This window comes from Pseudooceanicola sp. DL12 (genome assembly GCF_056270665.1).
The window spans coordinates 2733905-2788138 of sequence record NZ_CM149884.1 but is presented as its reverse complement, the minus strand read 5'-3'; the positions used below and the strand labels follow the sequence as shown (position 1 = coordinate 2788138).

General features: G+C 67.4%; 56 protein-coding genes, 1 tRNA gene and 1 riboswitch (2 of these 58 only partly in view). Of the genes, 27 read left to right on the top strand and 30 right to left on the bottom strand.

The window, feature by feature from the left end; translation table 11 throughout:
* The 4 genes from nrdE to AC0WR5_RS13015 all read right to left on the bottom strand — a co-directional run.
* Nucleotides 1–98, bottom strand: partial view of a class 1b ribonucleoside-diphosphate reductase subunit alpha gene (gene nrdE / locus AC0WR5_RS13030; RefSeq protein WP_475863716.1) — the beginning only. Its footprint begins 2029 nt before the window's first position; the window shows 98 of its 2127 coding nt (coding positions 1–98); it begins with the start codon at nucleotides 96–98; its stop codon lies beyond the left edge, outside the window.
* Nucleotides 80–499 (bottom strand): class Ib ribonucleoside-diphosphate reductase assembly flavoprotein NrdI, encoded by a 420-nt coding sequence (gene nrdI / locus AC0WR5_RS13025; protein WP_475863715.1) that lies wholly within the window; start codon nucleotides 497–499, stop codon nucleotides 80–82. The genes nrdE and nrdI overlap by 19 nt, the downstream gene beginning before the upstream one ends.
* Before the next feature lie 4 nt (nucleotides 500–503).
* Nucleotides 504–725 carry a glutaredoxin-like protein NrdH gene (gene nrdH, locus AC0WR5_RS13020; protein WP_475863713.1) on the bottom strand — a complete coding sequence of 74 codons (222 nt, stop codon included), beginning with the start codon at nucleotides 723–725 and terminating at the stop codon, nucleotides 504–506.
* A gap of 97 nt (nucleotides 726–822) precedes the next feature.
* A riboswitch (cobalamin riboswitch) is annotated at nucleotides 823–1012 on the bottom strand.
* Between the two features lie 140 nt (nucleotides 1013–1152).
* Nucleotides 1153–1236 (bottom strand) — tRNA-Tyr (locus AC0WR5_RS13015).
* A gap of 242 nt (nucleotides 1237–1478) precedes the next feature.
* Here AC0WR5_RS13015 and rlmB point away from each other — a divergent pair.
* Both rlmB and AC0WR5_RS13005 read left to right on the top strand, forming a co-directional pair.
* Complete coding sequence (gene rlmB / locus AC0WR5_RS13010) at nucleotides 1479–2267, top strand: 23S rRNA (guanosine(2251)-2'-O)-methyltransferase RlmB (protein ID WP_475863711.1); 789 nt, start codon at nucleotides 1479–1481, stop codon at nucleotides 2265–2267.
* A 280-nt stretch (nucleotides 2268–2547) separates the two neighbouring features.
* A complete protein-coding gene (locus AC0WR5_RS13005; RefSeq protein WP_475863709.1) occupies nucleotides 2548–2979 on the top strand; it encodes a CoA-binding protein in 432 nt (143 codons plus the stop codon).
* Nucleotides 2980–3191: 212 nt separating this feature from the next.
* Here AC0WR5_RS13005 and AC0WR5_RS13000 read toward each other — a convergent pair whose 3' ends face one another.
* The 5 genes from AC0WR5_RS13000 to hisA form a co-directional block, all read right to left on the bottom strand.
* A complete protein-coding gene (locus tag AC0WR5_RS13000) occupies nucleotides 3192–3512 on the bottom strand; it encodes a phosphoribosyl-ATP diphosphatase (protein ID WP_475863707.1) in 321 nt (106 codons plus the stop codon).
* Nucleotides 3509–4270 carry an imidazole glycerol phosphate synthase subunit HisF gene (gene hisF / locus AC0WR5_RS12995; protein ID WP_475863706.1) on the bottom strand — a complete coding sequence of 254 codons (762 nt, stop codon included), beginning with the start codon at nucleotides 4268–4270 and terminating at the stop codon, nucleotides 3509–3511. The genes AC0WR5_RS13000 and hisF overlap by 4 nt, the downstream gene beginning before the upstream one ends.
* Before the next feature lie 84 nt (nucleotides 4271–4354).
* Entirely contained in the window at nucleotides 4355–4696 is a 342-nt protein-coding gene (locus AC0WR5_RS12990; RefSeq protein ID WP_475863705.1) for a hypothetical protein, read from the bottom strand.
* A 1-nt stretch (nucleotide 4697) separates the two neighbouring features.
* Nucleotides 4698–5042 carry a hypothetical protein gene (locus tag AC0WR5_RS12985; protein ID WP_475863703.1) on the bottom strand — a complete coding sequence of 115 codons (345 nt, stop codon included), beginning with the start codon at nucleotides 5040–5042 and terminating at the stop codon, nucleotides 4698–4700.
* Between the two features lie 12 nt (nucleotides 5043–5054).
* Nucleotides 5055–5777 (bottom strand): 1-(5-phosphoribosyl)-5-[(5-phosphoribosylamino)methylideneamino]imidazole-4-carboxamide isomerase, encoded by a 723-nt coding sequence (gene hisA / locus AC0WR5_RS12980; RefSeq protein ID WP_475863702.1) that lies wholly within the window; start codon nucleotides 5775–5777, stop codon nucleotides 5055–5057.
* A 226-nt stretch (nucleotides 5778–6003) separates the two neighbouring features.
* On the opposite strand from hisA, the gene AC0WR5_RS12975 reads away from it, so the two are divergent.
* On the top strand, nucleotides 6004–6390 hold the full coding sequence (locus AC0WR5_RS12975; RefSeq protein ID WP_475863700.1) for a DUF2147 domain-containing protein: 387 nt from the start codon (nucleotides 6004–6006) through the stop codon (nucleotides 6388–6390).
* A 141-nt stretch (nucleotides 6391–6531) separates the two neighbouring features.
* On the opposite strand, the gene hisH is transcribed toward AC0WR5_RS12975, so the two are convergent.
* From hisH to AC0WR5_RS12960, 3 genes are all read right to left on the bottom strand, one after another.
* Complete coding sequence (hisH, locus tag AC0WR5_RS12970) at nucleotides 6532–7176, bottom strand: imidazole glycerol phosphate synthase subunit HisH (RefSeq protein WP_475863698.1); 645 nt, start codon at nucleotides 7174–7176, stop codon at nucleotides 6532–6534.
* A gap of 305 nt (nucleotides 7177–7481) precedes the next feature.
* Complete coding sequence (gene hisB, locus AC0WR5_RS12965) at nucleotides 7482–8069, bottom strand: imidazoleglycerol-phosphate dehydratase HisB (RefSeq protein ID WP_475863697.1); 588 nt, start codon at nucleotides 8067–8069, stop codon at nucleotides 7482–7484.
* 103 nt (nucleotides 8070–8172) lie between these two features.
* The gene (locus AC0WR5_RS12960; RefSeq protein WP_475863696.1) at nucleotides 8173–8943 is read right to left on the bottom strand and encodes a sensor histidine kinase; all 771 of its coding nucleotides are present in this window, start codon (nucleotides 8941–8943) and stop codon (nucleotides 8173–8175) included.
* Between the two features lie 184 nt (nucleotides 8944–9127).
* Here AC0WR5_RS12960 and AC0WR5_RS12955 point away from each other — a divergent pair, with 184 nt between their 5' ends.
* A complete protein-coding gene (locus tag AC0WR5_RS12955; protein ID WP_475863694.1) occupies nucleotides 9128–9832 on the top strand; it encodes a response regulator in 705 nt (234 codons plus the stop codon).
* A 438-nt stretch (nucleotides 9833–10270) separates the two neighbouring features.
* Here the strand turns inward: AC0WR5_RS12955 and AC0WR5_RS12950 are convergent, their stop codons facing one another.
* Together AC0WR5_RS12950 and AC0WR5_RS12945 are read right to left on the bottom strand one after the other, a co-directional pair.
* Nucleotides 10271–10681 (bottom strand): response regulator, encoded by a 411-nt coding sequence (locus tag AC0WR5_RS12950; RefSeq protein ID WP_475863693.1) that lies wholly within the window; start codon nucleotides 10679–10681, stop codon nucleotides 10271–10273.
* Nucleotides 10678–12219 carry a sensor histidine kinase gene (locus tag AC0WR5_RS12945; RefSeq protein WP_475863691.1) on the bottom strand — a complete coding sequence of 514 codons (1542 nt, stop codon included), beginning with the start codon at nucleotides 12217–12219 and terminating at the stop codon, nucleotides 10678–10680. The genes AC0WR5_RS12950 and AC0WR5_RS12945 overlap by 4 nt, the downstream gene beginning before the upstream one ends.
* Before the next feature lie 278 nt (nucleotides 12220–12497).
* Here AC0WR5_RS12945 and phnC point away from each other — a divergent pair, with 278 nt between their 5' ends.
* The 5 genes from phnC (at nucleotide 12498) to AC0WR5_RS12920 (ending at nucleotide 17275) form a co-directional block, all read left to right on the top strand.
* Entirely contained in the window at nucleotides 12498–13316 is an 819-nt protein-coding gene (gene phnC / locus AC0WR5_RS12940) for a phosphonate ABC transporter ATP-binding protein (protein ID WP_475863689.1), read from the top strand.
* A gap of 56 nt (nucleotides 13317–13372) precedes the next feature.
* A complete protein-coding gene (gene phnD / locus AC0WR5_RS12935; RefSeq protein WP_475863686.1) occupies nucleotides 13373–14275 on the top strand; it encodes a phosphonate ABC transporter substrate-binding protein in 903 nt (300 codons plus the stop codon).
* A 63-nt stretch (nucleotides 14276–14338) separates the two neighbouring features.
* A complete protein-coding gene (gene phnE / locus AC0WR5_RS12930) occupies nucleotides 14339–15229 on the top strand; it encodes a phosphonate ABC transporter, permease protein PhnE (protein ID WP_475863684.1) in 891 nt (296 codons plus the stop codon).
* A 2-nt stretch (nucleotides 15230–15231) separates the two neighbouring features.
* A complete protein-coding gene (gene phnE / locus AC0WR5_RS12925; protein ID WP_475869004.1) occupies nucleotides 15232–16545 on the top strand; it encodes a phosphonate ABC transporter, permease protein PhnE in 1314 nt (437 codons plus the stop codon).
* A 112-nt stretch (nucleotides 16546–16657) separates the two neighbouring features.
* The gene (locus AC0WR5_RS12920; protein WP_475863682.1) at nucleotides 16658–17275 is read left to right on the top strand and encodes an LbetaH domain-containing protein; all 618 of its coding nucleotides are present in this window, start codon (nucleotides 16658–16660) and stop codon (nucleotides 17273–17275) included.
* Nucleotides 17276–17484: 209 nt separating this feature from the next.
* Here the strand turns inward: AC0WR5_RS12920 and AC0WR5_RS12915 are convergent, their stop codons facing one another.
* Nucleotides 17485–18675: an alpha-D-ribose 1-methylphosphonate 5-triphosphate diphosphatase gene (locus AC0WR5_RS12915; RefSeq protein WP_475863680.1), complete on the bottom strand. Its 1191-nt coding sequence runs from the start codon at nucleotides 18673–18675 to the stop codon at nucleotides 17485–17487.
* 108 nt (nucleotides 18676–18783) lie between these two features.
* On the bottom strand, nucleotides 18784–19536 hold the full coding sequence (gene phnF, locus AC0WR5_RS12910; RefSeq protein WP_475863678.1) for a phosphonate metabolism transcriptional regulator PhnF: 753 nt from the start codon (nucleotides 19534–19536) through the stop codon (nucleotides 18784–18786).
* Between the two features lie 95 nt (nucleotides 19537–19631).
* Between phnF and phnG the strand changes: the two genes are divergently transcribed.
* The 12 genes from phnG (at nucleotide 19632) to AC0WR5_RS12850 (ending at nucleotide 31920) form a co-directional block, all read left to right on the top strand.
* Complete coding sequence (phnG, locus tag AC0WR5_RS12905) at nucleotides 19632–20102, top strand: phosphonate C-P lyase system protein PhnG (protein WP_475863677.1); 471 nt, start codon at nucleotides 19632–19634, stop codon at nucleotides 20100–20102.
* The gene (gene phnH, locus AC0WR5_RS12900) at nucleotides 20102–20680 is read left to right on the top strand and encodes a phosphonate C-P lyase system protein PhnH (protein WP_475863676.1); all 579 of its coding nucleotides are present in this window, start codon (nucleotides 20102–20104) and stop codon (nucleotides 20678–20680) included. Before phnG ends, phnH begins: the two co-directional genes overlap by 1 nt.
* A complete protein-coding gene (locus tag AC0WR5_RS12895) occupies nucleotides 20680–21786 on the top strand; it encodes a carbon-phosphorus lyase complex subunit (protein ID WP_475863674.1) in 1107 nt (368 codons plus the stop codon). The genes phnH and AC0WR5_RS12895 overlap by 1 nt, the downstream gene beginning before the upstream one ends.
* Before the next feature lie 100 nt (nucleotides 21787–21886).
* The gene (locus AC0WR5_RS12890) at nucleotides 21887–22750 is read left to right on the top strand and encodes an alpha-D-ribose 1-methylphosphonate 5-phosphate C-P-lyase PhnJ (protein ID WP_475869002.1); all 864 of its coding nucleotides are present in this window, start codon (nucleotides 21887–21889) and stop codon (nucleotides 22748–22750) included.
* Nucleotides 22747–23535 carry a phosphonate C-P lyase system protein PhnK gene (phnK, locus tag AC0WR5_RS12885; RefSeq protein WP_475863672.1) on the top strand — a complete coding sequence of 263 codons (789 nt, stop codon included), beginning with the start codon at nucleotides 22747–22749 and terminating at the stop codon, nucleotides 23533–23535. Before AC0WR5_RS12890 ends, phnK begins: the two co-directional genes overlap by 4 nt.
* Nucleotides 23536–23608: 73 nt before the next feature.
* On the top strand, nucleotides 23609–24292 hold the full coding sequence (phnL, locus tag AC0WR5_RS12880) for a phosphonate C-P lyase system protein PhnL (RefSeq protein WP_475863671.1): 684 nt from the start codon (nucleotides 23609–23611) through the stop codon (nucleotides 24290–24292).
* A 1-nt stretch (nucleotide 24293) separates the two neighbouring features.
* Nucleotides 24294–24839: a phosphonate metabolism protein/1,5-bisphosphokinase (PRPP-forming) PhnN gene (phnN, locus tag AC0WR5_RS12875; RefSeq protein ID WP_475863670.1), complete on the top strand. Its 546-nt coding sequence runs from the start codon at nucleotides 24294–24296 to the stop codon at nucleotides 24837–24839.
* 14 nt (nucleotides 24840–24853) lie between these two features.
* The gene (locus tag AC0WR5_RS12870; protein ID WP_475869000.1) at nucleotides 24854–25996 is read left to right on the top strand and encodes an alpha-D-ribose 1-methylphosphonate 5-triphosphate diphosphatase; all 1143 of its coding nucleotides are present in this window, start codon (nucleotides 24854–24856) and stop codon (nucleotides 25994–25996) included.
* 153 nt (nucleotides 25997–26149) lie between these two features.
* Nucleotides 26150–28606 carry a heavy metal translocating P-type ATPase gene (locus AC0WR5_RS12865; protein WP_475863669.1) on the top strand — a complete coding sequence of 819 codons (2457 nt, stop codon included), beginning with the start codon at nucleotides 26150–26152 and terminating at the stop codon, nucleotides 28604–28606.
* Between the two features lie 197 nt (nucleotides 28607–28803).
* Nucleotides 28804–29811, top strand: coding sequence for a C4-dicarboxylate TRAP transporter substrate-binding protein (locus AC0WR5_RS12860; protein WP_475863666.1), 1008 nt, complete (start codon nucleotides 28804–28806; stop codon nucleotides 29809–29811).
* 68 nt (nucleotides 29812–29879) lie between these two features.
* A complete protein-coding gene (locus AC0WR5_RS12855) occupies nucleotides 29880–30512 on the top strand; it encodes a TRAP transporter small permease subunit (RefSeq protein ID WP_475863665.1) in 633 nt (210 codons plus the stop codon).
* A 7-nt stretch (nucleotides 30513–30519) separates the two neighbouring features.
* Nucleotides 30520–31920 (top strand): TRAP transporter large permease, encoded by a 1401-nt coding sequence (locus tag AC0WR5_RS12850; RefSeq protein ID WP_475863664.1) that lies wholly within the window; start codon nucleotides 30520–30522, stop codon nucleotides 31918–31920.
* Nucleotides 31921–32160: 240 nt separating this feature from the next.
* Here the strand turns inward: AC0WR5_RS12850 and AC0WR5_RS12845 are convergent, their stop codons facing one another.
* The 7 genes from AC0WR5_RS12845 to AC0WR5_RS12815 all read right to left on the bottom strand — a co-directional run bounded on the left by AC0WR5_RS12845 (nucleotide 32161) and on the right by AC0WR5_RS12815 (nucleotide 38427).
* The gene (locus AC0WR5_RS12845) at nucleotides 32161–32742 is read right to left on the bottom strand and encodes an rRNA large subunit pseudouridine synthase E (RefSeq protein WP_475863663.1); all 582 of its coding nucleotides are present in this window, start codon (nucleotides 32740–32742) and stop codon (nucleotides 32161–32163) included.
* 96 nt (nucleotides 32743–32838) lie between these two features.
* Nucleotides 32839–33228: a carboxymuconolactone decarboxylase family protein gene (locus tag AC0WR5_RS12840; protein WP_475863662.1), complete on the bottom strand. Its 390-nt coding sequence runs from the start codon at nucleotides 33226–33228 to the stop codon at nucleotides 32839–32841.
* Between the two features lie 406 nt (nucleotides 33229–33634).
* Nucleotides 33635–34678 carry a hypothetical protein gene (locus AC0WR5_RS12835; RefSeq protein WP_475863661.1) on the bottom strand — a complete coding sequence of 348 codons (1044 nt, stop codon included), beginning with the start codon at nucleotides 34676–34678 and terminating at the stop codon, nucleotides 33635–33637.
* 183 nt (nucleotides 34679–34861) lie between these two features.
* On the bottom strand, nucleotides 34862–35695 hold the full coding sequence (locus AC0WR5_RS12830; RefSeq protein WP_475863660.1) for a metal ABC transporter permease: 834 nt from the start codon (nucleotides 35693–35695) through the stop codon (nucleotides 34862–34864).
* Complete coding sequence (locus AC0WR5_RS12825; RefSeq protein ID WP_475863659.1) at nucleotides 35692–36549, bottom strand: metal ABC transporter permease; 858 nt, start codon at nucleotides 36547–36549, stop codon at nucleotides 35692–35694. The genes AC0WR5_RS12830 and AC0WR5_RS12825 overlap by 4 nt, the downstream gene beginning before the upstream one ends.
* Nucleotides 36550–36700: 151 nt before the next feature.
* Nucleotides 36701–37516, bottom strand: a complete 816-nt coding sequence (locus tag AC0WR5_RS12820) for a manganese/iron ABC transporter ATP-binding protein (protein ID WP_475863657.1) — start codon at nucleotides 37514–37516, stop codon at nucleotides 36701–36703.
* The gene (locus AC0WR5_RS12815; RefSeq protein ID WP_475863656.1) at nucleotides 37513–38427 is read right to left on the bottom strand and encodes a metal ABC transporter substrate-binding protein; all 915 of its coding nucleotides are present in this window, start codon (nucleotides 38425–38427) and stop codon (nucleotides 37513–37515) included. Before AC0WR5_RS12815 ends, AC0WR5_RS12820 begins: the two co-directional genes overlap by 4 nt.
* Nucleotides 38428–39065: 638 nt before the next feature.
* Between AC0WR5_RS12815 and AC0WR5_RS12810 the strand changes: the two genes are divergently transcribed.
* Complete coding sequence (locus tag AC0WR5_RS12810) at nucleotides 39066–39446, top strand: DUF4186 domain-containing protein (RefSeq protein ID WP_475863654.1); 381 nt, start codon at nucleotides 39066–39068, stop codon at nucleotides 39444–39446.
* A 3-nt stretch (nucleotides 39447–39449) separates the two neighbouring features.
* Here AC0WR5_RS12810 and AC0WR5_RS12805 read toward each other — a convergent pair whose 3' ends face one another.
* The gene (locus AC0WR5_RS12805; protein WP_475863652.1) at nucleotides 39450–41039 is read right to left on the bottom strand and encodes a gamma-glutamyltransferase family protein; all 1590 of its coding nucleotides are present in this window, start codon (nucleotides 41037–41039) and stop codon (nucleotides 39450–39452) included.
* Nucleotides 41036–42172 (bottom strand): amidase, encoded by a 1137-nt coding sequence (locus AC0WR5_RS12800; protein WP_475863651.1) that lies wholly within the window; start codon nucleotides 42170–42172, stop codon nucleotides 41036–41038. The genes AC0WR5_RS12805 and AC0WR5_RS12800 overlap by 4 nt, the downstream gene beginning before the upstream one ends.
* A gap of 145 nt (nucleotides 42173–42317) precedes the next feature.
* Between AC0WR5_RS12800 and hpxZ the strand changes: the two genes are divergently transcribed.
* Nucleotides 42318–42704: an oxalurate catabolism protein HpxZ gene (gene hpxZ, locus AC0WR5_RS12795; RefSeq protein ID WP_475863649.1), complete on the top strand. Its 387-nt coding sequence runs from the start codon at nucleotides 42318–42320 to the stop codon at nucleotides 42702–42704.
* Between the two features lie 27 nt (nucleotides 42705–42731).
* Here the strand turns inward: hpxZ and AC0WR5_RS12790 are convergent, their stop codons facing one another.
* The 4 genes from AC0WR5_RS12790 to AC0WR5_RS12775 form a co-directional block, all read right to left on the bottom strand.
* Complete coding sequence (locus AC0WR5_RS12790; protein WP_475863647.1) at nucleotides 42732–43154, bottom strand: NUDIX hydrolase; 423 nt, start codon at nucleotides 43152–43154, stop codon at nucleotides 42732–42734.
* A 61-nt stretch (nucleotides 43155–43215) separates the two neighbouring features.
* Complete coding sequence (locus tag AC0WR5_RS12785; protein ID WP_475863645.1) at nucleotides 43216–44349, bottom strand: sensor histidine kinase; 1134 nt, start codon at nucleotides 44347–44349, stop codon at nucleotides 43216–43218.
* Nucleotides 44350–44352: 3 nt separating this feature from the next.
* On the bottom strand, nucleotides 44353–44820 hold the full coding sequence (locus tag AC0WR5_RS12780; protein ID WP_475863644.1) for a response regulator: 468 nt from the start codon (nucleotides 44818–44820) through the stop codon (nucleotides 44353–44355).
* A complete protein-coding gene (locus AC0WR5_RS12775; protein ID WP_475863643.1) occupies nucleotides 44817–47264 on the bottom strand; it encodes a sensor histidine kinase in 2448 nt (815 codons plus the stop codon). The genes AC0WR5_RS12780 and AC0WR5_RS12775 overlap by 4 nt, the downstream gene beginning before the upstream one ends.
* A gap of 320 nt (nucleotides 47265–47584) precedes the next feature.
* Here AC0WR5_RS12775 and clcA point away from each other — a divergent pair, with 320 nt between their 5' ends.
* The 4 genes from clcA to AC0WR5_RS12755 all read left to right on the top strand — a co-directional run bounded on the left by clcA (nucleotide 47585) and on the right by AC0WR5_RS12755 (nucleotide 53606).
* Nucleotides 47585–48895, top strand: coding sequence for a H(+)/Cl(-) exchange transporter ClcA (clcA, locus tag AC0WR5_RS12770; RefSeq protein WP_475863641.1), 1311 nt, complete (start codon nucleotides 47585–47587; stop codon nucleotides 48893–48895).
* Between the two features lie 45 nt (nucleotides 48896–48940).
* Nucleotides 48941–49831, top strand: coding sequence for an alpha/beta hydrolase fold domain-containing protein (locus AC0WR5_RS12765; protein ID WP_475863639.1), 891 nt, complete (start codon nucleotides 48941–48943; stop codon nucleotides 49829–49831).
* A gap of 626 nt (nucleotides 49832–50457) precedes the next feature.
* Nucleotides 50458–52893: a cache domain-containing protein gene (locus tag AC0WR5_RS12760; RefSeq protein ID WP_475863638.1), complete on the top strand. Its 2436-nt coding sequence runs from the start codon at nucleotides 50458–50460 to the stop codon at nucleotides 52891–52893.
* Nucleotides 52890–53606: a response regulator transcription factor gene (locus tag AC0WR5_RS12755; RefSeq protein WP_475863636.1), complete on the top strand. Its 717-nt coding sequence runs from the start codon at nucleotides 52890–52892 to the stop codon at nucleotides 53604–53606. Before AC0WR5_RS12760 ends, AC0WR5_RS12755 begins: the two co-directional genes overlap by 4 nt.
* Here the strand turns inward: AC0WR5_RS12755 and AC0WR5_RS12750 are convergent.
* Nucleotides 53603–54234: the end of an endonuclease/exonuclease/phosphatase family protein gene (locus AC0WR5_RS12750; RefSeq protein ID WP_475863634.1), read on the bottom strand. It continues 763 nt past the right edge of the window; only the last 632 of its 1395 coding nucleotides appear in the window; the start codon falls outside the window, past its right edge; it ends in the stop codon at nucleotides 53603–53605. The genes AC0WR5_RS12755 and AC0WR5_RS12750 overlap by 4 nt on opposite strands.

Below are 54234 nucleotides of genomic sequence, written 5' to 3'. Positions count from 1 at the left end.
TCGGCGTCGAAGCGGATCTTTCCCTGGTCGTCGTAGAGGTTCAGCATCGCGTTCAGCGCGTGATAGTCGAGCGCATCGTTCAGGCGGTCATCAAGCATTCCGTCCCCCGGGTGAGTTTGTCGAGCCCGGCGCGGACGCGGGCGATGTCGGTTTCGGTGCCGGCCAGCTCGAAGCGGTAGAGCAGGGGCACGTTGCATTTCCGGGCGATGACCCGGCCGGCGAGGGCGAAGGTGGTGCCGAAGTTGCGGTTGCCGGCGCCGATCACACCGCGCAGGCCGGTGCGGCGGGCAGGATCGTTGAGCAGGCGGATCACCTGTTTCGGTACCGCACCACGCCCCTCGCCATCGGCGTAGGTGGGGCAGATCAGCACGTAGTCACGCGGCAGATCGGGCAGCGGGTCCGCGGGTGACAGCGGGATCCGCTGTGCCGCACGCCCCAGACGGGCGACGAACCGCGCGGTATTCCCGCTGGCCGAGGAGTAATAGAGGAGGCCGGTCACCGGATCAGCCCAGCCGGGCGATCATGTCGGGGCGGAAGCCGGCCCAGTGGGTCTCTCCGGCCATGACGACGGGGGCCTGGCGATAGCCGAGGGCGGTGACGCGGGCCAGGGCCTCGGGATCGGCGGTGAGGTCGATCGTGTGAAAGGCGAGGCCGCGGGCGGTGAGCGCGCGGGTGGTCGCGGTGCATTGCACGCAGTCGGGCTTGGAGTAGACGGTGATGGTCATGTGCATCCTCATGCGGTCTGCGGGAGAGGACGCGACGGGAACCGGCCGGCAGGGAGCCCTGCTTGCTGCACACGCGCCCCCGAACCCTCCGTTCGTGGTCATCAGTCAGCTTGCGGCAGGTCTCCTGACTTCGCGGGTCAATGCTTGGCTGGCCTTCCCGGGGCATGTCCCAGTGGCACGATCAGCCGCGCTCGCCGCTTACAGTTGCGGGGGCAGTGCCGGAATTTCACCGGCTTCCCATCTTAGCGCCAGAGCGAGTCTGGCGAACCGAAAGCTCCGCCATATGGTGTCAGGAGGCGGGGTGATGTCAACATGTAGATTTCTGGGGGGAGGGGCGCGCAAATGCTGGCCGGGCAAAGCCCAGACGCAAGCGCCCTCCGGTGCCCGCGGGCCCCGTGAGATAACCACCGATTTCCGAAGGGGGAAATGGTGGGCGACCCTGGAATCGAACCAGGCATGGGTCTCCCCGGCGGAGTTACAGTCCGCTGCCGCACCTTGCAGCTCGTCGCCCTGATCGCCGGGCCGTGTGGGCCGTGGCGGATCGTGAGGGGGTGATTACCGGCGGCGCCCGGGGGCGTCAACCAGAAAATTTGCCCTTCTTGCTTGCGACGAAAGAAGGTGCGGCGTAGGAGGCCGGAACGTGCGAAAAACACCGGAAATTGCGGTGCGGTATCGCGTCGGTATAACGTCGGTATCACGTCGGTACTGCAGTGCAGCATTTGGGCGCCGGTCGCGCAGCCCCGGGAGAGCGGAATGAAAAAGCCGAAATGGGTCGTCGAGAAGGAACAGGCGAAACGGGCCAGCGCCGCCGAGACGGTCTGGCTGTTCGGCCTGCATGCGGTGCGCGATGCACTGCAGAATCCCGCGCGCGAGAAACTGCGCCTGGTGGTGACGAAGAACGCGCTCGACAAGCTGGCCGATGCCGTGGCCGAGGCGGGCATCGAGCCCGAGATGAGCGATCCGCGCAAGTTCGCCGCCCCCATCGATCCGCAGTCGGTGCACCAGGGCGCCGCGCTGGAGGTCAAGCCGCTCGACTGGGGCTCCATCGCCGACCGCTGCCTGGGCGATGGCACGCGGCCGCCGCGGGTGGTTCTGCTCGACCGGGTGACCGACCCGCATAACGTGGGGGCGATTCTGCGCTCGGCCGAGGTTTTCGGGGCCTGCGCGGTGATCGCGCCGCGCCACCATTCGGCGCCCGAGACCGGCGCGCTGGCCAAGACGGCAAGCGGCGCGTTGGAGCGCCAGCCCTATCTGCGGGTGCGCAACCTGGCGGATGCCATCACCGAGCTGCAGCGCATGGGTTACATGGTGCTGGGCCTGGCCGGCGAAGCCGAGCAGAACATCGAGAGCACCCTGACGGACGAGCTGCGCGAGCGGCCCGTGGCGCTGGTGCTGGGGGCCGAGGGGCCGGGGTTGCGGGAGAAGACCCGAGAGACCTGTGACGCGCTGGTGCGGATCGAGTTTGCCGGTGCCTTCGGCTCGCTGAACGTGTCGAACGCGGCGGCGGTCGCGCTCTACGCCGTGCGCTCCTACGGGGCCTGAGGGCGGGGCGAGCGAACCGAGAGAGGGCGACGAGGGAAGGGCGGGTGCAACCCTGATGGCCTGCGTTCGCCTTAGGGTTTCGTTCACAAAGTTATTACACCCTCTTCATATCCCGTACGGACATTCTAAGTACGGTACAGAAGCACCGGCACGGAACGCCGATGTTTCCTTTCACTGTCCCTCGTTCCGCACTGGCGCCCAGGAAAACCCTGGGCGCTTTTTTCTTTTCCGCGGCGCCTCCGGCGCTAGGATCGGAGGGGCATGCCGTGGAGGGATTGGAATGACTTACGATGATGCGGATCTGACGCGGATCCTGCGCGACAGCAAGGTGATCGCGGTCTGGGGCATGACCCCGGATCCGGCGCGGCCGGACAATTTCGTGGCGGCCTTCCTGCAGGCGCGCGGCAAGCGGGTGATTCCCGTGAACCCGCGGTTCGCGGGGCAGGAGATCCTGGGCGAGAAGGTCTTTGGCACGCTGCAGGAGGTCGGTGATGCCCTGGGGGAGACGGTCGACATGGTCGACATCTTTCGCCGCTCCGAACAGGTGCCTCCGGTGGTGGATGACGCGCTGGAAGGGTTGCCGGGGCTGAAGGTGATCTGGATGCAGGTGGGTATCGTCAACGAGGCCGCTGCTGCCAAGGCCGAAACCGCGGGCGTCGAGGTGATCATGGACCGCTGCCCCAAGGTCGAGATGCCACGGCTGGGCCTCTGAGAGCAGGAGGGGGCTCTGCCCCCCAGTTTTTTAGTAGAAGAGGGGGCTCTGCCCCCCCGTTTTTTAGTAGAAGAGGGGGCTCTGCCCCCTCGGGCCTGCGGCCCTCACCCCCGGACGTATTTTGGGAAAGATGAAGGGACTACCGCCGCGCACGCAGGCCGGGCGCGGCGCTCGGTTTCATCTTTCCTCAAATACGGAAATGTCGGGCGGTTTCAGCCCTTTGGCCGGGCAGCCTTTTCGGCGATGCCAGAGGTGCCTTCGCGGCGTTCCAGCTCGGCCAGCACATCCGTCAGCGGCACGTCGCGGGCCGCCAGCATGACGAGGAAATGGTAGAGCACGTCGGCGCCTTCGGAGGCAAGACGCGCGCGGTCGCCCTTCACGGCCTCGATGATTGCCTCGACGGCCTCTTCTCCGAATTTCTCGGCACATTTCTCGGGGCCCTTCGACAGCAGCTTGGCGGTCCAGCTGCTCTCGGGGTCCGCGGTCTTGCGCGCCTCGATGGTGGCGGCGAGCTGGGTGAGAATATCGCTCATGTCAGCCTCATGGGGATGCCCGCGTCTGCCATGTATTCCTTGGCCTCGCGGATGGTGTAATCGCCGAAGTGGAAGATCGAGGCGGCCAGCACGGCGGAGGCGCCGCCCTCCTTCACCCCGTCGACGAGGTGCTGCAGGGTGCCGACCCCGCCGGAGGCGATCACCGGCACCTCGACCGCGTCGGAGATGGCGCGGGTGAGGGGCAGGTTGAAGCCGGCGCGGGTGCCGTCGCGGTCCATCGAGGTGAGCAGGATTTCCCCGCAGCCCTTTTCGGCGACGAGTTTGGCGAATTCGACCGCGTCGATGCCCGTTGGCTTGCGCCCGCCGTGAGTGAAGATCTCCCATTTGCCGGGGGAGACGGTCTTGGCGTCGATGGCGCAGACGATGCACTGGCTGCCGAACTGGTCGGCGGCACGGGCGATCACGTCGGGATCGGCCACGGCGGCGGAGTTGAAGGAAACCTTGTCGGCGCCGGCGAGCAGCAGGTTGCGCACGTCCTGCACGGTGCGGACGCCGCCGCCCACGGTGAGCGGGATGTAGCATTGCTCGGCCGTGCGGGTGACCACGTCGAACATGGTGCCGCGGTTTTCATGGGTGGCGTGGATGTCGAGGAAGCAGAGCTCGTCTGCACCGGCGAGATCATAGGCGCGGGCGGCATCGACGGGATCGCCGGCATCGCGCAGGTCGACGAAGTTCACGCCCTTGACCACGCGGCCGTCGGCCACGTCGAGACAGGGGATGATGCGGGTTTTCAGCATGGGCCGGCCCTCTGATTGTGCAGCGTCGTCTTAGGCAGGCGGCGGCCGGGATGCAATGGGGCCGATGGCGCCCGTGGCGCGGGATCAGGCGGTCTTGCGGCTGCGCACCACCGCTTCGCAGATCGCGGCGACGATCACCAGGATCGGACCGGCGGCCAGGTAGGCGGTGATCGAGAGCAGGATGGCCGGGGTCATGAAGGAGATGAACTGGCTCATCGCGTCGCCGCCCATGCAGTTGTGGTAGCCGTTGACCAGGTCGCCGACGCAGAGGTTGCGGGCGATGACCGAGAGCGCGGCAGCCAGGGCGAAGAAGAGACCACCGATGCGCAGGATCCAGAACGCCCAGCGGCTGCGCGCGCGGAAGGACAGCAGGTAGGCGATCAGCGGCACGATGACCAGCAGGGCGGAGGCAACTTCGACGGGCATGTCAGGTGTCCTTGGTAACGGCGGTATCTGCGGGCGGTTTCGGCAGGGCAAGCAGGATCAGGCGGGTGAGGCCCCAGAGCATGGCAAAGCCCGCGGAGATCGGCCAGAGGAAGAGCGGCCCCCAGGCGGCGATGAAGCCGACATTGTAGGCGAATTGCGACAGGTCGCGGCCGAGGATGCCGCAGGGATGGGCAGAGCCCTCGTCGATACGGCAGCCGTGGCGGGTGAGCGCCAGGGTGGTGCCCATGGCGATCAGCCAGATCGCCACCGGTGCCAGTACGCCGATCAGGCCGACGCGGTCGACCCAGCGGCGCTGGCGTTTCGGGGAGGCGGGCGGAGGTGCCATGGACGCTGCGGATCAGGCCCTGAGGGTGGCGAGGGCCTCGCGCAGGTCGATCGCGCCGTCATAGAGCGCGCGACCGGAGATGGCGCCATCGAGCGGGGCGCCGCAGGCCTTCAGAGCCTTGAGATCCTCGATCGAGGAGACGCCGCCGGAGGCGATGACGGGGATCGAGACGGCATTGGCGAGCTCGGCCGTGGCCTCGATGTTGGGGCCCTGCATGGCCCCGTCGCGATTGATGTCGGTGTAGATGATCGCGGCCACGCCGGCATCCTCGAAGGAGCGGGCGAGGTCGATCACGCGGACTTCGGTTTCCTCGGCCCAGCCCTTGGTGGCGACGAAGCCGTTGCGGGCGTCGATGCCCACGGCGATCTGGCCGGGGAAGGCGCGTGCGGCCTGCTTGACGAGGGCGGGATTTTCAACGGCGACGGTGCCGAGGATCACCCGGGCCAGGCCCTTGGAGAGCCAGCGCTCGATGGTGGCCATGTCGCGGATGCCGCCGCCCAGCTGGGCCGGCACCTTTGTGCGTTCCAGGATGGCCTCGACCGGGGCGGCATTGACCGGCTCGCCGGCGAAGGCGCCGTTGAGATCCACGAGGTGGAGCCACTCGCAGCCGGCCTCGACGAATTCCATGGCCTGGGCGGCGGGATCGTCATTGAAGACCGTGGCCTTTTCCATGTCGCCCTTGAAGAGGCGCACGGCCTGGCCGTCTTTCAGGTCGATGGCGGGATAGAGGATCATCGCGGGCCCTTTCATCTCTGCCGGCGCTGCGGTGCGGCCGGATCGCTTTCCGGGCTTTTGCACGGGGGCGGGCAGGAATGCAATGGAGAGGCGGCGGTGCCGTCGGGGGCTTCGTGCTGAGCGACGTGCCGCGAGTGGTGACGAGTGACGGGGCGGAAGACTTGCCAGAAGCTGACGCGAAGGTCAGGCTGATCGTCGAGGAGACGCAATCAGGAGGAGATTTGCGATGATCTTGAAACGCACGATGCTGGCCCTGGCGATGGCTTTCACGGCAGGCGCGGCGCTGGCCGACCCGGTGGACGGCACCTGGAAGACCGAGGTGGACGACGGCAGCTATGCCTATGTCCGGATGGGCCCCTGCGGCGAACAGATCTGTGGCGTGATCGCCCGGACGTTCAATGCCAACGGGGAATACGACAGCGAGACCAAGGGCAAGGCGCTGGTCTGGGAGATGGTGCCGGCGGGTGACGGAAACTACACGGACGGCAAGATCTGGCAGCCGTCGACCGACAAGGTCTATCGCTCGAAGATGGAGCTGAGCGGCGATACGCTTCGGGTTGCGGGCTGTTTCGGACCGATCTGCAAGAAGCAGACCTGGACGCGGGTTCAATAAGGGCAGGGGGCTCTGCCCCCCAGTCTGCCCCCGTGTGCCAGCGGCAGCCTCGCCCGGGAGTGTTTGGGGGAAAGATGGCAGGATGAGCAGGCGCGGCCCCTGATGTTGGGGGCTGCGCCTCTTGCCTTCAGCGCAGGCTGATCAGGGCTTCCAGGTGAGGAAGTTCGCGATCAGGCGCAGGCCGGTGGCCTGGCTCTTTTCCGGGTGGAACTGGGTGCCCAGCATGGTGTCGCGTCCGACGATGGCGGTGACCGGCTGGCCATAGTCGACATGGGCGATCAGCTGATCGGGATCGGCAACGCTCATGTGGTATGAGTGCACGAAATAGGCATGCTGGCCGGTCTCGATCCCGGCGAGGAGCGGGTGCGGACGGTCGATCACCAGGTCGTTCCAGCCCATGTGTGGCACCTTGAGCGCGGGATCGGTGGGGGCGATGCGGGTGACCTCGCCGTCAATCCAGCCCAGTCCGGGGGTGAGCTGATACTCGTGGCCGGTGCGGGCCATCAGCTGCATGCCGACGCAGATGCCCAGGAAGGGGCGGCCGCGCTCTTCGACGGCTTCTTTCAGCGCCTCGAGCACCGAGCCCTGTCCGGCCCCGGCGAGCGCCGCGTGGCAGGAGGGAAAGGCACCGTCGCCGGGCAGCACGATGCGATCGGCGCGGGCAACATCCTCGGGGCGGTCGGAAACCAGAACCTCGCCGGCGCCAACCTCGCGCGCCATGCGCTGGAAGGCCTTCTCGGCAGAGTGCAGGTTGCCGCTTTCGTAATCGATCAGGACGGTAAGCATAGGGGGCCTCTTGTCTTGCCGGGACGGGGTGGCCTGAAAAGCCGGTGGGGTCAAGAGGGCGCGATGTGCCGGCCGCGGCGTAGTGGCAGGTCGCGCGCGGGGCGCGGTGCCGGGCGATCGACCGGCCGTCGAGACGCCCGGAAGGTGGGCCGGTCAAGGTACGTCGGCCGAGCTTGGCTGCGGCAGGCCGTGGACGGGGCAGCCGCAGCCGGTGCCGATCTTCGGCGGCTAGACCGGAAATCCGAACGTGGCCTTGTTCCGCGGGGTGGCGGACCGGGTGCCGGCGGCGCTGATCCGGCGGCTGCCTAGAGTGCGCCCTTGGTCGAAGGGATCGCGTCGGACTTGCGCGGATCGGGCTCGACCGCCACGCGCAGGGCGCGGGCCACGGCCTTGAAGGCGGCCTCGGCGATATGGTGGGAGTTCAGCCCGTGCAGCTTGTCCACGTGCAGGGTGATCCCGCCGTGGGTGCTGAAGGCCTGGAAGAACTCGCGCACCAGCTCTGTGTCGAAGGTGCCGATCTTCTCGGTCGGGAACTCGACGTTCCACACGAGATAGGGGCGCCCCGAGAGATCGAGGGCCGCGCGCACGAGCGTGTCGTCCATGGCCAGGTGGCAATCGCCGTAGCGGTTGATGCCGCGCTTGTCGCCGAGCGCCTTCTTCAGGGCCTGGCCAAGGGCGATGCCCACGTCCTCGACCGAGTGGTGATCGTCGATGAAGGTGTCGCCCTTGCAGGTGACGGCCATGTCGATCAGCGAATGGCGCGAGAGCTGATCCAGCATGTGGTCGAAGAAACCGACGCCGCTGTCCATCTCGTACTGGCCGGTGCCATCGAGGTCGATGCTGACGTGAATATCGGTTTCGGCTGTGCTTCGCGTGATCTGGGCGCTGCGCATCTTGGTCTCCGGCTTTGGGTCGCCCGCTTATAGGCCGGGGCGCGGGCTGCGCCAAGGGGCCGGAGCGGCGATGCGCGGAACGTGGCAGGATTGCCCGGGCGCCCTAATGCGGCCGCAGGGGAGTTGCCCCGGAGAGCGTGCCCGGAACGCTGAGGGCGATGGTGGTGCCGCGGTGGGCACCGGTTTCCTGCACCGCGATCGTACCGCCGAGCCGGGTGACGATCTTGCGCGCTATGGCCAGGCCCATGCCTGAGCCCTCGCAGTCGTCGCGTGGGCGCAGCGTGCGCAGCAACTCGAAGACGGCATCGTGAAAGCGGGCGGGGATGCCGGGGCCGTCATCTGCGACCAGGATCCGGAGCATGCGGCCGGAGGCCGTGGCCTGGACCTGGATCGTGCCGCTCACGTGGTCATGGTGCTTTGCCGCGTTCGACAGGAGCGCGGCAAAGAGATGCACGAGCTCGTTTCCGGGGCCGAGGAGCGTGGCGCTCGCCTGGCACTCAAGCGAGAATCCGGCAGGCAGGGCTGCGGCGACGGCGGCCTGCTCCAGCAGGTCGGTCAGCGCATGGGGCCCGGAGGGATCGGCGCAGCGGCCAATGCGGGAGTAGTCGCGCAGGTCGACGAGCATGCGGTCGCAGCGGTCGGCCTGGGTGCGGAGCATCGCGACATGGCCGTCGAGCAGCGCCTGGCGATCCGGCGGCAGGGGCGAGAGATCTTCGGCGATCCAGTCGGGAATTGTCTTGAAGGCGCGGAAGCCGGCCCGCAGATCATGGGTGATGATGTAGAGGAGCTGCTCAAGCTCGTCCTGCGCCCCTGCGGAGGAGGTCGTGACCTCGCCGGACGGGGAGGCGGAAGCTGGAAGGACCTGGTCACTCATGGTGCGAGAGTTCCGCGATGACAGCTAACAGGTTCTGAAAACCGCCCGGAAACTTTGCGGCAATTCGAAACAAATGGGCAGGAGGGGAACGCCGGGAGTTAACAATCTGGCAAGGCTGCACGCGGATGCTTTCCGCAAAGGAATACGACGACGGAGCCCAGATAAAAAGGCGAGGAGGGTAGACATGGATATTCAGAAGGACCTGTCCAAGGAGGCGCCGGCGGCGCCACCGCTGCACGTGGCGGCCCCCGTGGCGATGCCGCCGGAACCGCAGCCGCAGACCATCGACGTGTTGGTGCTCGACGACAGCCAGTTCGATGCCATGCAGATCCTGCGGGAATGTCGGATGACGGAACTTCCCGTCCGGGTCTATGTCGCGAGCAGCGTGGATGAATTCCAGGTCCTGCTGTCGCAGCGGCGCTACCACCTCGTCTTCATCGACTACCTGCTGCCGGATGGCGACGGGCTGTCGGCGCGGCGCATGATGAAGGGCGGTGGCAAGAACGACAAGGCCCCGGTGGTCATGATCAGCGGTGAGGCCCGCCATGACGTGGCCGTGCGCGCCATGAAGGACGGCTGCATCGACTATCTCGCCAAGGAGGACCTGACCCGGGATGCGCTCAAGGCGCTGATCCTGCGGGCCCTGGCAGAGGGCAGTCGCATGGCCCATGCCAATATCGAGGCGGCCCTGGAAACCCAGCGGCAGGAGATCGTTGCCGCCATGCGGGAGATCCTGCGCGAGGAATTGGGGCGCGGCACGGCCCAGCCGTCGCAGGAGGGGATGCGGCGCATGCTGCAATCCTATGGCCTCGCGCCCGAGGGGGATGACAGGGACTTTTCGGATCTTCTGAACGACCCGGCCACGAACTTCATTTTCAGGACCCACTGAGACCGGGTGGAGCCCGAAACCTGACACCGTAAGAAGATCCTGCAACACCATGAGGCCATGCTTCCGCGAGGGAGCGTGGCCGATTTTCGATGTGTGTCAGCGGGCGGACTTGTCGCGGCCGCGAAGCACGCCTTTGGGGAGGGGGTGCGCTGGTCAGCCGGCGCAGAGGCGGCATGACCTGATCGGCAAGGGCCCGCTGTGGGGGCCGGCGGAGGAGGAATTGGCGGGAGCGGTCACCGGAATATGGCGACCTCTCTGGTGGACTGATGCTTGGGGCGGGGCAGCGGTCTGGCTGACGGCCTGTCAATGAGGCGCAATGGGCAAGGCCGTGCAGAGTTCAAACATGCGGCAGTAGACGCTTTGGACGGGGCCATTATCGGTGTCGGTGGGGCCGCCGCGTCACGGGAGACTGCTGTCACAGCCGGCCAGGCCGGCGTGTCAGAGAAAGCCGCGGTTGCGATAGGTCGTCAGGATCGCCTCGATCGCGGCGTCATTGATCGGCTTGGTAAAGAAATGTTCGACGATGCCCGATGCGGCGGAGCGTTCCAGGTCACGCTCGTTGTCGGAGGAGGAGAATAGGGCCACGATCTGACGGGTGCCCTTGTCGCCGTTGCGACGCTTGAGTTCGGCCAGGGTTTCGAAACCGTCAAGCTCGGGCATGTTGATGTCCATCAGGATCAGCTCGGGCAAGTCACCCTCGTTGGCCTGCGCCTGACCGTAGAAGGTCCGCAGGAAATCGCTGCCGTCCGAGGCTTCCTGAAGGGGAGAGAAATGGCCACTTTTCATCAGCCGGCGTCGCGCGATGTAGCGATCAGATTCGACATCATCAACGATGTAGGTGGGAATCATTGAAGAACCTCCATGCCGGGAAACGTCAGGATGATGTCGGTGCCCTCGGGGCTGCTCGACAGGGCAATGGCGCCGCCAAGGCGCCGGACATGCTTTTGCACGAGTGGCAGCCCGAGGCCGTGCCCGGGGCTGTTGGCCGAGCGCCGGAAAATCTCGAAGACACGCAGCTGTTCGCTCTCGAGGATGCCCAGGCCATTGTCGGCGACAGAGATGGAAACCTCCTCCAGGCTGGCGCGGATACGTACGCTGACATAGCTGAGCGACCTGTCGGGGGAACGGAACCGATAGGCATTTGAAAGCAGATGTTCGATCGCGGTCATCAGGGTGCCTGCCTCCGTCCGCACGCGTGAGGGGCCGTCGATCCGCAGGGTGAAACCGATCTCGCCGATCTCGTCACCCAAGAGCTTGCTCCAGCAGGCGGGGATCAGCCGCGCCAGGTCGATGTCCTGGACGGGCGTTGCCACAAGGCCGGCGCGGGCGAGGGTCAGGACGGCTTCGACCTTGTGAATGTTGCGCTGGCTGGTGTGCAGGGCATCGGTGATGGCGCGCCGGGATTCCTCCAGGTCGCCATTGTCGAAATCCTCGAGAGACAGCTGAAGAAGGCCGGAGATGGTCGAGAGCGGCGCGCGCAGGTCGTGGCTGGCGGAATAGGCGAATTGCGTCAATTCCTCGTTCAGCGCGGCAAGGTCATCGTTGCGCCGCTTCAACTCTTTCTGCTGGGTGACGATGAAGGACATGTCGACCAGGGTCGCCATCACGCGGCGCTCGCTGTCGCGGCCGTGCCCGATCGGGGTGAGGGTGATCTGTACCGGGGTCCGGTGCCCGTTGCTGGACACGATATCGAGTGTGAGGCCGATGGGCGAGAGGCCGGCCCGCACTTCGGCCGGGTCGAGGGCGGGGCGCAGCAGAGAACGTGCCATGAGGGCATTCTCGGGCAGGAATTCCTCGAGCCGGCGGCCGGCCAGGTCCGCAGCCGTGGCGGAGAACATCGTGCAGGCGGCACTGTTCACGAGCTCGATGCGGCCCTCGGGCGAGATGGTCACCATGGCCGCCGCAGAGGCATCGAGCGCATCCCTGAGCCGACGCTCGCCCTCGGTATGGGCAGAGATGTCGAGCACGGTGACATAGGTAAGCATATCCGCCCCTTCGCCGAGGACGGAGAGGCCGATCTCTACCGGAAAGAGGCTGCCATCGGCGCGCAGACCGCTGAGATCGCGACCACGGCCCATCTCGCGGGTGGCCGGCTGGCGGTGAAAGGCGCGGAAATGGCTGTCGTGGCGCACGCGCTGTTCGGCGGGAACGAGACGGCGCACGGGGGTGCCGGCGAGCGCACCGGTGTCGTATCCGAAGAGACGATCGAGCGCGTCATTGGTCAGGCAGATGATGCCGTCGGGGCGCGCCACCATGGCGGGAACGGGCGAGAGGCGCAGGGCGAGGCGGAGCCTGTCCAGTGTTTCTCCCGGGATGTCGAAATCGGGAGGCACGTAGCCAGCCCCCTGAGCCGAACAGCCGGGCGAATAGTCGGAGCCCAAAGCCATGAGGCGCCCTCTCGATTACCCAAGGGATGCCGCCATGGGCATCCCGTTCCACGGGCCAATCCGCGATATGCCGTTGCCTGGCCCCCCGGCCGGGCAGGCCGGTCTGGCCCCACTCACCCTTCAGGTTTAGGCATCCCGTCTTACAAAACCCTTAACGCCACCGGGCCCGACGCAGGGGCATGCAGGCCATGTGGGGCTCTGTCACAAAACTTTGTCTCAAACGATACATTTTCGTTTTGCGCCGCTCCTAAACGCCCTTTGGGACAAGGGATGACACCGTGCTGCAAATCGACCAACTGACCAAGACCTTCGGGCGGAACACCGCGGTGGACCGCGCCACGATCCATGTGGAGCGACCGGCGATGATCGGGATCATCGGCCGGTCCGGTGCCGGCAAGTCCACGCTGCTGCGCATGCTGAACCGGCTGGAGGACAGCACCTCCGGCTCCATCACCTTCGAGGGCCGCGAGGTGAGCGGGCTGAAAGGGGTGGAGAAGCGCGCCTGGCAGGCGGACTGCGCGATGATCTTCCAGCAGTTCAACCTGGTGCCGCGAATGGACGTGGTGTCGAACGTGCTGCACGGCACGCTGAACCGGCGCTCGGCCTTTGCCTCGATGTTCAACCTCTACCCTGAGGCGGACATTCACCGTGCCATCGAGATCCTGGCGCGGCTGGGCATCGCGGAACATGCGCCGAAACGGGCAGAGGCCCTGTCCGGCGGGCAGCAGCAGCGGGTCGCCATCGCGCGGGCGCTGATGCAGGAGCCGAAGATCATCCTTGCCGACGAGCCGATTGCCTCGCTCGATCCGATGAACGCGCAGGTGGTCATGGACGCCCTGCGCCGGATCCACGAGGAAGACGGCCGCACGGTGGTGGCCAACCTGCACACGCTGGATACCGCGCGCCGCTACTGCGACCGGGTCATCGGCATGCGCGACGGGCGGATCGTCTTTGACGGCACGCCCGAGCAGCTGACGACGGGTGTCGCCCGCGACATCTACGGGGCTGATGCGAGCTTCTCAGAGGAAGCGACCTCGACCCAGATCGACGCGATCGAGCGGAGCACCGCGCGCGTCCAACCCACTGTCATTGCATGAAATTCATCTGCCTTCGCACCGTGCTGGCGCGGGGCAAACTTTAGGGAGCCTGAGAGATGAAGAAACTGATTGCGGCCGCTCTGGCCACGACTGCCCTGGCCGGTGCCGCGTCCGCCCAGGATATCACCGAATTCCGCCTCGGTATCCTCGGCGGCGAAAACGCCCAGGACCGCATGACCTCGAACCAGTGCTTTGCCGACAAGATCGCCGATGCCCTGGGCGTCGAGGTGAAGGTGTTTACCCCGGCTGACTACAACGGCGTGATGCAGGGCCTGCTGGGCGGCACCATCGACGCGGCCTGGATGGGCGCCTCCTCCTATGCCGGCACCTACCTGGCCGACCCGGACGCAGTCGAGCCGGTGCTGGTGAAGCAGAACCTGGATGGGTCGATCGGCTATTACTCCATCGGGTTTGCCCGCAAGGACAGCGGCATCACCTCGCTCGACGACCTGGCGGGCAAGAAGTTCGGTTTCGGCGATCCGAACTCGACCTCGGGCTACCTGATCCCCTCGATCGAGATCGCGCAGGCCGGCTATGACATGGATCCGGGCAAGTTCTTCGGCGACGTCGTCTTTACCGGCGGCCACGAGCAGACCATCGTTGCCGTCAACAACGGGGACGTCGATGCCGGTGTGACCTGGGCCGACGGCCAGGGCAACTGGGAAGACGGCTACAATTCGGGCGCGCTGCGCAAGGCCGTGGATGCCGGCCTGGTCGACATGAACGACCTGGTGCAGATCTGGCAGTCGAACGTGATCCCGGAAGGGCCCTTCGTGCTGCGCAAGGCGCTGCCGCAGGACGTCAAGGATACGGTTACCGAGCTGACCGCCAACCTCTGGGAAGAAGACCCCGATTGCGCCTACGGCGTGGCCGCCGGCGACGCAAAGGACTTCATCCCCGTCGACCATGAGACCTATGCGTCGATCGTGGCGGCCCGTCAGGCCAAGAACAGCAACTGATCCAAGACCAACCCGAAAGGCCCGCAGACGCGCGGGCCTTTCGCCGTTCCGGGGCATCCAGACATGGCAGATACCAGCGCGTTCCCGCCCGGCGGGGGCACGATAGAGCAGATCCAGGGCGGTTATGTCGCCATGGCGCGGCGCAAGCGGCTCTATTCCACGATCCTTCTGATTGTTTTCGTCGCGATGATGTCGGCGGGCTTCATGGCGGCGGACGCCCGCAACGCAGGGGGGTTCTGGGGCGGGTTGCACAACCTGTTCGACTTTCCGCAGGCGGTGCTGTCGGAGGCCTGGACGGACCGGGCCGAGCTGCCGGCTAACCTGTTGAAATATTTCCCCTCGCTGATGGTCACGATCAACACCGCCGCCGTTTCGACGCTGATCGGAGCGATGGGCGGCATCATCCTGTCGCTGTTGGCGACGCGGGGGCTGGCGCGCTGGCCGCGGCTGATCCCGCTGTTTCGCCGGCTGATGGACCTGATGCGCGCGATCCCGGAAGTGGTGATCGCGCTGCTGCTGATCTTCGTGCTGGGCGGCGGCCCCGTGCCCGCGATGATCGCCATCACCTTTCATACTTTCGGGGCCCTCGGAAAGCTCTTCTCCGAGGTCAACGAGAACGCCTCGCGCAAGCCGGTCGAGGGGCTTGCCTCGGTCGGGGCGACCTGGAGCCAGCAGATGCTGCTGGGCGTGGTGCCGCAGGTGGCGCCGAACTACACCAGCTATGCGCTGCTGCGCTTCGAGGTCAACATCCGGGCCTCGGCGATCCTCGGCTTCGTGGGGGCGGGCGGCATCGGCTACGAGTTGAAGAACACGATCTCCTGGGGCCAGGGACAATATGCCGATGCCTTTGCGATCTTCCTGCTGCTCTTCCTGACCATCGTCACCGTCGACCAGCTGTCGAGCCTGCTGCGTGACCGGCTGACCCACGGACGCAAGATGGAGATGATGCTGTGACCATGAGCGTGGACCTGTCCCAGGGGGACCTCAAGGCGCAGGCCGAGGGCCTGTTCCGGCGCAAGCGGCTCTGGGCCTTCGGCCTGCCGGCGCTGGTGCTCGTCTACCTTGTCTATGCCTTCTTTGCCTTCGACGTGGCGGGCGTGCTTGCCGGGGCGAGTTCCGAGAATGCCGAGAAGCTGGTGGCCGATACCTATAGCTACAAGACCCACGTGACGCGCAACAACCGCACCGGCGCTGTCGAAGTGGCGATCGAAGGCGAGCGCAAGGGCACCTATCCGCCGGGGGAAGCCCCCGACTGGGTGGATCTCGGCGAGACGACGACCATCGATCTGGGAGAGGGCTTCGTGGCCCATTACACGCCCGAGGGCGTGGATTTCATGATCCCGGGCTATGGCCTCGTGACGGCACGGCCGGGGCGGGGCGGCGTGAACGCGACCTTCCCGGAGGGGCCGCTGCCGGACTGGATCAATGCCTCCGACAACCGCGTGACCATGACCACGGACCGGGGCCGGATCACCATCACCCGGGCCAAGACCGAGATCTTCAAGTATCAGCCCGGCTGGGAGCTCTTCTTCTTTACCCTCGACAGCCCCTATCACGGCAAGTCGCTGGGCGAGATGATCACGCTGGCCTGGGCGGGCGAGTTCCCGATGATCTGGCACGATTTCTGGTACAACCCGATGTGGCACCATGCCGATGTGGCCGAGGCGCTCTTCGAGACGCTGCTGATGGCCTTCCTGGGTACCTTCGGGGCCGCCATCGTGGCCCTGCCCATGGCCTTTCTGGCGGCACGCAACTTCACGCCTTTCCTGCTGGTGCGGCAGGTCTTTCGCCGGCTGTTCGATCTGTTCCGCGGCGTGGATGCACTGATCTGGACCATCGTGCTGGCCCGTGCCTTCGGGCCCGGCCCGCTCACCGGCGCGCTGGCGATCCTGATGACGGACACCGGCAGCTTCGGCAAGATGTTCTCGGAGGCGCTTGAAAACGTGGATGAAAAGCAGATCGAGGGGATCAGATCCACGGGCGCGAGTCCGGTGCAGCGCTATCGCTTCGGGGTGATCCCGCAGGTGACGCCGGTGCTGCTCAGCCAACTGCTCTACTTCTTCGAGAGCAACACCCGCAGCGCCACCATCATCGGCGCCATAACCGGCGGTGGCATCGGGTTGCTGCTGACCCAGGCGATGATCACCCAGAAGGATTGGGAAGAGGTGACATACTACATCATCCTGATCGTGATCATGGTCATGGTGCTCGACTGGATCTCGGGCAAGATCCGCCGCCGCCTGATAAAGGGCGATGACGGCGGTCACTGACCGGTCCATCATGCCGGGAAGGCCCGCGTTGCGAGACTGCGCTGGCCTTTTCCGTTCCCCTTTCCCCAAATACTCCCGCCGGAGGCGGTCCGGCAGTTGCAGGAGGCGCAGCATGGCAAGATTGAGCGCGGAAACCCCGTTTCTTCACCCAGATGTCGAGGTCACCGAGACGGAGCTGGGTCGGTACACCGAGATCGGCCGCGGCAGCCGCGTCGCCCATTCGGTGATCGGCGATTACTCCTATTGTGACCGCTATGCCGATATTGCCAATTGCGAGGTGGGCAAGTTTGCCAATATCGCCAGTTTCACGCGTATCGGTGCCACCGACCACCCGCTCGACACCGCGGCCTGTCACCACTTCCTCTATCGCTCGGCGGAGTACTGGGACGATGTGGAGAACGACGCGGCCTTTTTCGCGCAGCGCCGCGCCCGCCGTGCCCGGATCGGGCACGACACCTGGATAGGGCACAATGCCCAGGTCAAGCCGGACGTGGTGATCGGGGACGGGGCGGTGGTGGCCTCGGGGGCCATCGTCACCCGTGACGTCGCGCCCTATGCCATCGTGGCAGGGACGCCGGCGAAGGTGCTTCGGCTGCGGCAACCCGAAGAGATTGCCGCGCGTCTGATCGCACTGGCCTGGTGGGACTGGAGCCATGACCTGCTGCGCGCGCGCCTGCCGGATTTCCGGGCAATGACGGCCGCAGAGTTTCTCGAGCGCTACGAGGGCTGAAGAGGAGGACGGGCTCCGCCCATCTGCCAGTGGCACGATCCGTGCGGGTGTGTTCCCGCGAAGACGAAAAAGGGGTGCCTTGCGGTGGGCACGGGGAGGGAATGGGCCGGGGGGAATGCCCGGCCTGTTTGCCAGTCACGCCGCGGCAAGGGGCCGGAGGCCGGGGGCAGGCGTCAGGCCAAGACGCTGCGGCGGTCGACCGAGCCCGATTACTCTGCGGCCAGCATCGAGCGCTGGGGCGCAGCGGCAAAGCGATGCGCGGCCTCACCGGCGAGATGGCTGATCCGGCCGCCGGAAATTGTGGCCTCTATGGCGCGTGTCGCCTCATGGATCACCACCATGTCCGCGCGCTTGCCGGGCGCAAGATCGCCGCGGTCAGACAGCTGCATAATTTCGGCAGGGCGGGTGGAGATCATCGCCCATGCCTCGGCCAGAGTCAGGATGCCGCCGTCGGCCAGGCGGAAGGCGGCATGGGCCAGGGCGGGATAGTAGTAATCCGAGACGAGCGCGTCGCAGAGCCCGCCCCGGACCAGCACCTCGGCCGCAATATTGCCGGATTGCGAGCCGCCGCGAACGATGTTGGGCGCGCCCATGAGGATCGGGTCGCCGACCGCATGGGCCAGGGCCGCGGCGGAACGCGCCGTGGGGAATTCGCAGATCTTTGCACCGATCATCGAGAACATCTCTCGCGTTTCGCCATCGGGGTCGTCGTGGCTGCCGTAGGTCACGCCCATGCTGTCGAACTTTTGCGCCAGCCGGCAGAGATAGCGGGGGACTTCGCGCTGCTGCTGCCGGGCATCATGTACGATCTTCAGGTGTTCCTGCGGGGTGCGGCCTGCCTTCTTGGCCCAGAGCAGGAGTTCCTCGGGGCGGGACGCCATCAAGGTGTCGGCCTCGTCGAGGTGATTGTTGAAGACCACGTAGTCGATCCCGTAGTGGCGGATCGCCTGGAGCAGTCGCGCCTCCGTCTCGACGGTATGGGTTTCACAGCGGATCTGCAGCCGCAGGTCGGTCAGGGCGAGGCCCTCGCGATAGTGTGCCAGGGCCTCCATCAGGCCGAGGGCGTAATCCGGGCCACGGTGGCCGCCCTCCCAGCTCCAGCTCTGGGCCAGCCAGGCGGTTGTCACGCCATTGGCGGCGGCGTCGCGGTCGGTGGCGCACAGGCCGATCTCCGGCGCGAAGGGGGCCGAAGGGCGGGGAGCAATGTGGCGCTCGAAGGCATCGCCATGCAGGTCGATGATGCCGGGGAGCACCAGGTAGCCGCCAAGATCGACTTCTCGGCCGGGCAGGGCGCCGCGGGCAATGCGGCCGTCGGAGACGCCGAGGGCGCGATCCTGAAAGACGCCGTCGGTCAGGACGCGGGCCCCTGTCAGGCGGAAACTTGGCATGGTCGTCGTCATGATACTGCTCGGATTGATTTGTCATTGGGGATAACTCCCGAATGTATCGGCAGCGTGACGTTTCGCCCTCAGTTTCATGGAAAATGCAGGGTTTCCGGGAGGATGCGTTCACTCTCCGGCAGGAGACGCCGGTGCATGGTCCTCGTCGCCGAGCGTCAGGGTGACGCGGTCGCCGCAGAACCAGGTGTGACCGTATTCCACCGGTTGCCCCTCGGGGTCGAGGTTGACCGCGATGGTGCGCAGGATCGGGTCTCCCTCGCGCAGCTGAAGGTGGGTGGCCTGGGTGGCGGTGGCGCGCTTGGCGTTCACGCGGGTGAAGGCGCGCGTGTAATCGGGCACGCCGTTGCGGGCCAAGGCCTCGGTGACGGAGCTGAGTTCCTGCAGCGAGCCGAGAAGGCCAGGGAAACGCCCGGCGGGAAAGACCGAGCGCGCTACCGCGATGGGTTGACCGTCTGCATAGGATACGCTGTCGACGGACACGACACGGGCACCTTCCGGCAGGCGCAACATCTCCGCTTCGCGGGTATCGGCGGTCCGGGTCTCTGCCAGGAGGATGCGGCGCGAGGGCAGGCGGCCGGCGGCGCGCATGTTCTGATGGAAGCGCACCCGGCGACCGATGGGGTAGTCGGTGGGCCGCTGTGCGACAAAGACGCCGGCGCCCCGCCGGGCGTGGGTCAGCCCCGCATCGGCCAGGGTGGCAAGGCCACGGCGCACGGTGTGCCGGTTGACCCCGAAGCGTGCCGCGAGTTCGGCCTCGGTCGGCAGGCGGTCGCCGGGGCCATAGCGGCCCGAGGCGATGTCGGAGGTGATCGTATCTGCGATGGACTGCCACAGAGGGGTTTTTGTCGTGGGGGCCGTCATGAAAGTTTCACGCCTCTGCTCTTGTGCGACTCGGGAAAGCTGTCTAAGGATTTGTCTAGTTGTATAGTTATCTAGACAAATCGGCAAGGTGTCTAATGGCGGAAATAGCGGAAAAGATCGCAGACGAGGGCACGGCGGCGCGGAAGGCCTGGATGGGGCTGCTGGCGCGGGCACAGGCGGGCGAACTGAAAGCGCTCTGGCAGGCGACGGGGCGGGCGCCCGAATTCACCTGGTTGCGGGCGCCCGAGGTGGGCGGCGTGATGGTGCGCGGCCGCACCGGCGGCACCGGCGCGGCCTTCAACCTTGGTGAAATGACCGTGACCCGCTGTTCGCTGCGGCTGGCTGATGGTGCCGTAGGGCATGCGATGGTGCAGGGGCGCGACCGCGAAAAGGCGGAGGTGGCGGCGCTGGTCGATGCGATGATGCAGGGCGAGGCGGCAGCCTCGCTTCGGGACGGCGTGCTGTCTCCGCTGGAACAGGCGGCAGCGGCCCGGACGGGCGCGCGGGCGGCCAGGGCCGCGGCGACGAAGGTCGATTTCTTTACCATGGTGCGGGGAGAGGACTGATGGCGATGACGGCAGATGCCCTGACGGGCGGGTTCGAGGATGCGCCGGTGCAATCTGCACGGGCCTTCCGGGTGGCACTGGAGGTGATGGCGCGACCGGGCGAGCTGCAGCACTTGACGGACCTGGCCTGTGCGCCCGAGCCGGTCAGCCCGGCGGCGGCGACGCTGCTGCTGGTGCTCTGTGATCCGGAAACGCCGGTGCACCTGGCCGGGGATCACGACACGGAAGCGGTGCGCGACTGGCTCACCTTTCACACCGGCGCGCCCTTTGCCGGGGCCGCCGAGGCGATGTTCGCGCTGGGAACCTGGGATGCGCTGATGCCGCTGACGGGCTATTTCGCCGGCACCCCCGAGTATCCAGACCGGTCCGCCACGCTGATCGTCGAGGGCGGGTGCGGGACGCAGCCCGCTGTTCTGTCTGGCCCGGGCATCCGCGCGACGCGAAAGGCGAGCCTGCCGGCGCTGGCGCCGCTGCAGGAGAACGCGCGGCAGTTTCCGCTCGGTCTCGATTTCTTCTTTACCGAGGGCGCGACGGTCATGGGCCTGCCGCGCAGCACGAAAATCGCGGAGGGCAACTGATGTATGTGGCGGTCAAGGGTGGCGAACGCGCCATCGACAATGCCCACGACTGGCTGGCCGAGGAGCGGCGCGGCGACCTGGACGTGGCCGAGCTTGGCATCGCACAGATCCGCGAGCAGCTGGCACTGGCTGTCAACCGCGTGATGGCCGAAGGCTCGCTCTATGACCCGGACCTCGCCGCGCTGGCGATCAAGCAGGCGCGCGGCGACCTGATCGAGGCGATCTTCCTGATCCGGGCCTATCGCACGACGCTGCCGCGCTTCGGCTACTCGCAGCCGGTGGAGACTGGCGAAATGGCCTGTGACAGACGGATCTCGGCGACCTTCAAGGATGTGCCGGGAGGGCAGGTGCTGGGGCCGACCTTCGACTACACCCATCGCCTTCTGGATTTCGCGCTGGAGGCTGAGGGACTGGACCGCGCGGAGGCGCCTGAGCCCGAAGAACACCCCGTGATGCCGAGGGTGACGGAGTTCCTGAACAAGGAGGGGCTGATCCAGGACGAGCCGCGCCCCGAGGTGGATGCGACGCCGGGCGACCTGACCCGCGAGCCGCTGGAACTGCCGGCCGACCGGCCGCTGCGCCTGCAGGCGCTGACTCGCGGCGACGAAGGGTTCGTGCTGTCGATGGCCTATTCCACGCAGCGGGGCTATGCCAAGAACCACCCCTTCGTGGGCGAGTTGCGCATCGGGACCGTGCCAGTGGAGATGGAGATCCCCGAGCTGGGCTTTGCAGTGGAGATCGGCGAGGTGGTGCTGACGGAATGCGAGACGGTGAACCAGTTCACCGGCTCGAAGACCGAGCCGCCGCAGTTCACCCGGGGCTATGGCCTGGTCTTTGGCCAGACCGAGCGCAAGGCGATCTCCATGGCACTGGTCGACAGGGCGCTGCGCTGGAAGGAGCTGGGCGAGGACAACAAGGGCGCGCCGGCGCAGGACGAGGAGTTCGTCCTCTATCACGCCGACAACATCCAGGCGACGGGGTTCCTCGAGCATATCAAGTTGCCGCACTATGTCGACTTCCAGTCGGAACTGGAGCTGGTGCGGAAACTGCGCCGGGAAGCCGATGAGCGGCTGCGGCCCGAGGCAGCGCAGGAGGCGGCGGAATGAGAGGGTTGCATGAACCGACCCTGCGGGCGGGTGCCTCCGGCGGGGAGATTTCGGACAAGAAAATGAGCATCTTGCGGGGAGCGATGTGATGGCCGCGCATATGAACGAATACAACTTTGCCTATCTCGACGAGCAGACCAAGCGGATGATCCGGCGGGCGCTGCTGAAGGGGATGGCGGTGCCAGGCTACCAGGTGCCCTTTGCCAGCCGAGAGATGCCGATGCCCTATGGCTGGGGTACCGGCGGGGTGCAGATCTCGGCCGCCGTGATGACGCCCGAGGATTGCTTCAAGGTGATCGACCAGGGCGCGGACGACACGACCAACGCGGTGTCGATCCGGCGGTTCTTCGAGAAGACCGCGGGCGTGGCCGTGACCGAGCACACGGCAGAGGCGACCGTGATCCAGACCCGGCACCGGATCCCGGAACGGGAACTGACGGAGGGGCAGATCCTCGTCTACCAGGTGCCTATCCCGGAGCCGCTCCGGTTCCTGGAGCCCTCGGAGGTGGAGACGCGGAAGATGCACGCGCTCGAGGAATACGGGTTGATGCATGTGAAGCTCTACGAAGACATCTCGCGACATGGCGACATCTCGACCAGCTATGCCTATCCGGTGATGGTGGAGGGACGTTACGTGATGGACCCGTCGCCGATCCCGAAATTCGACAACCCGAAGCTGGAGATGGCGGGGATCCAGCTGTTCGGCGCGGGGCGCGAGCAGCGGATCTATGCGCTGCCGCCCTACACGAAGGTGGTGAGCCTCGACTTTGAGGACTACCCGTTCAACCCGTCGAAGGCGGATCATGCCTGTGATCTTTGCGGGGCGGAGCACAGCTATCTCGACGAGGTGATCACCGACGATGCGGGCGGGCGGATGTTCGTCTGTTCGGATACCGATTTTTGCGCCGAGCGGCGCGCGGCGGGGCACCTTGGCCGGCTGGGTGCGCAGGAGGATGCGGCATGAAGGACATGAGCGTGACGGAGCCGCTGCTCCGGGTCGAGGGCGTGGCCAAGTACTATGGCGGGCGCATCGGCTGCGAGGGCGTGAATTTCGACCTCTGGCCTGGTGAAGTGATGGGGATCGTGGGCGAGAGCGGTTCGGGCAAGACGACGCTGCTGAACTGCCTGGCCGGGCAGCTGGAGCCCGACGCGGGTCGGGTGCTGTTCGACACTCGCGCGGCGGGCATGGTGGACACGGTGACCATGAGCGAGCCGGAGCGGCGGATGCTGAGCCGGACCGACTGGGCCTTTGTGCATCAGCATGCCCAGGACGGGCTGCGGATGAACGTGAGCGCCGGGGGCAACGTGGGCGAGCGGCTGATGGCCGTGGGCGCGCGGAACTATGGCGATATCCGGGAGAAGGCGCTCGACTGGCTGGGCCGGGTGGAGATTGCCGGGGACCGGATCGACGACCGGCCGAGCGCCTTTTCCGGCGGTATGCGGCAGCGGTTGCAGATCGCGCGAAACCTGGTGACCGGGCCGCGGCTGGTCTTCATGGACGAGCCGACCGGGGGCCTCGACGTCAGTGTGCAGGCGCGGCTGCTGGACCTGCTGCGCGGACTGGTGCGGGAGATGGGGCTGAGCGCGATCATCGTGACCCATGACCTTGCGGTGGTGCGCCTGCTGGCGGATCGGCTGATGGTGATGAAATCGGGGCACGTGGTGGAAACCGGCCTGACGGACCAGGTGCTGGACGACCCGCAACATGCCTATACGCAGCTGCTGGTCAGTTCGGTTCTGCAGGTCTGAGGGTGAGACGGGGTGGGGGCTCTGCCCCCGTCCGCTCCGCGGACACCCCCCGTCGTATTTGGAGAAAGATGAAATGATCACGGTCGAGAATGTGTCCAAGACCTTTACCCTGCACAACCAGGGGGGCGCGGTGATCCCGGTGATGGAGGGCGCGCATCTGTCGGTGCAGCCCGGGGAATGCGTCGCGCTGGTCGGGGCATCCGGCGCAGGGAAATCCACGCTGATGCGCATGATTTACGGCAATTACCTGGCGGCGTCGGGGCGGATCCTGGTGGGGGGCGTAGACGTGGCGCGGGCCGAGCCGCGCGAGATCCTCGCGCTGCGCCGCGAGGTGCTGGGCTATGTCAGCCAGTTCCTGCGCGTGGTGCCGCGGGTGCCGACCCTCGACGTGGTGGCCGAGCCGCTGCTGGCCGTGGGCGTGGACAGCGCGACTGCGCGGACGCGGGCTGCAGAGCTGCTCACCCGGCTGAACATTCCCGAGACGCTCTGGGGGCTGTCGCCCACCACGTTCTCGGGGGGCGAGCAACAGCGGGTAAACATCGCGCGCGGGTTTGCCCATGCCTATCCGGCGATGCTGCTGGACGAGCCGACGGCAAGCCTGGATGCGACCAACCGCGAACAGGTCATGCAGCTGATCGAGGAGGCCAAGGCCCGTGGCGCGGCCATCGTGGGGATTTTCCACGACGTGGAAGCGCGCGACCGGGTCTGTGACCGTGTGGTCGACGTGACGGGCTTTACACCCGCGCGGGCCGCTTGAGATGGCGGGGCGGCTGATCGGCATTGTCGGCCCCTCCGGTGTAGGCAAGGACAGCGTGATGCGCGCGGTGGTTGCGGCGCGGCCGAGCACCGGCCTAGTTCGTCGGGTGATCACCCGCGCGGCAGATGCGGGAGGCGAGGATTTCGAAGCGGTCAGCGAGGCGGAATTCCGGCGGCGTGAAGCAGCGGGGGATTTCCTTCTGTCCTGGCCGGCGCATGGCTTGCTCTATGGGGTGCCCTCGGAGGTGAGCCCGGAGCTGGCGCGGGGGCGGGACATGCTGGTGAACCTGTCGCGGGCCGTCCTGCCGCAGGCTGCCGAGCGGGTGGCGGGGTTTCGCGTCATTCGCCTGACGGCACCGGATACGGTGCTGGCGAGGCGGTTGGCGGAGCGTGGGCGCGAGAGCGCCGAGGATATCGAACGGCGCCTGGCACGCGCCGGATTTGCACTGCCGCCCGGCGTGGTGGCAGTGGACGTGGACAATTCCGGTGCCCTTGACCAGACGGTCGCACGGGTGCTGGCCCTGCTCGAGGAAACGGCGGTTCAATGAAAGACGAGACGCAGATGAAGACGGAAACCGTGCTGGCCAATGCGCAGCTGGTGCTGCCGGACGAGGTGCTGACAGGTCATGTGGTGCTCCGCGACGGGCTGATCGCCGAGATCGGCACCGGTGCCGTGCCGCGTGATGCGGTGGATTGTGAAGGGGATTACCTGATCCCGGGCCTGGTCGAACTGCACACCGACAACCTGGAGCGTCATATCTCTCCGCGGCCCAAGGTGACCTGGCCGCACCACGCGGCGATCGTGGCGCATGATGCCGAACTGGCGGGCTGTGGCATCACCACCGTCTATGACGCGATCCGGGTGGGCAGCATCGTCGAGGGCAAGCGCGGAGATTACCATCGCTATGCCCGGTCGATGGCCGACGAGATCCTGTCGATGCGCGACCAGGGTGCGCTGAAGATCAGCCACCACCTGCACCTGCGGGCCGAGACCTGTTCCGAGACGCTGATCGAGGAGCTGTCGGAGTTCGGCCCCGAGGACCGGGTGGGCATCGTCAGCCTGATGGACCATACGCCCGGACAGCGACAGTTCCGCGACATGCAGAAATTCGAGGACTACGTTTGTGGCAAGCACGGGCTGTCGCGGGACGGATTCGAAGATTACTGCCAGTTCCTCTTCGACCTCCATGCGCGATTGGGCGAGGCCCACGAGGCGGCGGCCGTGGCGGCGGCCAAACGCTATGGCGCGGTCCTGGCCAGTCACGACGACACCACCGAGGGGCAGGTGGCGGTCTCTGCGGAACATGGCATCCGGCTTGCGGAATTTCCCACCACGGTCGAGGCGGCCCGCGCCTGCCATGCGCAGGGGATCAAGGTGATCATGGGGGCGCCGAACCTGGTGCGGGGCGGTTCGCATTCCGGAAACGTTTCGGCGCGCGAGCTTGCCGAACAGGACCTGCTCGACATCATCAGTTCGGATTACGTGCCTTCGGCGTTGCTGCTCTCGGCGGTGCAGCTGGGCGAACTCTGGGGCGACATGGCGCGGGGGATTGCCACGGTGACGCGGGCGCCGGCCCGGGCCTCCGGCCTGACCGATCGCGGCGCGCTCGAGCCGGGGCAGCGGGCGGACATGGTGCGTTTCGGCATCCGGGGCGGCGTGCCGGCCCTGCGATCCGTGATGGTGCAGGGCGCACGGGTGGCCTGACCCTTCATCGGAATTGGGGGTACCGGAATAGGGTCTGTCCGAACCGGGCACCATCAGAAAACCGGCCGCGCGACAGAAAAGTGCCGCGCGGCCCTTGACCCTCCAGCTACTGGAGGGCCCATCTGTGCCACCTGACAGAAACAGGAGCGCCAGATGGATCAGACAACTCAGAACCATTTTTCGCTGGAAGTTACCGGCATGAGCTGCGCCTCCTGCGTGCGACGTGCGGAAACGGCACTGAAGAACGTCCCCGGAGTGACCGGGGCGAACGTGAACCTCGCCACCCGCAAGGCGGAGCTGGAGCACGACGGGCGGGTGACGCCCGTGACGGCTGCCGATGCGCTGGCCGCAGCCGGCTATCCGGCGGCGGACGGGGTGATCGCACTGCAGGTCAGCGGTGCCAGCTGCGGCTCTTGCGTGGCGCGGATCGAAGCGGCGATGACCGCGCTGCCGGGGGTTCGGGAGGTGTCGTTCAACCTTGCTACCGGGCAGGCGCGGGCGACGGTGCTGACCGGTGCCGTGACCCAGGCGGACCTGATCGCCGCCATCGAGGCGGCGGGCTATGCCGCCGAGGAACTGGCCGGGCAGGAGAGCGCGGCGGAACAATCCGCCAAGCGCCAGAAAGAGGAAATCGACGGCCTGCAGCGCGACACGCTGACCGCCGCCGCGCTGAGCGTGCCGGTGGTGATCCTGGCCATGGGCGCACATCTGGTGCCGGGTTTTCACGACCTGATCATGAACACGATCGGGATGACGGCCTCGAACTGGATCCAGATGGTGCTGACGGCCATCGTCATGGCCTGGCCCGGGGCACGGTTCTTCCGCTCGGGCGTGCGGTCGCTGATGCACCTGGCGCCGGAAATGAACGCGCTGGTGGTTCTGGGCACCTCGGCGGCCTTTGCCTATTCGGCCGTGGCGACGATCGTGCCGGGGATCTTTCCCGAAGGCACGGCGAATGTCTATTTCGAGGCAGCGGCGGTGATCATCACTCTGATCCTCGCGGGGCGCTGGATGGAGGCGCGGGCCAAGGGGCGGGCGTCGGAGGCAATCCGCAGACTGGCCGGGCTGCAAGTGCGCGAGGCGCGCCTGCGGGCGCCGGACGGTGGCGAGATGACCGTGCCTGTTTCAGCGCTTCAGCCGGGTGACGTGATCCTGCTGCGGCCGGGTGACCGGCTGCCAGTGGACGGCGAGATCGTCGAGGGCAGTTCCGACATCGACGAGGCCATGGTGACCGGCGAACCGATCCCGGCCAGCAAGGGGCCGGGCGATCCGGTGATCGGCGGCACCGTCAACGGCGCCTCGGCGCTGGTGGTGCGGGCAACCGCCACCGGGCAGGATACGATGCTGGCGCGGATCATGCAGGCCGTGGAAGAGGCCCAGGGCGCCAAGCTGCCGATCCAGAACCTCGTGGACCGTATCGCGCAGGTCTTTGTTCCGGCGGTTATCGCGGCGGCCGTGATGACTTTCGTGCTCTGGCTGGCCCTTGGGGGAGGCCTGGCGAATGCGCTGGTGGCGGCAGTCTCGGTCATGGTGGTGGCCTGTCCCTGTGCCATGGGGCTGGCGGTGCCGGTTTCGATCATGGTGGGAACCGGGCGCGCGTCGGAGCTGGGCGTGCTGTTCCGGCGGGGCGATGCGCTGCAACGGATGAAGGCCGCGCGTGTCGTGGCCTTTGACAAGACCGGTACGCTGACCATCGGCAAGCCTGCCCTGACCGGGATTGCCGCCAGGGGCGACGAGACCGAGGCGCTGGCGCTTCTGGCGGCCCTGGAAGCACAGTCCGAACACCCTGTCGGGCGCGCGGTGGTCGCCGAAGCAGAGGCGCGCGGGCTGAGCCTGCCGCAGGTGCAGGACGCAAGGGCGCACACCGGGCAGGGGATGTCCGGCACCATCGCCGGCCGGGAAATCCGGATCGGCAACCTGGCCTTCCTGCGCGCGCCGCTGCCCGACGAACTGTCTGAAAAGGCGGTGGAATGGGACGGCGAGGGGCGGACCGTGCTCTATGCCGAGGCGGGGGGGCAGACGCTGGCGGTGCTGGCGGTGTCGGATACCGTCCGCGAGGAGGCGCGCGATGTCATCGCGGCGCTGAAGAACCTTGGCATGACGCCGGCGATGATCACCGGTGACAGCCGCGGGGCGGCCGAATACGTGGCGCGGGAGCTGGGCATCGAGACCCTTCGGAGCGGCGTGAAGCCGACGGAGAAGGCCGATGTGGTCAACAGCCTGCGCGAAGAGCTCGGCGGCGAGGTGATCTTTGTCGGTGACGGGATCAACGATGCGCCGGCCCTGGCTGCGGCCGACGTGGGCGTTGCTATGGGCAGTGGCACCGATGTGGCCATGGAAGCCGCGGAAGTGGTGCTGATCTCGGGTGATCTGCAAGGTGTCGCCACCGCGTTGGAGCTGTCGCGGCGAACCATGGCAAACATCCGCGAGAACCTCTTCTGGGCCTTTGCCTACAACGTGGCGCTGATCCCGGTCGCGGCGGGCCTGCTGGCGCTTTTCGGGGGGCCGATGATGTCGCCGATGCTGGCCTCGGCCGCCATGGCGCTGTCTTCGGTTGTCGTGGTGAGCAACGCGCTTCGCCTGAGGCGGGTGGCCGCCCCGGTGGCGTGACGACAATCGGGCAGATGATCCGGGATGAGAGTATTTTCAGGACGTTAAAGAGGGGCGGTGCCGCGCGGTACCGCCCCGTTCTGCCTTCTCATACCGGGAATCTGGTAGTCATTAACTCTTGCGTTGCGTGTGTTGGTCTTTAGGCTTCCCTGACGACAAGCCCGGGAGGAGACGGGCGGATCAAGGGAGGAAAGAACATGAAAATGTTGAACGGGGCCGCTCTGGCCGCGCTTGGAATGGCTGTCGCACTGCCGGCGCAGGCCGACGAGTGGAGCGTGTCGCTCTGGGGATCGCCGCGGGTGTTCACCAGCCACGTGGAGAAACTGGCCGAGCTGCTGGACGAGAAGACAGGAGGCGAGTTCACGCTGAACATTTCCTACGGTGGCCTGTCCAAGAACACCGAGAACCTCGACGGCATCTCCATCGGGGCCTTCGAGATGGCGCAATTCTGTGCCGGCTATCACCGGGACAAGAACCCGACCCTGACGGTGCTCGAACTGCCTTTCCTGGGCGTCAACACGCTGGAGGAAGAGATTGCCGTGTCGGAAGCGGTCTATACGCATCCGGCGGCGATCGAGGACATGGAGCGCTGGAACGCGATGTTCCTGATGCCCTCGCCGATGCCGCAGTACAACCTCGTGGGCACGGGAGAGGCGCCGACCTCGCTCGAAGCCTTTGACGGCATGCGGGTACGCGCCACGGGCGGCCTGGGCGAGGCCTTCCGGACGGTTGGCGCGGTGCCAACCTCCGTCACCTCGAGCGAGGCCTACGCGGCGATGGATTCCGGCGTGGTGGATGCGGTGGCCTTTGCGCCACACGCGCATTTTTCGTTTCGTACCATCGACATAGGCGACTGGTGGACGGCCAACCTGAATCCGGGCACGGTCAACTGCCCGGTGGTGGTGAACAAGGACGCCTATGACATGCTCTCGGATGAGCACAAGGCGGCGCTGGCCGAGGCGGTGCCGGAAGCGCTCGATCACTACCTGGCCGAATATGGCAAGATCAACGCCCGCTGGGACGACATCCTAGCCGAGAAGGGCATCGAGAAGGTGACCTTTTCCGAGGAGGATCTTCAGGCCTTCCGCGCGGCGGCCGCTGACCCGATCCGCGCCGCCTGGATCGAGGAGATGACCGCCCAGGGGATCGACGCCCAGGGGCTCTACGACACGGTCGTGACCACGCTGGACGAAAAGCGGATGTGACCGCTGGCTCCGCCGCGCCCGTGACGGTGCGGCGGATTTCTGCAAGGAAAGGCAAGGGGGAGGCAGGCATGGCCGGGCATTCATCGGTGCTGGCGGACGGCAGCCTATTGAGCCGTCTGGATCGCGGGTTCTACAGGGTGGAGCGCTTTCTTGCGCTGCTGTCCGGGTTGGCGGTGTTCTCCCTCATGGTGCTGGCGGTGCTGTCGGTTGGCGGGCGCGAGATGCTGAACCGACCGATGCCGGGCTATATCGACTGGATCGAGCAGCTGATGCCGCTGATCGCCTTCATGGCGATTTCCTATACCCAGCGAGACGGCGGCCACATCCGCATGGACATAGTGGTGGGACAGCTGAAGGGCCGGGCGCTATGGGCCGCGGAACTGACGACGACACTGCTGGTACTGATCTTCATTCTGCTTCTGATCTGGGGCAGCTGGGCCCACTTCGAGCGCAGTTTCGATCTTTCCCGCCCGCTCTGGAGCAGGGACAGCTCGATCGACATCGCCTTGCCGCTCTGGCCGGCCAAGCTGCTGGCGCCGGTGGCCTTCGGCGTTCTGGCGCTGCGGTTGGTGCTGCAGATCTGGGGCTATGGACGGGCCTTCGTGGAGGGAAGCGCGCGCCCCGTGGCCGTGCCTCTGGTGATGTCGGCGGCGGAACAGGCGGCCGAAGAAGCCGCGCATGTATCCTCGGCAGGAGAATAAGGACGCCATGGAACCCATTGAAATCGGTATCATTGTTTCAATCTTCATGCTGGTCTTCGTGGTGCTGGGCATGCGGGTGGCCTTTGCCGCCGGTATTGCCGGGCTGGTGGGGCTCGTGTGGATTTTCTGGGCCAAGTTCGGATACGAGCCGGCGCGGTTCGGTAAGGCGGTAACGGTCGCGGTGAAAACCGCGGGACAGGTGCCCCACGGCAAGGTCGCGAGCCAGTCTCTGAGCCTTATCCCCACCTTCATCCTGATCGGTTACCTGGCCTACTACGCCGGTCTGACCAAGGCACTCTTCGAGGCCGCGAAGCGCTGGGTGGGGTGGTTGCCGGGGGGGCTGGCGGTGGCGACGGTCTTTGCGACGGCGGGGTTTGCGGCGGTCTCCGGCGCCTCGGTGGCGACCTCGGCCGTCTTTGCCCGCATCGCCATTCCGGAGATGCTGAAAGTGGGCTATGACAAGCGCTTCGCGGCAGGCGTGGTGGCGGCGGGCGGTACGCTGGCGAGCTTGATCCCACCCTCGGCGATCCTGGTGATCTATGCCATCATCGTGGAACAGGACGTGGGCAAGCTGCTGCTGGCCGGCTTCATCCCCGGTGCCTTTTCCGCCATTGTCTACGGATGCTTGATCGTCGGTCTCGCCCTTGTGCTGCCGCGGTTCGGGCCGCCCGTGCGGGGCTATACGATGCGGCAGAAGCTGGCCGCGATACCGCCGGCCTTCCCGATCTTCTTCGTGGTCTTCATCATCATCTTCTTCATCTACAACCCCTTTGGCGGCGATCCCTGGGGGACACCCACGGAAGGCGGGGCACTGGGGGCGGCGGTGGTCTTCCTGATGGCCGTGGCGCGGGGCATGCGCTGGCCCGAGCTGAAGGATGCGCTGCTCGAGACGGCCAAGCTCTCGGCGATGATCTTCACCATCATCTGGGGTGTGCTGATCTACGTGCGCTTTCTGGGCTTTGCCGATCTGCCACATGCATTTGCCAATTGGATCAGCGCGTTGGAGCAGCCGCCCATGCTGACGCTGGTGCTTATCCTGCTGGCCTATGCGGTGCTCGGCATGTTCATGGATGCCATCGGAATGCTGCTCCTGACGCTGCCGGTGGTCTACCCGGCGGTGATGGCGCTGAACGGCGGAGAGATGGTTTCGGCGGCGGAGTCCGCCTTCGGGATGTCGGGGCCGATGTGCGCGATATGGTTCGGAATCCTGGTGGTCAAGATGGCCGAATTCTGCCTGATCACGCCGCCGATCGGCCTCAACTGCTTCGTCGTGGCGGGGGTCCGTCCGGAGGTTTCGGTGCAGGATGTCTTTCGCGGCGTGACGCCCTTCTTCATTGCCGATGCGCTGACGATAGCGGGGCTGGTGGCCTTTCCGCAGATCGTTCTGTGGCTGCCCTCGCAGGCCTGAAAAACGGCGCAAACATATTGAAAATGGAATATCTTCAAGCGTCTGAAAAGGCCGGATTCCAACGTCGGTATTACGTCGGTATCGCGTCGGTATTGCGTCGGTGCGATTTCGGCCTCCGCGCGCGGAGGCCGAAGCCTCCGGCGGGGATATTTCGGGCCAGATGAAAGAGCGCGCGGCTCCCCGTCATCTGGCCATAAATATCCCGGGGGAGGCTCCGAAGGAGACGGGGGCAGAGCCCCCTTATCGCCGGTTCGGCCGGCTCTGCTGAGGGGGCGGGGCGTCGTGCCAGGTGCCGGGGGCCAGGTCGCCCAGGTGCCATGGCCCGATGGCGGCGCGGACAAGGCGCAGGCAGGGATGGCCGACGTGGGCCGTCATGCGGCGCACCTGGCGGTTGCGGCCCTCGGAGATCTCGAGCTGAAGCCAGCTGTCGGGGACGGATTTGCGCACCCGGATCGGTGGCGTGCGGGGCCAGAGGCCGGCCGGGGCGTCGATCAGCGCGGCGCGGGCCGGCAGGGTCGGGCCATCCTTGAGGGTGACCCCCTCGCGCAGGGCGGCGAGGGCGGCCTCGTCGGGGATGCCTTCGACCTGAACCCAGTAGGTCTTGGGCATCTTGTGTTTCGGATGGGTGATCCGCGCCTGCAGGCGGCCGTCGTCGGTGAGCACCATCAGCCCCTCGCTGTCGCGGTCGAGGCGGCCGGCGGGATAGACGCCGGGCAGGTCGATGTAATCCGACAGCGTGGCGCGCTTGCTGCCCTCGGAGCCGCGGTCGGTGAACTGCGGCAGGACATCGAAGGGCTTGTTGAAGAGGATCGTTCGGGCCATGGGGGCCTCTAGCGTGGCTGGGCGGGAAGGGAAAGCAGATTGCAGGCTTTGCGCTTTGCAATTCGCGTTTGCAAAGCCTGCAAAGTGGGGCGCGGGTCAGAGCTTGCCGGCTTCCTCGAGCACCTTGCGGGCGACGCGGAAGCATTCCAGCCCCTGGGGCACGCCGCAGTAGATCGCCACCACGTGGACGATGGCACGGATCTGTTCCGGGGTGACGCCGTTGTTGAGCGCGCCGCGGCAGTGGATCTCCCATTCGTGCATCTTGCCCAGGGCGCCGATCATCGAGAGGTTCATCATCGAGCGCGTCTTCGGATCGATCACCTCGTCGCCCCAGCCGAAGCCCCAGCACCATGCGGTCATCGCCTCCTGGAAGGGCTGGGTGAAGGCATCGGCGGCGTCGAGGTTGCTTTGCACGTAGTCGTCGCCGAGGGTGGCCTTGCGCTGGGCCAGGCCCTTGGCAAAGAGGTCTTCGTCGAAAAGGCTCATGGGGGTCTCCTGTCATGCGAGCGCGGCGGGCGCGATGGCGGCCCGGTCCGGAGCGCCCGGGGCGCTCGGTGGTGCGGCGCATCGTGGCGGCAAGGGCGCGCAGCCGCAAGGGCCGCCGGGCGGATTGGCTGGGCGCGCGCGGCGTCCCGTCCTGATTGCCCGATCACGGTAGCATCATGGCGGCGTCATGGCGGCGTCATGCCGCTGTCGTGCTGCCGCGCTAGGACCGGGGCGGGCGGCGGCCCCATCGCGCCGCCGTGGACGAGAGCCGAGAGAGGGCCAGAAATGACCGAGATTTCCCCCCTGCGTTTCGTGCTGGATTGCCTGTTCCGGCCGCGTCGAAACGGTTTGACGGCGCGGCTGACCGGCCGGGCCGGGCCGGTGAAACGGGTGATCTACTGAGCGATCATGAGGCGGCCCGGCCGCCGCCGGCGTGCGGCGTCTGCACCTCGGGCGCCCAGTCGGCGGCATGGCCCAGGGACGCGCGGATCATGGCGCGCAGGCGCTCCGGGCTGGCGTCGCGCCCGGTGATGCAGCGAAACAGCTGCTGTCCGCGCAGCGGCACGATGTCGGGGCCGGTCAGGGTGCGGCAGCCGAGCGCCTGGGCGTGGCGGATCATCGGTGTGGCAAAGGGCGTGATGCCGGTGTCGACGAGCCAGTGCCGGGGCGTCAGGACCTGCTGCGGCACGACGATGCGTTCGGGCAGCCGGGGGTCCGGCTGAAGCGCGGGACCGGAGAGCAGGGTGTTGACCACCCCGTCGATGCGCAGGTCGAGCAGGTCCTCCGGCCCGGTCAGCACCCGCGACTGCATCGGCCCGCCCTGGGTCATCATGCGGGTGAGCGCATAGGCCTGGTCGCGGTCGCGCGCGAGGATGTAGAGCCGCTCGGTGCCGAGGTCGGCCAGGGCGCAGGCGGCCGCAACGGCATCGGGGCCCGAACCGATGAGCAGCACCTGCCGGCGCGGGGTGAGCGACAGGAAGGACTGCAGCCCGTCGCGCAGGGCGCGGGTGTTGCTGTCGAAGCCGAAGGCCTCGCCCTCGATGAAGAGCACGGTATCGACGAGGCCGCTGCGCCGGGCGCCGGGCGAGAGCTGATCCGTGAGCCCGTGCAGCGCGGTGGGCAACGCGCCCGAGACGTAGAAGCCCGTGGCGCCGATGAAACGGCCGGCGCGCAGAAGCTGGGCGCCCTGCTGCCGGGCATCGCCGGGCAGGCCGCGCAGCGAGAAGTGGCGCACCTGCAGCGGCAGGCGGGCCACGGCGGCCTCGGTCTCGATCAGGCGGCGGAGGGGGTAGCGGCGCAGCGGGTCGCCGGCGAGGCCGAAAAGGCGGACGGGCGTGCGCGCAGGCGCCAGGAGGGGGGCCGCGGGGCGCGGCCCGGTCTGTCGCGGGGGATGATCGGGCGCATCGCCGGAGGCGCCGGTCGAGCCCCGCGGCGGGTACTCATGAGTCATCAGGAACCACCATGACGTCGAAACAACAGGGTCAGCTTGCCACAGGAATATTTGTGACGCTACGGAAAGTCAGACGTCTGGTGGGTAAAAGGCGCGAAAAATGTCGGGGCGCCGGGTAATTCCGGCCGATCGCGGGGGCGGGGGATCGGGCGAGGGGCCGAGGCAGGGTGTTTGGCCGGGTGTTCAGCCGGGGGCTCCGGCCCGCCGGGTGCGGAGCTGTCGCTGGGCGAAGGCGGCGAGAAAGGCCGCCGAGAGGATCAGGATGATGGTGGGGGCGGGGGCGCTGTCGAGGAAGAAGGACAGGTAGGTGCCGGCGAGCGTTGCGCCGGCGCATGTGAGCGTGGCGACGATCAGCATGTGCGAAAAGCGCCGCACCAGCAGGAAGGCCACGGCACCGGGCGCGATCAGCAGGCCGACCGCGAGGATCAGCCCGGTGGCCGAGAGCGTGGCGACGATGGTGAGGGTGAGGGCTGTGAGCAGCCCGTAGTGGAGCCAGCCGGTGCGCAGGCCCGAGGCGCGGGCCTGGACCGGATCGAAGGCATGGAGCAGCAGATCGCGCCATTTCAGGGCGATGCCGGCGCTGACCGCGAGGGCGATGGTGCCGGCGGTGGCCAGGTCGCGGGCGTCGACGCCCAGCATGTTGCCGAAGAGGATGTGATCGAGGTGCAGGTCGCTGTCGATGGCGGTGTAGAGCACGATGCCAAGAGCGAACATGCCCGAGAAGACGACGCCCATGACGGTGTCGGGCTTGACCCGGCTGTGCTCTGCGAGAAAGCCGGTGAGCAGGGCGGTGGTCATGCCGGCGGCGAAGGCCCCGAGGATCAGCGGCAGCCCCGCGACATAGGCGATGACGATGCCGGGCAGCACGGCATGGGAGACCGCGTCGCCCATCAGTGCCCAGCCGCGCAGCACCAGGAAGCACGACAGCTGCGCCGTGGGCACCGAGACGATCAGGCAGATCGCGAAGGCGCGCAGCATGAAGGGGAACTGGAAGGGGAGGAGGAGGTCCTCTGTCATCGGGGTGCTCCGGCGGTGGCGCGGGCGCGGGCGCGCGCAGCGAGGTGGCCGTGGCGGGGCGCGAAGAGGAAGGCCAGCAGGAAGAGGGCGGTCTGCAGGCAGATGATCACCCCGCCGGTGGCACCGTCGAGAAAGTAGGAGAGATAGGCGCCGAGGAGGCAGGTGAGGCTGCCGAGCGCGACGGAGGTGGCGATGAGCCGGGGAAAACGGTCGCAGAGCAGGTAGGCGGTGGCGCCGGGGGTGACGACGAGCGCCACCACCAGGAAGGCGCCGACGGTCTGCATGGCGGCCACGACCGAGGCCGAGAGCAGGGTGAAGAAGAGCAGCTTGAGCGCGGTGGGGCGCAGGCCGATGGTGCGGGCATGGGCCTCGTCGAAGAAGGTGACCATGAGGTCCTTCCATTTCAGCAGCAGTACCGCGAGGGTGATGCCGCCGATCAGCGCCAGCTGCAGCGTGTCGCGTGGCGTGATGGCGAGGATGTTGCCCATGGTGATCGTCTGCACCGAGATCGCCATGGGAGTGACCGAGACCATGAAGAGCCCGAGGCCGAAGAAGCCGGTGAAGATCATGCCGATGATCACGTCGACCTTGAGCCCGGACCGTTCGGAGAGAAAGAGCATGGCCAGCGCCGCCAGCCCGCCGGAGAGAAAGGCGCCGAAGACCAGCGGCAGGCCGAGCATGTAGGCGCCCGCCACGCCGGGCACGACGGAGTGGGAGAGGGCATCGCCGATGAGCGACCAGCCCTTGAGCATGAGATAGGCCGAGAGGAAGGCGCAGACCCCGCCGGTGAGGGCGGAGACCCACATGGCGTTGACCATGTAGCCATAGGCGAAGGGTTCGAGCAGGAGGCTCATGCGTGGGCTCCGGCGGGGCCGGGCGCGGGGGGCTCTGCCCCCGTCTCCCTGGCGGGAGACTCCCCCGCCGTATTTTCGGAAAGATGAAGGGGCGGGCGGATTTGCACGGGAGTTTGCAGGGGGATCTGCCCGGGGATCGGCACGGGGAGGATCACAGGGAGGCTCCGGGGGCGATGTCGGCCAGGGGCATGTGGTGCAGCACGCCGCCGAAGGCCTGTTCGAGATTGGTGCGGGTGAAGATCTGATCGGTGGGGCCATGGGCCAGTACCGTGCCCTTGACCAGCACGCAGCGGTCGCAGAAGTCCGGCACGGTGCCCAGGTTGTGGGTGGAGACCAGCATCACGCGCCCCTCGTCGCGCAGGGCCCGCAACAGGGTGATGATCTGCGCCTCGGTGCCCAGGTCGACGCCGGTGAAGGGTTCGTCGAGCAGGATCACCTGGCCCTCCTGGGCCAGGGCCCGGGCAAGGAAGACGCGCTTTTTCTGGCCGCCGGAGAGCTCTCCGATCTGGCGGTGGCGAAAGGCCGTCATGTCGACGCGGGCGAGCGCCTGATCGACGGCGGCACGGTCGGCGGCGCGGGGACGGCGGAGAAAGCTCATGTGCCCGTAGCGGCCCATCATCACCACGTCCTCGACCAGCACCGGAAAGGCCCAGTCGACCTCTTCGGCCTGAGGCACATAGGCCACGAGATTGCGCCTCAGCGCCTCTTTCACCGGCAGGCCGAGCAGGCGGATTTCGCCGCCGCCTGCACCGGTAAAGCCCATGATCGCCTTGAAAAGCGTGGATTTTCCGGCGCCATTGACGCCGAGCAAGGCGGTGATCGTGCCGCGGGGTATCGCAAGGCTGGCATCGCGCAGGGCGGTATGGCCATTGCGGTAGGTGACCGTGACATGGGCCGCCGAGATACCGCCGGCGGGATCGGGATCAGGCGCGGATGCCGGGGCGGACCGGGGGAGGGCCGCCGTCATTGCGCGGCCGCCGCATAGCCGTCGACGATCATGCCGGTGGTGACGCGCAGCAGGTCGAGATAGCTGGGCACCGGACCATCCGGGCGCGAGAGGCTGTCGACGTAGAGCGCGCCACCGTAGGCCGCACCGGTTTCGCGGGCCACCTGTTCGGCGGGGGCAGTGTTGACCGTGCTCTCGCAGAAGACCACGGGGATCGCGTGATCGCGCACGCCGTCGATCACCGCGCGGACCTGCTGTGGCGTGCCGGTCTGATCGGCATTGATGGGCCAGAGGTAGAGCTCTCTCATCCCGAGATCACGGGCGAGGTAGGAAAACGCCCCCTCGCAGGTGACGAGCCAGCGCTGCTCCTTCGGGATGCGGGCGATCGCGGCGCGCAGGGGGGCGAGGGTCTCGGTTATCTGCTGCTTGTAGCGGGCGGCATTGGCGGCATAGGTCGCGGCATTTTCGGGATCGTGTTCGCTGAGGGCTGTGGCGATATTGTCGATGTAGATCAGGGCGTTGTCGGCCCCCATCCAGGCATGCGGATTGGGTTTGCCCTGATAGCTGCCGGTGGAGATCGACAGCGGCGCGATGCCCTCGGAGAGGGTGACGGAGGGCACCGGGCCGAGATTGCGCAGGAACTGGTCGAACCAGGCCTCGAGGTTGAGGCCGTTGTAGAGGAGCAGGTCTGCGTCATGGGCGCCGGCGATGTCGCGGGCCGTGGGTTGATAGCCGTGGATCTCGGCGCCGGGGCGGGTGATCGAGACCACCTCGGCCGCGTCGCCCGCCACGTTCGCCGCCATGTCGGCCAGCACGGTGAAGCTGGTGACGACCTTGAGCCGCTCTGCTGCCCGGGCGGGGCCGGTCGCGGCGAGGCCCGCGCAAAGGGCCAGGCCGGCGAGGTGGAAGCGGGGCAGGACGGCAAGGGGCATGGGCAGCTCCGGATCAGGGCGGGGCACGTCCGGAGGGAAAGGTGGTGGCCCGGATCGCGTTTAGGGAATCGTATTGCAATTGAGAAGCATTCGCAAACCAATTGCAAGCGGAGCCTGCAGAGGTGACGCGATGTGACGCGAGGAAAGTCATCCGTCTGGGGGGGGGCGCCGGAACCGGGGGGCGCGAAAGAGGGCGGCGGGAAAAGGAAAAGGCAGCCCGGGGGGTACGGGCTGCCTCTTAAGGCGCGCCATTCGGCGGGGACCGACGGGGCGCAAGGCCGGGGCCTGCTGGATACGTGGCTGGCTGGACCGCGGGGCTTGGTGGATTGCAATGGGGTGCAACCTGCCTGGCTGTGCGACCGGACTGGCCGGTATCGGGATGGCTGGCTGGCGATGAGCTGGCGCGCTGTCTTGAGAATGGTTCTAACATGCGAGTTTTTGAGTGGCAATGGAAAAAATCAATGAAAACATATAGTTGACTGTTTTTGTCGGGTGCTGCGGTGGCAAAGGGTTCCGGCCCGGGCGGCCGGGGATTAAGGTGTTGGAAGAACAGTGGAATTTGCATGTGTCGCCGGCGCGGCATTGGGGGCGGGCCCGTGAGGTCACCGCCGGAGGCGCCGGGGACGGGAGGACAGGGTATGGCGGAAATGCTGGATCGGCAGGAGGAAGCGCAGCTCTTCGGGCGACTCGGCCGGTCGCGATTCCGCAGCCGGTTTCACCTGGGCGCGCGAGAGCGTGCCTATGCCGATGACAAGGGCCGCAGCGTGATCGCGCGCCATGCGGCGGAGTTCATCGAGACGCGGCTGGCGCCGGCGGAGCCCGCGAAGGACGGCAAGCAGACGCCGATGCGCGGGCATCCGGCCTTTGTGGCGCAGCATGCCACGGCGACCTGCTGCCGGGGCTGCGTGGCGAAATGGCACGGCATCCCGCAGCACCGCCCCCTGACGGAGGCGGAGCAGGCGCGGCTGGTGGCCGTGATCATGGCCTGGATCGACCGCGAGATGGGGCTGAAGCGCTAGGCCTCAGAGGCAGAGGGCGGCGGCATCGGCGCGGGGATCGCCCGCGGCTTCCATCAGGCCCGAGGCATGCACCGAAACGGCGCCGGCATGGCCCATGACATCGTCGAAATCGCCGACGACCTCGGTGGCATGGCCCATCTGCGCGAGGGCCTCGACGAGGGCGGGGGCAAAGCGGCTCTCGAGCTTGAGCGTGGTGGAGGCATCGCCCCAGGTGCGTCCCAGCAGCCAGCGCGGCGCGGCGATGGCGCGGGCCAGCGGCTGGCCGAAGTGGACATGGCGGGTGAAGAGCGCGGCCTGGGTCTGCGGCTGTCCCTCGCCGCCCATGGTGCCATAGGCGATGACGCGGCCATCGGAGAGATGGGCGAGCGCCGGGTTCAGCGTGTGGAAGGGGTAGCGCCCGGGGGCGAGGCCGTTGGGCCCGCCTGCGAGCGAGAAAGCATGGCCGCGGTTCTGGAAGGTGATGCCCGTCCCGGGGCAGGTGAGGCCCGAGCCGAACTCCCAGTAGACGCTCTGGATGTAGGAGACGACCGTGCCCGAAGCGTCGGCGGTGCCCATCCAGATGGTGCCGCCATCGGCGGGGGGCTGCGGCCAGGGCGCGGCGCGGGTCATGTCGACGGCGGCGGCCATGCGGTCGAGCGACACGTCGGTGAGCCATTCGGCGGCATCGCGGGGCATGGCGCGGGGATCGCCGAGCTCGGCGTTGCGGAGCAGGAAGGCCTGCTTGGTGGCCTCGACCAGGGCATGGATATGGGCCACGCCATCGGCCTGATCGGCGGAGATGTCGCGGGCGAGCCGGTCGAAGATGCCGAGGATGGCGAGGGAGGCCGGCCCCTGGGTGGGCGGCGGATGGTTGAAGACGGTGCCGGCGCGCAGGCGGACGGAGAGCGGCGTGACCTGCCGGGCGCTGTGATCCGCGAGGTCGGCGGCGCGCAGCGGGCTGCCCTCGGCCTCGAGGAACGCGGCGTGGGTGGCGGCGAGATCGCCATCGTAGAAATCACGCAGGCCGGCATCGGCCAGGCGCTGCAGCGTGTCGGCCAGCGCGGGCAGCCGCAGGCGGTCGCCGGTGGCGGGGGCCTGGCCCTCGGGCATGTAGATCGGCGCAAAGCCGGGGACGGCGGAAAGCTCGTCGAACTTGGACGCGGTCAGGGCGGCCTGGCTGGCGGGCACGGCGATGCCGGCGCGGGCCTGGGCCACGGCGGGGGCCAGAAGGCGGGCGAGCGGCAGCCCCTCCGGCAGCACGCCCAGGGCCGCCTGCCAGCCGGCGACGGCACCGGGCACGGTGAGTGCGGCGAGCGCCCCGCGCGGGGGCGGCGCGGCCTCGAATCCGTGCCCGGCATAGAAATCGACGCTGGCGAGCCCCGCGGCGGGTCCGCAGGCGGCAATGGCCAGTGGCGTGCTGCCGGGGCGGTGGATCAGCCAGAACCCATCGCCGCCGAGCCCGGTCATGTGCGGGTAGACGACGGAGATCATGGCGGCGGCGGCCACCATCGCCTCGATGGCATTGCCACCCTCGGCCAGCACGTCGCGGGCGGCCTGGGTAGCGGCGTGATGCGGGGCGGTGGCAGCCCCGCCGAAGCCCATGGCACCGATCATGACAGCATCCTTTCGGCAAGGGAGAGAAGCGCGGCATCGGAGCCGCGCGGGCCGACGAGCGACAGGCCAACCGGTGCCCCCTCGACCGTGGCGAGCGGCAGGGAGATCTGTGGCAGGCCGGCATTGCCCGCCACGGCCAGGATCGAGAGCGCCGCGTTGCGGTAATCGTCCATCGCCGGGCCGGAGGTAGCGAGAAGCGGCGCAGGCCCCGGGGCCGTGGGCAGCAGGAGCGCCGTGCCCGCGGGCAGAGCGGCATCGGTGGCCGCGGTCAGCGCGGCGCGATCGGCGGCGGCGCGGGTGAACTCGGCCTCTGTCACGGCGCGGGCCATGGCGAAACGCTCGCGGATGCCGGGGCCGAAATCGGGCGTGGCTTCGCTGACCCATGCGCCCAGGAGGCGCCAGATTTCAAAGGCCTGATGGGTGCGGAAGCTGGGCAGGACCAGGGCGCGCTCCGCCTCGGTGAAGAAGGGCGCGGCATCGAGGCCCGCGATCTGCGCGGCAAAGGCCCGTTGCACGGGGGCGGAGGCCAGCGCCCAGAGATCGCCGGGCGCACGCAGGGTGTCAGGCACGGGCGCCGGCGTGATCCCGAAGGCGCCGGCGGCGCGGATCATGGTGGCGATGTCGCGGGTGAGCAGGCCGACGGTGTCGTAGCTGGGCGCAAGGCCCAGCATGCCGGCATCGGGCAGCAGGCCATGGGTGGGCCGCCAGCCGACCAGCCCGCAGAAGGAGGCGGGCAGGCGGACCGAGCCGCCGGTATCCGAGCCGAGGCCGATATCGGCCAGCCCCTGCGCCACGGCCGAGGCCGAGCCGGAGGAGGAGCCGCCGGGCACCCGGTCGGGGGCGGCAGGGTTGAGCGGCGTGCCGTAGCGCGCATTGGCGCCCATCAGGGAATAGGCGAGCTCGTCCATCTGGGTCTTGCCGAGGAGCGTGGCACCTGCCTGCATCAGGGCAGTGACGGCGGCGGCATCGCCCGTGGCAGGCGCATGGCGCGCGGCCCATTCGGGGGTGCCGGCGCCGGTGATCATGCCGGCCACGTCGAAGTTGTCCTTGACCGCGAGGGTCAGCCCCGAGAGCGGGCCGGTGGTATCGGTGCGGGGCGGTGTGATCCGCGCCACGAAGGCATCGCAGGTCATTGGGATATCCGGAACTTCTGCATCAGGTGGTGCGGTACAGGTGTAGGAGCTGTGCAACGATGGGGCAAGGCCGGGCGCTGCGGGATTGCGGGCGACGCGGGGGAAACGGATAGTCTGTACGAATGGACAGCAAGTGGAGAGCGAGATGCGCGAGATCAACCGGCCGGAGGTTCTGGCAGAGCTGACAGCGGCCTGCGACGCCTATGAGGCGGCGCTGATGGGCAATGATCTGGAGGCGATGGATGCGCTGTTCTGGAACAGTGGCGAGACGCTGCGATATGGCGTGGGCGAAAACCTCTATGGCATCGAGGAGATCCGCGAATTTCGCAAGGCGCGGCCGGGTGGATCGCCGCAGCGCGAGGTGCTGCGCCGGGTGATCACCAGTTTCGGCGCCGACATGGGGGTGTCGAACCTGGAGTTCCGGCGCGAGGGCAGCGAGAGGATCGGGCGGCAGAGCCAGACCTGGATCAAGACCGATGCGGGCTGGAAGGTGGCCGCGGCGCATGTGTCGCTGATGGGCAGCGGGCACTGAAGGCATCACGTGAGGAACAGTCTGTAATCAAATGTATTGCATGGATTGTTCCGCGATTTCCATCACGTCCCTGCTGAGCGCATAGGCGCCGGAGCGGAGGTCTGCGAGGCTGACCCAGGCCGCGGCCGAGACATCGTCGGCAGCCTCTGGCGTGCCCGAGATCCAGTGACAGAGCGTGGCGATCAGCACGTAGTGATGGCGCAGGCGGCCGGCCGCGTCGCGGTCGATGGCATCGAGGGCCGCGAGCACCGGACCGGCGCTGGCCGTGATGCCGGTTTCCTCCTGCAGCTCGCGCAGGGTGGCCTGTGCCAGGGTTTCGCCCGGCTCGATCTTGCCGCCGGGAAAGCCCCAGAGCCCGGCATCGGGCGGGTTGTCGCGCCGCACGAGCAGCACGCCCTGGCCGCGGGGCACCACGGCGATGACGGCGGGAACGGGACGGGTGAGCGACATGGGAGCCTCCGGCGGTTGCGCGGCGCAGTCTAGCGCCGCGGGGCCCGGAGGAAAGGGGCAGCTAATGTACCTGGGCGCCGGGTGGGCGGCTGAGAGGGCTGACGGGGGCTGCGGGGGAGGCGGGCGCCTGGGCGGCGAGCGTGAAATGGAAGGTGGTGCCGCCGTCCTGGTTGGCATCGCACCAGATCCGGCCATCGTGTCGCTCGACGATCTTGCGGCAGGTGGCAAGCCCCAGGCCGGAGCCCGGGATCTTGTCGCCTCCGGCGAGGCGACGGAAGGGTTCGAAGATACGATCGCGCTGGTCCTCGGGGATGCCGATGCCGTTGTCGTGCACCTCGACCTGCATCATGCCGTCGGCCGCGGGGGCGGCGGCGATGCGGATGCGCGGCGGCGCCTCGCCTGCGTACTTGATGGCATTGGCGATCAGGTTCTGCAGCAGCTGGGCGATTTGCGGCGGCGCGCACCAGAGCGGTTGTTCGGGGGCGGAGATCTCGATGCGGGCGCCGGTTTCGGAAATGTCGGGGGCGAGGGCGGTGAGGGCCCGCGCGGCGACCTCCTGCAGGGTGGCCTGACGGCGCTGTTCCACGCGGTCCATGCGAATGTGCAGGGCCAGGCTCTCGACCAGTTCGGACATCTGGGTGGCCGAGCGGGTGAGCAGCGCGAGGCCCTTGAGAGCGGCCTCCATGTCACCACATTCGATATCCTCGGCAACCATCTGGGACAGGTTCAGCACGCCGCGGACCGGGGTCTTGAAATCGTGCACGAGCACATGGGCGAAGGTCGTCAGCTCCTGCTGCTGGGTCTCGAGGCGCTGGGTCATCCGGGCCAGCTCGATGCCGTTCTCGAGCATGCGTTTCAGGGCGCCGGGCGTCAGGCTGCGCTTGGTGATGTAGTCGGAAGCGCCGGCCTTGATGGCGGATTTCGCGACCTCCTCGTCGCCCTGGCCGGTCATCAGGAAGCAGGCGACCCCGGGCCAGAGGCGCCGGATCTGCCCGAGGGTGTCGAGGCCGGTCTGACCGGGCAGCATGTAGTCGAGGATCACGGCATCGGGGATGCACTCCGCGAAGGTCAGCGCCTCTTCGCAGCTGGTAACCTCGTAGGTGCGGCTGTCGGGGCATTCGGAGGCGAGCATCCGGCGGATCATCTTGCGGTCCCCCAGGTCATCGTCGACGATCAGAACGGTCGGGGCATCCATTGCTCAGTTCCGGCGTTTCAATGGCATGTCTGGCAGTTCGACGATCCGCCAGTAGTGATCGAGGGTGCCGATGAGATTGAGGAAATCCCCGCCCGCGTTCTGTTTCAGGATGTAGCCGGCCACGTTGTAGGCATAGGCGCTGGCCTTGTCGCGGTCGTCGTTCGAGGTGGTCAGCAGGAAGACGATGGTGCTGCGCAGGTCCGGATCGGCGCGCAGGGCGGCCAGGAACTCGATCCCGTTCATGCGGGGCATGTTGAGGTCGACCAGCAGGATGTAGCGTTCAGGCGGCGTGCCGCTCTCTCCGCGCAGCAGCGCGAGGGCCTCGATCCCGTCGACGACGCGGGTGACCGGATTCGCGATGCGCGCCTTCTCCAGCGCGCGGCGGATCGCCTTGGCGTCACCATCGTCATCCTCGACCAGAATGATGTCGAGCGGGCTGCGATGGGGGGGCTGGTGGCCATCGAGCATCATGCGGCTTGCCCTTCCGACGAGGTTGTTTCCGGTGTCTCGGTCACTGTCTTCGGCCAGAAAAGTTCAAAAATCGTTCCCCGCTGTCCGTCGGAGTGCACTTTTATGGAGCCGCCGGCGAGGTCGAGATACTTGCGTACCATAGCCAGCCCCATGCCGCTGCCGTCGACCTGGTCGCGGGGCTTCAGGGTCTGGAACATCTCGAAGATGCGCTCGTGGAATTCCGGTGGAATGCCGGGGCCGTCGTCGGAGACGGTGAAATGGAAGCCGTCCCCGGCCTCCTGGACGTCGAGGCTGACCCTGCCGGAGGCCCGGTCGTGGTGCTTGATGGCATTGCTGACCAGGTTCAGCAGCACGGTGCTGATGGGCATGTTCGGCAGGGTGATCTCGGCAAAGGCGGGCGAGGCCTGGAAGGTCATGCCGGCGGGCAGGTTGATCAGGCCGCGGATGTGATCGACGATCTCGTCGCCGGAGACAATGGTGGCGCGGTCCCGGGTGCGGCCGATGCGGGAATGGGCAAGCAGGTCCTCGAGCAGGCGCTCCATCCGGGCAACGCGGCTGCGCAGCAGCGCCAGGCTCTCGCGCGTGTCGTCTGTCAGGACGGGTTCCAGATCCTCCTCGAGCCAGCGGGAGGCATTGTCGATCACCCGCAACGGCGCCTTGAGATCGTGGGAGGCGATATAGGCGAACTTGTCGAGTTCTGCATTGGAGCGCTCCAGTGCTTCGATCAGCTCGCGCATCTGGGCCTCGGACTGCTTGCGCAGGGTGGCATCGCGCAGGATGCCGATGAAATGCGGCCGCCCGCCATAGACCCGGCGACTGACGGTGATTTCCAGCGGCACCAAATGGCCGTCCTGGTGCAGCCCGTGGATGTCGCGGTTGCCGGCCATGGGGCGGGCCATGCTGTCCTGCGAGGTCTCGGCCAGGTGGCGGCCATGGTGCATGGCGTCCTCCGGCGGCATCAGCATTTCGACCGGCGCACCGATCAGGGCCTCTCGGGAATGGCCGAGCAGGCGCTCGACCGATGCGTTCACCTCTTCGATGCGGCCCTGGGCGTCGATGGTGACGATGCCGTCGGCCGCGCCGTTCAGGATGGCCTGAACGCGGCTGGTCTGCACGAGCAGATCGTTGGAAAGGCCGATGAAGCTGCGGGTCAGGTCGCCCACCTCGTCGTGGCCGACATCGTCGATCTGAAGCGGCCGGTCTCCGGAATGGGCCTGGATGAGGCTGCGCAGCTGCCGCAGCGGGCGGGTGAGACGCTCGCCCATCAGCCCGGCGGCCAGCCCGGCGAGGATCACCAGCAGAACGGAGAGCGCGGAGGCGATCACCAGGGTGGCGCGCGCCTGGTCGAAGAGGCGCGAGACGGGATAGGCCTCGGTCACGAAGAGGCGGAAGCCGCCGGGCGCCTCGGGATCGGTGACGGGGATCGTGTGTGTGAGCCAGCCGGGGCTGTCGCCGATGTCGGCCAGGGCTTCCGGGGCATCGCCGGAGCCTGCAGCCAGGGGCACCAGCGGCAGGGTGTCCGGCGGCGGGAAGGCACGTGTGCCGCGGCTGTCTGCGGGGGGGGCGCCGGCAGAGGGCGTGGCAGGGGCCGCGATCGCGGGCCGGTCAAGCAAGGGCGCCTGACCATCGGCGAGGAAGGTCACCCGATCGCCGGAATTGTTCACCACGACAAGGCGATAGTGGCCCGAAACATGCGGGCGGGCCGCGATGATCAGGCGGTGGTAGTCGCTGGTGAGGAGGAGCGCGCCGAAGAGATGCCCGTCGGGCGCATGGAGGGGCAGCAGGTGGTGCAGCACGGCCGTGGCGCCGCCGGTGTCATCCTCGGGGCCGGGTTCGACGGGGAGGAAGAGGCCGCGCTGTTTCCCGGCGGCAGGCCCGGTGGCGGGGTCGAGATCGCTCAGCAGCTTCCGGATGGCGCTCAGGTCGGGCTGGGCCTGTCCCGTGGGCCGGATCAGGATCGGCTCATGCCCGTCCCGACCGACATGGACCAACTCCCGCTCGACCCGGTCCAGGCGGAGCAGCACGATGTCGGTGTAATGCGGCCGGGTCTGCAGGATGATCGAGAAGATCGCCGCAAGGCGGCTCTGCCACTGGCGATAGGAGGAGGATTCCCGGGGGTCGATCTGACCGGGGGTGGCAATGCTGCGCATGATGCCGGAGATCGGCGGCATCCGTGCCAGGATGTGGGCATCCTGTTCGATCTGGTCCAGCACATCGCGAATCTCGCCGGCATGAATGGGCGCGGCCACCTGCAGGGCATCGGTCGCGATGCGATGTTCGGACACGACGGTGCGGGCAAAGAAGAGCGCGGCCAGGGCAACGGCCGTGAGGCCGGTCACCCCCACCGTAAGAAGCACGACCTTGGCCCGGAGGCTGAGGCCGCGAACGGGGGCGGAGGCGTCGGGAATATCTGTCGTGTCGCCCTGGCGAAGCCCTGTCGGCATGCGAAGCCCTGTCGGATGGTGGCCCGGAGCCAGTGCCCGTCAGATCATGGGCCGGTTGTCGGAGCCTTCGGAATAGGTGATCGTATCAAGTCGTCTCGGCCTGTAGGAGGAGCCGCGCCCGAACCGGTTCGGGATCCGGGCAGCGGTTGCCGGGGATATTCCCTTTGCCCGGCTAAGAAACCGTAAAGAAGCCCCGCCCGTTGCGCTTTGCCGAGGTGCATGGTTAATCGAAGATCACCGGTCCTTTGCGGCAGGGCGGGCAGGGCGCCGGCCCCGCCGGGCAGGGTGGCCGACGGGGCGGGACAGAACGGACTCGAGACATGGACGACCCAGAGCACGCAGGCCACCGGCCGACCTTCCGAGAGGCTCGTGGCCTGGTGAGCCTGGGGCTTCTGGCACTTCTGACGGGATGTATCGCCGGGGCCATCGGCGCGGCCTTCCGCTATGCGCTGCGCGAGGCGGACACGGTACGGCTGAGCCTGCTGGATCATGCCCGGGGGCTGCCCTGGATGGGGCTGGCCGTGATACTGGGCACGGCGGCCTGTGCCGCGCTGGCGGCAGGGCTGGTGCGGCGGTTTGCGCCGGAGGCCTCCGGCAGCGGCATTCCGCACGTGGAGGCGGTGATGGCGCATGAGATGCCCCCCGGCCACACGGACCTGATCCCGGTAAAATTCCTCGGCGGGCTGCTGGCCATCGGCAGCGGTCTTGCGCTGGGGCGCGAAGGCCCCAGCGTGCAGATGGGCGCGAGTGCCGCGCATCTGGTCGGGCGGTTCTTCAAGCTGCGCTGGCAGGACATCCGGGCGCTGATGGCGGGCGGCGCGGGCGCGGGCCTGGCCACGGCCTTCAACGCGCCGGGCGCCGGCGCCGTCTTCGTGATGGAAGAGCTGACGGGGCGGTTCGAGGCGCGGGTGGCGGTGGTGGCCGTGGGCGCCTCGGCCGGGGCGATCAGCGTGTCGCGGGCGATGCTGGGCGATCACGTGGATTTCACCCTGCCGGACCTGTCGGCGGGCGGGCTTTGGGCGCAGGGGCTGTTCCTGCTGCTGGGCATGATGTGCGGGGCGCTGGGCGTGCTCTACAACCGCAGCCTGCTGGGCGCGCTGCGTCTGGTCGAGGGGGTGAGCCTGCCGGTGGAGGTCAAGGCAGGGCTGATCGGTGCGGCGGTGGGGCTGACCGGCTGGCTGGCCCCGGCGCTGACCGGGGGCGGCGACCGGCTGACCCAGATGGCGATCGACGGGCAGTTCCTGCTGATGGCGATCCCGGGGCTGTTCCTGTTGCGGCTGGCGCTGGGCGCGCTCTCCTATGCGGCGGCGACACCGGGGGGGCTCTTTGCGCCGATGCTGGTGCTGGGCGCACTGGCGGGGCTGTTCTTCGGCCAGGTGGCCGACATGGCGCTGCCGGGTCTGGGCCTGCATCCGCAGGCCTTTGCCGTCGTGGGCATGGGCGCGTTTTTCGCGGCGGTGGTGCGGGCACCGATGACGGGCATCATCCTGGTGACGGAGATGACCAATTCGACGGTGCTGCTGCTGCCGCTGCTGACGGGATGTTTCGGCGCCATGCTGATGTCGGAAATGATGAAGGAAGAACCGGTCTACGTGATCCTGCGCCGCCGCGCGGCGCGGGCCCTGCGCTAGGCCGGCGACAGGGAAACAAGAGACGCTACGGAACAGAGGTACGCAATGAGAGCAGATCATATCGCCGAGATCGACGATTGGGATACCGGCCTCGGGAACGTGGTGGAGGCCGCCGACGGCAGCCGCGCCTGGCCCGAGCTGTTCGTGGCGCAATTCATGGGGTGGCGCCCGCTGACGGCGAGCCTGCGGGTGCCGGCGGGCGCGGGGCCGCATCCGCTGGTGATCTATATCCACGGCGGGGGCTGGCTGAAGGGGCATCCGCACCTGGTCAGCCCGGTGAACCGCGGATTGCGGATCCCGGAGCGGCTGCTCGAGGCGGGCTATGCGGTGGCGTCGATCTCCTATCGGCTGGTGGGCGAGGGCGCCTTTCCGATGCAGATCCACGATTGTGCGGCCGGTGTGCGGTTCTTTCGGGCCCATGCGGAGCGACTGGGCCTCGATCCGGACCGCTTTGCCTCTTACGGTCAGAGCGCGGGCGGACACATGGCGCTGCTTCTCGGGGTGAACCTGCCGCCGGAATTGCAGGGCAGCGTGGGCGTGACCGGCCCGTCGTGCAAGGTGCAGGCGGTGATCGACTGGTACGGGGTGAGCGACATGAGCATTCCCTACCGCGGCTACAGCCTGGAGGAACGGCTGCACATGCCGGGTAACCCGATCGCGCGGCTGCTGGGCGGGCCGGAGACCGGTGCGGCCCAGGCCGAGGCGGCCTCTCCGGTGGTGCATGTCGACGAAACGGCCGCGCCGGTGCTGATCCAGCACGGCACGGCGGACACGGTGGTGACCTTCGATCATGCCGAGCACATGCGCGATGCCTTGCAGGCGGCGGGCGTGCCGGTGGTCTTTGAGCCGCTCGAAGGGGCGGAGCACGGTTTTCCGGGGGCGGACACCTCGCGGCTTCTGCCGCAGATGCTGGAATTCCTGGAGACCTATCTCTAGCGGTCGCAGCCGGGGCATCTGCAATTCAGGGCCGGAGAAGCCGGGCCGGCAAGGGAAAAAGGCCGGCCCCGAGGGGCCGGCAGGATCGGCCCTGGAACGGTGCCGATTCAACAGGAAATTCTGGAAAATGAATGCTGCCGATATCCAGAAAAGGGGCCCAGGTGGATATCGGCGCAATCAGTCAACCCATGCCCCCCGGTTGGGAGGGGACAGGATACTCTTTAATGAGCAGGCGCCTCATGTTGGGGACGAAGGGCACCTGCGGGGACTAAATTGTCGACGACGGCTGAACCCTATCGGAAACGTCGCGGGATCGAAATGCGCGGCATTGCCTAGGCAGTTCTGCCTAGGAAGGAACGGGGCAGGCGGCTCTGGCTGCAGCGCCCCTTCGCGGCAAGGGGCAGCGGGACCTCGCGCGAGGCAGGTGAGCATGTTTCGCGTCGAAGTAAACAAGTATACTGCCAGTGGGCGACGATTTCGTGACTATCCGGCCTCCCTTGCCCCAAAAACACCGAAAAGACGGCGTTTCCCGACGGTCCGAAGATTGCCCAACGCCCGGCACGGCCCTATGCAACGCCCAGAACGGGCGCCTTGCCGGCGCCTGACGGGTGAAAGACGGGCGAGCTGTGCAGAAATCTCTCGGCGCTCCATTGTTTCTCGGGCTTGCCGGCCTCCAGCTGGTGGCGGTGCTGGTCATCGTCTTCTCGTCCTACGTGACCTCTGAACGGGTCCTGATCTTTCATGCCAACAACCTGCTGCGCAACGTGGGCATCAACACGATGGAACACTCGCGCGGGTTCCTGAAGCCGGCTCATGATGCGGCCGAGCTTGCGGTGCGGCTGGCGCAGAACCGGATCGTGGCCAGCGACGACCCGATGCTGCTGGAGCGGCTGCTGTTCCAGCAGCTGCAGCTCGCCTCTCAGGTATCGGGAATGTATTATGGCGACGAGGACGGCGGCTTTGTCTTCGTCATGCGCGATGCCGACCCCAGCCTCTTCCGGTCGAAGATCATCACCATGGATCACGGGGTGCGGCGCACCTTCCTGATCTGGCGCGACAGCGATTTCAACGTGGTGCGCACCGAGGTCGATCCCGAGGACCGCTTCGATCCGCGGTCGCGCCCCTGGTACATCAGGGCCAGCCAGGAACGTGGCACGATCTGGGCCGATCCCTATATCTTCTTTTCCTCGCGGCAGCCGGGCATCACCCTGGCGGCACCGGTGTTCACCAACGACGACCAGATCAGCGGCGTGATCGGGGTGGACATCGAGATCAGCGAGATCTCGGATTTCCTGTCTCGGCTGCAGATCGGCGTGTCCGGCCGGGCGATGATCATCAACCGCAACGGCGACGTGATCGCGGACCAGAACAAGAACCAGCTGACGGTCCGCGATGATGACGGCTCGGTGCGCTTCATGAAGATCAGCGAATTCAGCGACCCGGTGGGGCGGGCGGCCTTTGGTGGCCTGTTCGACGCGGCCCGGCCCGAGGTCACCGAGGAGGTCTCGCGGCAGTTCACGCTGGGCGGTGAGCGTTATGTCTCGCTGGCGATGCCGATCCTGAGCGAGGCGCTGCCCTGGACGATCGGGGTCTATGCGCCCGAAGACGACTTCATTGCCGAGATCAAGGAGAACCGCACGGCGAACCTCTGGATCGCGGTGGCGGTGGCCGGGGTGACCGGGCTGATCGGGCTGGCACTGGCCAATTCGATCCACCGTCCGGTCAGGGCGCTGGCCGTGCGGTCGGCGCTGGTCTCGCAGGGGGAACTGGACCCCGACGACCCGATGCCGCGCACCTATCGCGAGCTGGAGGCGGTGAACACCGCGCTGACCCAGCAGATCGCGGCACGGCGCAACGCCGAGCGCGAATATGGCCTGACCTTCGAGCTGTCGACACGGGGCATGGCCCAGATCCGCCCCGGCGGAGGGCAGTTCATCCGGGTGAACCGGCAGGTCAGCGACATCACCGGTTTCAGCGATGCAGAGCTGCACGAGAAGACCTTCACGGAGCTTGTCTATCGCCCGGACCGGGCGATGCTGCCGCCCGAGGATGCCCCGGACGACGAGGATTTTTCGACCAACCGCGAATTGCGGATGGTGCGGGCCGACGGCAGCCTGATCTGGGTGCGGGTGAACGCGATCCTGATCCGTGACCACAAGGGGCGCGCGCTGCACGAGGTTCTGACGCTGGAGGACGTGACGCAGGAGCGCGAGCACGAAGGCAAGATCAGCGAGCTGAACCGCGAGCTGTCGCTGCTGGCGCGGGGCAATACCATGGGACAGCTGGCGGCGGGTCTGGCCCATGAGCTGAACCAGCCGCTGGGGGCCATTGCGCAGAACGCGGGCACGGCACTCTACCTGCTGGAAGAGGACGAGAAGAGCCCGAAGGGCCTGAAGGAGGCCCTCTTCGAGATCGAGGGGCAGTCGCTGCGGGCGGGCGAGATCATCCGCGCCCTGCGCGGCCTTGTCCGCAAGGACGAGACCAAGCCCGCCCCCTTCGAGCTGCGCGAGCTGGTGGCGCAGGTGCAGAGCCTGGTGCGGCACGAGGCCGAGGAGGCCGGTGTGGACCTGCGGGTGAACTGGGCGCTGGAGCCGCAGGAGGGCAGGGAGGTCGCCTGGGTCATGGGGCATCGGGTGCAGATCGCGCAGGTGCTGGTGAACCTGCTGCGAAATGCCATCGAGGCCTTTGACGATCAGAGGCGCAACGACCGCCACGTGACGGTGCGGGTGCGCGGCGAGGCCGGCTGCGAGCGGATGGAAGGGCACATGGGTGGCCAGCCCGGCCCGGCCCGGCATATCCTGGTGGCGGTCGAGGACAATGGCCCTGGCATCGACCCGGGCATCACCCTGTTCTCGCAGTTCGAGACCACGAAGGCGGAGGGGCTGGGGCTGGGGCTGTCGATCTGCCGTTCGATCATGCAGGCGAACGATGGCCGCCTGTGGCACGAAACCAACGACGAGGGCGGCGCGAGCTTCTTCATGGCGCTGGTCGCGGGGCAGGCCCCCGGAACAGGCGCGGCAGAGGGCGAGCCCCCGGACGCGAAGAGCGGAGAAGAGGCATGACCGGCCAGGTGAACAGCGATCCCGGGATCGGGGCAGGAGGCAAGATGTCGGAAGAACCCTTTGTCGTCTACGTGGTCGATGACGACCCGGACCTGCGCAGTGCCCTGTCGCGGGCGATCACCACGCGCGGCCTTGCGGTGGAGACATTCGAGACGGCAGAGGCCTTTCTGAGCGCCTGGAACCCGGAGCGGATGGCCTGCCTGATCCTCGACTACGGGTTGCCGGGCATGTCCGGAATTGACCTGCAGGCGCATGTGACGGCGCAGGGGCACACGCTGCCGATCATCTTTGTCACCGGCCATGGCGGGGTGACCGAGGCGGTGCGGGCGATCAAGGGCGGGGCGATCGATTTCCTGGAAAAGCCGTTCCGCCAGAGCACGCTGATGGAACGGATCCACGATGCCACCGAGGCGGCCTTTGCCCTGCGGGCCGAGCGGGACAAGCGCGCGCGGCTGGCCACGCGGTTCGACAGGCTGACGCGGCGCGAGAGCGAGATCGTGCAGCATATGATCGATAACCCGTCGGAGACTTCCTCGAAGGAGATCGGCCGAGCCATGGACATCAGCCCGCGCACCGTCGATCACCACAGGGCGCGGATCCTGGAGAAGCTGGAGGTCAGTTCGGTGGCAGAGATCTTCGGCATGGTATCCCAGTTGCCGGCCCAGGGCGCAGGCCTGCGCGGGGAGGAGACCGAGGGCGGGCCGGAAGTCTAGTCTCCTGCCGCACCGGCCTGGTCGCAGGCAGCCAGGTAGGCATCGGAGAAGTCGCTCTTCAGCTCGATCCACATGGGCAGGTGATCGCTCATCTTGTAGGTGCGCCAGGTCTCGTACTTCCAGTTGGGCTTGCGCATGAGCGGGCGGTAGGTGGCCTCCTCGTCGCTGCGGTAGACCTGCTGGAAGAAGTCGAAGATGCCGGCGCCGCGCACCTCGAAATGCACATAGCCCCGGTCGGCGGTGGGATCCCAGAAGGCAATCTGATCATAGGCCTTGTCGCGGCGGACGTTGCTGCCGGGGATGGACTGCAGCGCCGCGGGCACCTCGAAGCCGTTCGATTGCAACGCCTCCATGGTTTCGTGCTCGGCGCTCAGGATATTGAAATCGCCCAGCACAGCCGTCAGCACGGGGTTGCCCGGGTTGGCCTGCATGTCGGCCGCCGCGCGCCTGCCGAGCGCCTCGGTGAGCCGGGCGATCTCGGCCCGCCGCTGGGCGAGAAGACGCGGCTCGGAGGCATCACCGTACAGGATGTGGACGGTGGCCAGATCGATCTTGAGCCAGCCGGCCTGAAAGCTGACCACGAAGGGGGTGCGCGCGAACTGCCGCAGACTGGTGTCGAGGCTGCCGG

Bases quoted from the DNA above. Each gene is read 5' to 3' on its own strand.
- AC0WR5_RS12790 (WP_475863647.1), bottom strand. From the start codon at position 43,154: ATGTCGCTCACCCGTCCCGTTCCCGCCGTCATCGCCGTGGTGCCCCGC.
- AC0WR5_RS12840 (WP_475863662.1), bottom strand. From the start codon at position 33,228: ATGAGCCTTTTCGACGAAGACCTCTTTGCCAAGGGCCTGGCCCAGCGC.
- phnH (WP_475863676.1), top strand. From the start codon at position 20,102: ATGGCGATGACGGCAGATGCCCTGACGGGCGGGTTCGAGGATGCGCCG.
- AC0WR5_RS12820 (WP_475863657.1), bottom strand. From the start codon at position 37,516: ATGACGGCGGCCCTCCCCCGGTCCGCCCCGGCATCCGCGCCTGATCCC.
- AC0WR5_RS12860 (WP_475863666.1), top strand. From the start codon at position 28,804: ATGAAAATGTTGAACGGGGCCGCTCTGGCCGCGCTTGGAATGGCTGTC.
- phnF (WP_475863678.1), bottom strand. From the start codon at position 19,536: ATGACGGCCCCCACGACAAAAACCCCTCTGTGGCAGTCCATCGCAGAT.
- AC0WR5_RS13005 (WP_475863709.1), top strand. From the start codon at position 2,548: ATGACTTACGATGATGCGGATCTGACGCGGATCCTGCGCGACAGCAAG.
- AC0WR5_RS12945 (WP_475863691.1), bottom strand. From the start codon at position 12,219: ATGGCTTTGGGCTCCGACTATTCGCCCGGCTGTTCGGCTCAGGGGGCT.
- AC0WR5_RS12825 (WP_475863659.1), bottom strand. From the start codon at position 36,549: ATGAGCCTCCTGCTCGAACCCTTCGCCTATGGCTACATGGTCAACGCC.
- AC0WR5_RS12975 (WP_475863700.1), top strand. From the start codon at position 6,004: ATGATCTTGAAACGCACGATGCTGGCCCTGGCGATGGCTTTCACGGCA.
- AC0WR5_RS12815 (WP_475863656.1), bottom strand. From the start codon at position 38,427: ATGCCCCTTGCCGTCCTGCCCCGCTTCCACCTCGCCGGCCTGGCCCTT.
- hisF (WP_475863706.1), bottom strand. From the start codon at position 4,270: ATGCTGAAAACCCGCATCATCCCCTGTCTCGACGTGGCCGACGGCCGC.
- clcA (WP_475863641.1), top strand. From the start codon at position 47,585: ATGGACGACCCAGAGCACGCAGGCCACCGGCCGACCTTCCGAGAGGCT.
- AC0WR5_RS12960 (WP_475863696.1), bottom strand. From the start codon at position 8,943: ATGAGTGACCAGGTCCTTCCAGCTTCCGCCTCCCCGTCCGGCGAGGTC.
- AC0WR5_RS12890 (WP_475869002.1), top strand. From the start codon at position 21,887: ATGAACGAATACAACTTTGCCTATCTCGACGAGCAGACCAAGCGGATG.
- AC0WR5_RS12920 (WP_475863682.1), top strand. From the start codon at position 16,658: ATGGCAAGATTGAGCGCGGAAACCCCGTTTCTTCACCCAGATGTCGAG.
- AC0WR5_RS13000 (WP_475863707.1), bottom strand. From the start codon at position 3,512: ATGAGCGATATTCTCACCCAGCTCGCCGCCACCATCGAGGCGCGCAAG.
- AC0WR5_RS12805 (WP_475863652.1), bottom strand. From the start codon at position 41,039: ATGATCGGTGCCATGGGCTTCGGCGGGGCTGCCACCGCCCCGCATCAC.
- nrdH (WP_475863713.1), bottom strand. From the start codon at position 725: ATGACCATCACCGTCTACTCCAAGCCCGACTGCGTGCAATGCACCGCG.
- AC0WR5_RS12915 (WP_475863680.1), bottom strand. From the start codon at position 18,675: ATGACGACGACCATGCCAAGTTTCCGCCTGACAGGGGCCCGCGTCCTG.
- AC0WR5_RS12845 (WP_475863663.1), bottom strand. From the start codon at position 32,742: ATGGCCCGAACGATCCTCTTCAACAAGCCCTTCGATGTCCTGCCGCAG.
- AC0WR5_RS12855 (WP_475863665.1), top strand. From the start codon at position 29,880: ATGGCCGGGCATTCATCGGTGCTGGCGGACGGCAGCCTATTGAGCCGT.
- phnE (WP_475869004.1), top strand. From the start codon at position 15,232: ATGAGCGTGGACCTGTCCCAGGGGGACCTCAAGGCGCAGGCCGAGGGC.
- phnE (WP_475863684.1), top strand. From the start codon at position 14,339: ATGGCAGATACCAGCGCGTTCCCGCCCGGCGGGGGCACGATAGAGCAG.
- AC0WR5_RS12755 (WP_475863636.1), top strand. From the start codon at position 52,890: ATGACCGGCCAGGTGAACAGCGATCCCGGGATCGGGGCAGGAGGCAAG.
- AC0WR5_RS12835 (WP_475863661.1), bottom strand. From the start codon at position 34,678: ATGACTCATGAGTACCCGCCGCGGGGCTCGACCGGCGCCTCCGGCGAT.
- AC0WR5_RS12895 (WP_475863674.1), top strand. From the start codon at position 20,680: ATGTATGTGGCGGTCAAGGGTGGCGAACGCGCCATCGACAATGCCCAC.
- phnG (WP_475863677.1), top strand. From the start codon at position 19,632: ATGGCGGAAATAGCGGAAAAGATCGCAGACGAGGGCACGGCGGCGCGG.
- AC0WR5_RS12950 (WP_475863693.1), bottom strand. From the start codon at position 10,681: ATGATTCCCACCTACATCGTTGATGATGTCGAATCTGATCGCTACATC.
- AC0WR5_RS12990 (WP_475863705.1), bottom strand. From the start codon at position 4,696: ATGCCCGTCGAAGTTGCCTCCGCCCTGCTGGTCATCGTGCCGCTGATC.
- phnL (WP_475863671.1), top strand. From the start codon at position 23,609: ATGATCACGGTCGAGAATGTGTCCAAGACCTTTACCCTGCACAACCAG.
- AC0WR5_RS12955 (WP_475863694.1), top strand. From the start codon at position 9,128: ATGGATATTCAGAAGGACCTGTCCAAGGAGGCGCCGGCGGCGCCACCG.
- hisB (WP_475863697.1), bottom strand. From the start codon at position 8,069: ATGCGCAGCGCCCAGATCACGCGAAGCACAGCCGAAACCGATATTCAC.
- AC0WR5_RS12800 (WP_475863651.1), bottom strand. From the start codon at position 42,172: ATGACCTGCGATGCCTTCGTGGCGCGGATCACACCGCCCCGCACCGAT.
- AC0WR5_RS12830 (WP_475863660.1), bottom strand. From the start codon at position 35,695: ATGACAGAGGACCTCCTCCTCCCCTTCCAGTTCCCCTTCATGCTGCGC.
- AC0WR5_RS12785 (WP_475863645.1), bottom strand. From the start codon at position 44,349: ATGGATGCCCCGACCGTTCTGATCGTCGACGATGACCTGGGGGACCGC.
- AC0WR5_RS12810 (WP_475863654.1), top strand. From the start codon at position 39,066: ATGGCGGAAATGCTGGATCGGCAGGAGGAAGCGCAGCTCTTCGGGCGA.
- hisH (WP_475863698.1), bottom strand. From the start codon at position 7,176: ATGCTTACCGTCCTGATCGATTACGAAAGCGGCAACCTGCACTCTGCC.
- phnD (WP_475863686.1), top strand. From the start codon at position 13,373: ATGAAGAAACTGATTGCGGCCGCTCTGGCCACGACTGCCCTGGCCGGT.
- AC0WR5_RS12775 (WP_475863643.1), bottom strand. From the start codon at position 47,264: ATGCCGACAGGGCTTCGCCAGGGCGACACGACAGATATTCCCGACGCC.
- hisA (WP_475863702.1), bottom strand. From the start codon at position 5,777: ATGATCCTCTATCCCGCCATCGACCTGAAAGACGGCCAGGCCGTGCGC.
- AC0WR5_RS12870 (WP_475869000.1), top strand. From the start codon at position 24,854: ATGAAGACGGAAACCGTGCTGGCCAATGCGCAGCTGGTGCTGCCGGAC.
- AC0WR5_RS12765 (WP_475863639.1), top strand. From the start codon at position 48,941: ATGAGAGCAGATCATATCGCCGAGATCGACGATTGGGATACCGGCCTC.
- AC0WR5_RS12985 (WP_475863703.1), bottom strand. From the start codon at position 5,042: ATGGCACCTCCGCCCGCCTCCCCGAAACGCCAGCGCCGCTGGGTCGAC.
- AC0WR5_RS12850 (WP_475863664.1), top strand. From the start codon at position 30,520: ATGGAACCCATTGAAATCGGTATCATTGTTTCAATCTTCATGCTGGTC.
- phnN (WP_475863670.1), top strand. From the start codon at position 24,294: ATGGCGGGGCGGCTGATCGGCATTGTCGGCCCCTCCGGTGTAGGCAAG.
- phnK (WP_475863672.1), top strand. From the start codon at position 22,747: ATGAAGGACATGAGCGTGACGGAGCCGCTGCTCCGGGTCGAGGGCGTG.
- AC0WR5_RS12780 (WP_475863644.1), bottom strand. From the start codon at position 44,820: ATGATGCTCGATGGCCACCAGCCCCCCCATCGCAGCCCGCTCGACATC.
- AC0WR5_RS12865 (WP_475863669.1), top strand. From the start codon at position 26,150: ATGGATCAGACAACTCAGAACCATTTTTCGCTGGAAGTTACCGGCATG.
- hpxZ (WP_475863649.1), top strand. From the start codon at position 42,318: ATGCGCGAGATCAACCGGCCGGAGGTTCTGGCAGAGCTGACAGCGGCC.
- rlmB (WP_475863711.1), top strand. From the start codon at position 1,479: ATGAAAAAGCCGAAATGGGTCGTCGAGAAGGAACAGGCGAAACGGGCC.